This is a genomic window from Mesobacillus sp. LC4 (genome assembly GCF_053543455.1).
On the sequence record NZ_JBGCUB010000005.1, the window covers coordinates 115,344 to 173,014 of the forward strand.

Here is a 57,671-nt window from a genome sequence, read left to right on the forward strand (position 1 = left end):
GTTCCCGCCTTGGCTGTTGAGTGTACTAATCATGGTAAACATCTCAATTGCACTTCTGGTGCTGTTGAACACAATGAATATGACTGAACCGCTTCAGTTTTCTGTTTTCCCTTCACTGCTGTTGTTGTTAACTCTATTCAGACTTGGTCTGAATGTATCGACAACACGTTCCATACTTTCCAAAGGTGAAGCTGGAGGCGTTGTTGAAACCTTCGGTACCTTTGTTGTCGGGGGGAATGTGGTAGTCGGGATGGTCGTGTTCCTAATCTTGATCATCATCCAGTTCGTCGTCATCACGAAAGGGTCCGAGCGTGTATCAGAAGTGGCAGCAAGATTTACCCTTGATGCAATGCCCGGTAAGCAAATGAGTATCGATGCTGATTTGAATGCAGGCATGATATCTGAACAGCAGGCGCGTGAACGACGTGAAAAAGTAAGTCGTGAGGCTGATTTTTATGGTGCAATGGACGGTGCGAGTAAATTCGTAAAAGGAGATGCGATTGCCGGCATCATCATCGTCCTGATCAACTTGATCTTTGGAATTGTCATTGGCATGACACAGCAAGGTCTCGGGATTGCGGATGCAGCGCAAAAATATTCCCTTCTGACAGTTGGCGATGGGATTGTCAGCCAAATACCGGCTCTCTTGATCTCAACGGCAACGGGTATTGTCGTTACTCGAGCTGCGTCTGACGGGAATCTGGGAATTGACATTACCTCACAGTTACTGGCTTATCCTAAAATGCTGTATGTAGGAGCAGCTACGATATTCCTGCTAGGGTTGTTTACGCCAATACACGATTTGTTGACGATTCCAATCGCTGCGCTGATGGCATTTGGCGGTTACTCCTTCTCCCGTGTTCGTGAGCCTGATACGCAGCAGCTGCAAGAAATGGAAGAAGACATTCAGATGGACGAAATGAAGAGTCCTGAAAGTGTTGTCAATTTATTGAATGTTGATCCAATCGAGTTTGAATTTGGATATGGTCTGATACCACTTGCAGATGCTAACCAGGGCGGAGACCTTCTCGACAGGATCGTCATGATCAGAAGGCAGCTGGCCATTGAATTGGGACTGGTCATTCCGGTAGTCAGGATCCGGGACAATATCCAGCTCCAGCCGAATGAATACAGACTGAAAATCAAAGGGAATGAAATGGCCAGAGGAGAATTGCTTCTCGATCATTATCTGGCGATGAGTCCTGGGATTGACGATGATTCCATCGAAGGAATCGATACAATCGAACCAAGTTTCGGTTTGCCAGCTAAGTGGATTACAGAAGAAATGAAGGAACAAGCAGAAATCTTTGGCTATACGGTTGTCGATCCGCCTTCTGTTGTCTCGACCCATATCACGGAAGTCATTAAGGCTAATGCACATGAGCTTCTGGGCAGACAGGAAACGAAACAGCTGATCGATCACCTTCGTGAAAGCTATCCGATCCTTGTTGAGGAAGCAACTCCAAATCCTTTATCAGTAGGTGAAATCCAAAAAGTCCTCGGCAAGCTGCTTAGGGAAAATGTATCCATCAGGAATCTGCCGATTATTTTTGAAACACTTGCTGATTATGGCAAAGTGACAACAGATACTGATATCCTTGCTGAATACGTTCGTCAGGCACTTGCAAGGCAAATCACTAACCAGTATTCGCGAAATGGAGAAAGCCTGAAGGTGATTACATTATCAGGAAGAGTGGAAAAGGTGATTGCGGAAGGTGTTCAGCAAACAGAGCACGGCAACTACTTATCTCTTGATCCAGCAGTTTCTCAAGGAATTCTGGAATCGGTGGCAAGCCAGGTAGAGCAATTGAGCATTATGGAACAAACACCGATGATTCTCTGCTCACCTGCGGTCAGGATGTATGTGCGTCAGTTGACAGAAAGGTATTTCGCGCAAATCCCTGTATTGTCGTATAACGAGCTTGAAGCAAATGTTGAAGTCCAAAGTGTCGGGGTGGTGAATGTAGAATGAAAGTGAAAAAGTATACAGCTTCATCCATGCCTGAAGCTATGAAACTCGTCAGGGGTGAGCTGGGAAGTGATGCAGTGATCCTTAATTCCCGTGTCGTCCAAACAGGAGGATTCATGGGCTTTTTTAAGAAGAATAGCATTGAGGTTATTGCTGCCATTGACCCAGACAACGACATAAGTGCAAAGCCAGCTCCAATGGACTCACTACCCAAATTCTCTCGCCCTGCGACAATGGGAAATGGCCCCAAGAAAGATCCACCAGCTTTGCAGATGAAACCAATAGGAGAAACACCGCAAAAAGCTGATAAGGACCTTATGAAAGAGATTTCTCAGTTGAAGGAATTGCTAAAGGGGTCAGGGAAGATCGAAGGTGTCACTCTGCCGGGACCGGTCAGCATGAAGATCCAACACCTGAGGGACCAAGAAATTGATCAGGAAATCATTGGCGAATTGACTGCAGTCTTGCTTGAAAAATGGTATATCGGTGGTGCTGCTGCAAATGGTGATGAAATCAATGAATGGAGTGCAGCAAGTATTGAACAAAGGCTCTCACCTCTAAATTTCGGAGGAGTTTCCTTTAAGAAGAAGTTTGTCAATGTGATTGGCCCTACTGGAGTGGGGAAAACGACAACACTTGCGAAGATTGCTGCTGATTGTGTATTGAAGCATCAAAAGAAAGTTGCTTTTATTACAACAGACACATATCGAATCGCTGCGATCGAGCAGTTGAAAACATATGCGAAAATTCTCGATGTCCCAATAGAGGTTTGCTACAACATGGATGATTTCAAGATGGCAACAGATAAATTCTCAGACTATGATCTTGTTTTTATCGATACAGCCGGACGAAATTTCAGAAACCAAAAGTATGTTAACGATTTAAAGGATGTCATCGACTTCGGAAAGGATATGGAAACTTATCTGGTCCTGGCTTTGACAGCAAAACAAAAAGATATGGAAGAAATCAGGAAGCAGTTCTCCTTGATTCATATTGATAAATTCATTTTTACAAAACTGGATGAAACTTCGGTAAATGGAGCAATGCTCAATATGGCGATAAAATTCTCTACTGGAATTGCCTATTTGACCAATGGACAAGATGTCCCGGATGACTTGATCGAAGCGAATCCAAAGATGGTGGCAAATACAATTCTTGGAGTCAGCACCTATGAATGACCAGGCAGAAAAATTAAGAAACCGACTTAAAACGAACACTCCGGCTAAGGAAGCGAAAACTCTTGCAGTGGTAAGCGGGAAAGGCGGCGTAGGGAAATCGAATTTTTCACTTAATTTTTCGATTTCCCTGGCAAAAAAAGGGTATAAGGTTTTGCTGTTTGATCTTGACATCGGTATGGGAAATATCGAAATTTTGATGGGGAAAAGTTCATCACTCTCCATTGCCGATTTTCTATCAGGGAGATCATCAATGGAGGAGGTTATTTTCCAAGGGCCATACGGTGTCGAGTATATCTCTGGCGGAACAGGTTTAAGCCAGTTAGTCAGGATGGACCGTTCCAGCGTCGAGTACTTCACCTCTAGCTTAAGTGAGGTCCTAAGAAAATATGATTATCTCATTTTTGATATGGGGGCCGGTTTGAACGAGGAAACTTTATCCATCCTCCTGTCTGTGAATGAGATATTCGTCATCACAACGACAGAGCCAACCTCCTTGATGGATGCATATGCGACTATGAAATACATCCACCTTTCAGATTCAGAATTGCCTTTCTATTTGGTCGTCAACAGGGCTGGTTCTGTAAAGGAAGGCAATGAAACAATGGCAAGGCTGGATGATGTTCTAGGGAAATTTTTAGGAAGGACACCGATTAAGCTTGGAATGCTGCCTGATGATAAATCGGTCCAGGAAGCAGTCAAACGCCAGATTCCTTTTACAATGTTCAACGAACGGTCACAAGCTTCTAAAGGAATGGCGGCGATTATTGAAAAATATATCAATAAAGCGAGCTACAATGCCGAAAAGAGAGATAACAGAAGTTTTACAACAAGATTGAAGCAATTCCTTTTCGAAAGGTAGTGGTCGAGTGGCAAAAATAAGAGTTCTCATCGTAGATGATTCAGCTTTCATGCGGAAGCTGATCAACGACTTTCTATCAGAACACCAGGAGATTGAGGTAATTGGTACGGCCCGTAATGGTGAGGATGCCATTAAAAAATGGCGGGAATTACGACCCGATGTCTTAACACTTGATGTCGAAATGCCGAAACTAAATGGCCTGGAAGTATTGAAACAGATCATGAAGGAGCAACCTATTCCGGTTGTCATGCTTTCCAGCACCACGAAAGAAGGTGCGGACACGACGTTGCAGGCGATTCAAGCGGGTGCTGTAGATTTTGTGGCAAAGCCATCAGGATCGATTTCTATTGATTTACATAAAGTCAAATCTGAGTTAATCCAAAAAGTGTTATCGGCAAGCAAAGCTAATTTAACCAAAATGAAGGTCCTGGAAGATTCAATAACGGCTAACAAGAAATCGAACATTGGCACAGGTATGAAGCTGCAGCCAGCAGATCACGTAACGACAAGGGGATTGACACAATCTAAAAAGGTTGTCTGCATCGGAACTTCTACTGGGGGTCCGAGAGCGTTGCAGCAAGTGATAACTTCATTGCCAAAAGGCTTGGATGTACCAGTGCTTATCGTTCAGCATATGCCGCCCGGTTTTACCAAGTCGCTTGCCGACCGACTGGACTCCTTAAGTGAGATCAGAGTCAAAGAAGCGGAAGATGGCGAGTTGCTGCAAAAAGGGACTGCATACATAGCACCAGGTGGCTTTCACTTGATGGTCAAGAGCTTGGGATCATCCCTGGCAATTTCGCTTAGCCAATCACCGCCTCGTAGTGGACATCGTCCATCTGTGGATGTAATGTTCGAATCGATCAGCGCCATTAAGAACTACACTAAAATTGCTGTCATCATGACCGGAATGGGAACAGATGGTTCTAAGGGACTGGTTGAAATGAAAAAAAATGGCATAGTTAAAGCAATTGCTGAATCACAGGATACGTCAATTGTTTTCGGGATGCCAAAAGCAGCAATAGCAACAAACATGGTTGATGAAGTAGTGAATGTAGAAAACATCGCGCAAACAATCATGAATTATATATGAGGCCGGAGGTACTGTGCACATGGAATTGAATCAATATCTTGAAGTCTTTATTGAAGAAAGTAAAGAACATTTACAGGCCTGTAATGAACAATTGTTGGAATTAGAGAAGAATCCACAGGATTTATCGATCATTAATGAAATTTTCAGGTCAGCTCATACTCTTAAAGGGATGTCAGCGACCATGGGTTATGAAGATTTAGCAAGCCTTACTCATCAGATGGAAAATGTACTGGATGCCATTCGGAATAACAGATTAACGACAACTCCTGAAACGATTGATGTGATTTTCATGGCGGTTGACCATCTCGAGGATATGGTTCAGTCGATAGCGGCTGGAGGGGATGGCAAAAAAGACGTAACGGAAACGGTTGAAAAGTTAAAACTCATTGAAAAGGGAGAACTTCTGTCAGGTTCCGCTACTAAAGAGGTTGCAGCTTCAGCCGTATTAGAAGCTGATCAGGAATCCCGCTATGATGAATTTGAACTGACTGTTTTAAAGCAGTCCAAAGAGCAGGGATTTGGTGTATATGAGATCGAAATCGCTTTGCGAGAAGATTGCTTACTGAAAGCAGCCCGAGTCTATATGGTTTTTGAGGTGTTGGAAAAGATAGGTGAAGTAATCAAAGCAAACCCATCAGTCGAGCAGCTGGAAGAAGAACAATTTGACCAGGAATTTTCAATCACGATTGTCTCAAAAGAGAATCCAGAGGATATTAAAGCAAAAATCATGAAGGTTTCTGAAGTAGTTAAAACCGACATCAAGTCATTAGCTTTTGATGAAGAGAACAATGAATCGAATGATGAAGTTTTTTCTAAGTCAAACGCATCTGCCCCTGAGGTAGTGGGTTCATCTGCTATGGAAAAAACTCAATCAATTGAATCTGAAGTGGCGCCGGTTCCTGAGAAAAAAGGCAGTGCCAAACAGCAAAACAATAGCAGCAAAACGATAAGGGTAAATATTGAACGGCTTGATATCCTTATGAATTTATTTGAAGAGCTTGTCATAGACCGAGGCAGACTGGAACAAATCTCGAAAGACCTTGATAATGGTGAGCTTACTGAAACGGTCGAAAGAATGTCGAGGATATCTGGTGACTTGCAAAATATTATTCTGAATATGAGGATGGTCCAGGTAGAAACCGTATTCAATCGCTTCCCGAGAATGATTCGTCAGTTGGCAAGAGACTTAAACAAGAAGATCAACCTCGAAATCGTTGGAGCGGAAACAGAATTGGACCGTACGGTCATCGATGAAATCGGCGACCCGCTTGTGCACTTATTAAGGAATTCAGTTGACCATGGGATTGAATCACCTGAAGAGCGGAAGGCAAAAGGTAAAAACGAAGAAGGTACTGTTGTGCTGCGTGCCTTCCACAGTGGCAATCATGTATTCATTGAAATCGAAGATGATGGTGCTGGGATCAGCAGGGATAAGGTATTGAAGAAGGCCATAAGCAAGGGCATCATTACTGAACAATCTGCTGCAGGATTCACTGATAAACAGGCATATGAATTAATCCTTTCCTCAGGCTTCTCAACCGCGGAGAAGATATCTGATATCTCCGGCAGGGGAGTAGGTTTGGACGTTGTAAAAAATACAATCGAGTCATTGGGAGGCTCTATATCGATTGATTCAAAGGAAAATGAGGGAACCATTTTCTCTATCCAGCTGCCGCTGACATTATCAATCATTTCGGTCATGTTGGTCGAAATCCAGAAAGAGAAATTCGCCATTCCTTTGTCCTCCATCATTGAGACAGCGATAATCAAAGACTCTGATATCATGAATGCGCATAATCAAAAGGTAATTGATTTTAGAGGCAAGGTCGTACCACTACTGTTCTTAAAGGATATCTTTGAAGTACCATCAGAACCAGCTGAGGACCAATTCCACTCTGTCATTATCGTTCGAAAAGGAGACAAAATGGCTGGCTTGGTTGTAGACTCTTTCATCGGACAGCAAGAGGTAGTCCTTAAATCATTAGGGAATTATTTAACAAATGTATTCGCAATCTCGGGAGCTACAATTCTCGGAGATGGACAGGTAGCATTGATTGTCGATTGCAATGCCTTAATTAAATAGATTCCTGCTTAAACGAATGACGATGATATTTTAGGAGTGATAAATATGGCTGAAAACGTGGTTTCAGACTTAAAAGTAATCGTGTTCCAGTTGAATGATAAAGAGTACGGTGTTCCTGTAAGCCAAGTTAAATCTATTGAAAAAATCATGCATATCACAAGGGTGCCTCATACGAATCCTTTTGTAAAAGGTGTCATGAACCTTCGGGGAGTAGTGACTCCCCTGTTGGACTTACGTGTCCGATTCGGCATGGAAGAGCAAGCATACAACGAAGGGACTCGCGTCATTATCGTTTCAATAGATGATAAAGAAGTAGGCTTGATCGTAGATGGAGCAAATGATGTCATAGATATTCCAACAAGCAAAATTGAACCTCCGCCTGAGGTCGTTGGCTTGGCAGCAGAAGGGTTCATTGACGGAGTGGCCAACCTGGATAAGAGGTTATTAATATTAATTGATTTAAACAAAATCCTTGAGTCCGATGAAGCAGTAGCTTTGTAGTTGAAGGGAATAAGACTATGAATTTTTTAAAAAGTATTTCGGAGATACATCTTGATATTCTAAAAGAAGTAGGGAATATTGGCGCCGGCCATGCTGCAACAGCATTATCAACCCTACTGAATACAAAGATCGATATGAAAGTGCCCAGAGTCAGGGTCGTATCGTTTGATGAAGTGATGGAACTGGCCGGCGGTGCCGATAATGTGGTAGCCAGCGTATTTCTTCGAATTGAGGGAGATGCTCCCGGCAGCATGTTTTTTATCCTGCCGCTGCCACAGGCGGAGAAATACATCGGCCAGTTAATAAAAAAACAATCATTTTCGTTTTCAGAAGAACAGGAAAATGAGCTGGCATTATCTGCTCTCCAAGAACTAGGGAATATATTATCAGGATCATATTTATCATCCCTTTCTGATTTCACACAGCTGAGCCTGTATCCATCCGTACCTGCGTTAAGTATTGATATGGTAGGTGCAGTCATCAGTTTTGGGCTATTGGAATTGTCTCAGGTAAGCGACTATGCAATCGTAATCGATACGGCTCTGGATGAAGAAGATGCTCAAATGCCTGACAGTGTGAATGGACACTTCTTCCTTCTCCCAGATCCGGAGTCATTCCATATTATTTTTTCTGCACTAGGAGTAAAGGTGGATGCATAAAACAGCAGAAATCATCAAAGTTGGAATTGCTGATATGAATATTGTTAAAGTTCCAGATCTCATTCGAACCACTGGCCTTGGCTCCTGTGTTGGTGTGGTATTGTATGATCAGGCAAGAGAAATCGCTGGCATGGCGCATATCATGCTCCCTGATTCGGCTTTATCACGAACAGAACCGCTGAACAAAGCAAAATTTGCCAATACAGCCATTAAGGAGCTTTTAGACGCTTTGATAAGAGCAGGTGCAAGGCCAATGGGAATAAAGGCAAAGCTCGCTGGCGGTGCTCAAATGTTCCAGTTTTCCGGAAGCAGTGACATGATGAGAATTGGACCTAGGAATGTAGAGGCAGTTTTACAGGAATTAAGCCTGCTAAAGGTACCCGTCATTTCGTCTGATGTTGGAGGTAATAGCGGAAGGACAATCGAGTTCGACCCAAAAACCGGTTTGATGCAAATCAGGACAGTTAATAAAGGGAATAGTGAAATATAATTCATGATGTATGTAGCTTCTAAGAATAATGCGTGATGCGCGTGAGGAGGATGACAATGGTGCGAGGATCCACATCGGAAGAACAGGTAACATGGGATAAATGGGTACAGTTCCGTGATCCGGATGCAGGTAATTTACTGATAAAAAAATATATGCCACTTGTTTCCTACCATGTGCAAAGAATCTCAGTGAGTCTTCCGAAAAGTGTGTCTAGAGATGATTTAAGAAGTCTTGGCATGATTGGTTTATACGATGCTCTGGAAAAATTCGATCCAAACAGGGATTTGAAATTTGATACATATTCCTCTTTCCGGATTCGCGGAGCAATATTGGACGGACTAAGGAAGGAAGACTGGCTGCCAAGAAGTACAAGAGAAAAAGCAAAGAAGATTGATGCAGCAATCGAGAGACTAGAGCAGCGATTTATGCGCAATGCGACCATCGAAGAAATTGCCAGTGAATTGAATATGGATGAAACCGAAATCTACACAACAATAAATGAGCATTTCTTTGCGAATGTATTATCCATAGATGAACATCCAGTTGAAAATGATGATCGTGATAATCAGTCATTCGTGATCAAGGATGAAAAAGCTGAAATTCCTGAAGATAAACTTTTAAAGTCAGAAATGCTGGAAGAGGTTGCTGAAAAAGTCTCAAAGTTGAATGAGAAAGAGCAACTAGTATTGAGTTTGTTTTATAAAGAAGAATTGACTCTGACTGAGATTGGACAAGTCATGAATCTATCAACCTCAAGAATTTCGCAGATTCATTCAAAAGCGATCTTTAAATTGAGAAAATGGCTAGAGACAGCCTAACAGAAGGCAGGAGAACGACTTGGCGATGGAGTATAAAGTGAAGTTATCCCATGACAGGCTTACTGCAGATTTATTTCTGGATATCACGAATAAAGAGTTAGCTTTTTCTCTCGACGAATTATTTTCTATTCTAAAAGCAGAAAAAATTGTGTTTGGTGTTAAAACAGATGTTTTAGCGCAAATCTCTGAGAATCCATTTTCTTTTGAGTATCCAGTCACCATTGCTGTAGGGCAGCCTAAAATGGATGGTGCTGATGCATTTCTGCGTAACGAACTCCACCATAGCAGTCCTCACAACCATAAAGTCTTTAACTTTCGTTCTGTCCTGCAAATACCCTCAGTGAGAAAAGGACAGTTGTTGGCATCCGTTGTCCCGCCTACAAACGGAGCCCACGGGACAGATGTCACCGGAAGGATCATACCGGCAAAGCCAGGCCGTCCCCTCAGGGTAAAGCCGGGCAAAAATGTCCTATTTGAATCCGGGAAGTTCTTTGCCGCATGCGATGGACAGGTCAGCATCACAGCAAGTGCAATCTCGGTCAATCCAGTATTTGAGGTCAAAGGGGATCTGGATTTAAGGACTGGCAATATTGATTTTGTCGGGAATATCACCATCAAAGGGAATGTGCCAAGCGGATATGAGCTGAAAGCTGGCGGAGATATCATAGTCGATGGTCTCGTTGAAGCGGCCAATCTCCAAGCAGAAGGCAATATCATTATTAAAGGTGGAGTGGCCGGGGCAATGAAGGGGAAGGTTACTGCGGGGGGCAGTGTACTGTCGAACTATCTCAACCAGGCTAATGTAAAAGCAGCTCAGGATATTATTGTGAAGTCATCGATATTGCATAGTAAATTAACAGCATCTGGGAATGTAGATTGCCGTACAGGCACGATCATTGGGGGAGTCATCTCTTCTGGGCGCAATATCTTCGTCAAGGAATTAGGCAATGAGCTTTTTACTAAAACAGAATTAGCCGTTGGCTGGGATCCTTTGCTTGAAAAAGCGGAAATTGAAACAATCCAATCCATCGATACAGCAAAAGATAATATTAGAAAACTCACTGAAATTGAAGTGAAGCTGGCCGAGATTGGCAGCCGGGCTGGAGGTCTTACGACTGAACAGCAGCAAATGATTTCAAAACAGCGAAATACAAGACGGAATGTTGAAACTGGCTTATCAGAATTGCTAGCAGAATTGGAGTTTCTGCAACATGAGAAGCAGGACAGATTATACTCTTCCTTATTTGTCTTTGATAGAGTGTTCCCAAATACAAAGGTATTTTTCGGGAAGTATGCGTTCCTGACAAACCAGCTCTATAAAAATGTTGGTTTCTATCTGGAAAATAGCGAGATTTCGATACAACCGATTGTTGAAAAAGAAATCCACTAGTTAGGGAGTGACATGATGAGCCTCAAAGCAATCGAAATGCAGATTGCGCTTCCGAGGACACATGATGCCGGCAAGATTCAAGAACAACTTCAACAGCGGGGACAGCATCTTCAAGAGCATGCGGCACAAAGTGTGACAAAGGAAGATGATTTAAAGCGCAAGACCGTGATTAAAAATAAACAAAAGCAGGAAGCCCGCCTGAATCAGGAGGGCAGTTCATCAGGTAAGCAGCAGCAAAATGGCCGGCGAGATCCAAAAGACAAGAGTGATCAACCCGATCAGCCCCACCACCCTTATAAAGGGAAGGTGATTGATTATAGCGGATAGAGGGATGTTATGACCACTTTTCTACTACTTTTAAGCCTCATATTAAACGGTGCAGCAATCTTCGCAATCATCCTATTATATTTACGGCAGAATCGACTTGCAGAAGCTGAAAAAAAGCAGGACAAAATCATCAAGGAAATTGAAGAGATCTTTTCAGCTTACCTTTTTGAATTAAAAGAAGAAAATGATAAGTTTATACAATTGATGGCCACAACTAATATGGAGGAACAAACTTCAAAAAAAGTGGCCAGTTCCATTGACGGTTCGGAAAAAAAAGCCTCGACTGCTGAAACAGCAGAGAAAAACACGGAATCAGTTGCGCATGAAGACAATAAGAAAATAGAACAGCGACTTGGCAAAGGAGTTTCGTACCATGCTGCCAGGAAGGCATATCAGCAAAATAGGGAACATACCACCTCTGTACCTGATACTGGTGTCGAGTTGGCCGAAGAGGATTCACAGGAGAATAAAGAAGAAGTTGGACATTCAAGTCTGATTGATCAGGTTCTCTATATGAAGAATCAAGGAATGACGATAGAAGAAATTGCTAGGAAATTAGATAAAGGGAAAACAGAGATAGAACTTTTACTTAAATTTCGGCAAAATATGCAAGAATAACTTGAATGTCAGTTTTATTTATGCTATATTATCTCATGGTGTTAATACACACGTTCATTGATTTGGCCAGATGGTGCTGCACAGGCAGTTCCTGGCTGAAGATGAGATGGACGGAGGAAATCAAAACCATTAGGAGGAAACACAATGTCAGTAATTTCTATGAAGCAACTGCTTGAAGCTGGTGTACACTTCGGTCACCAGACTCGCCGTTGGAACCCTAAGATGAAGAAGTACATCTTCACTGAGCGTAACGGCATCTACATCATCGACCTTCAAAAGACTGTTAAGAAGGTTGAAGAAGCGTACAACTATGTGAAGGAACTAGCTGGTAACGGCGGTACTGTTCTTTTCGTAGGTACTAAGAAACAAGCTCAAGATTCTGTTAAAGAAGAAGCAGCTCGTTCTGGTATGTACTATGTGAACCAACGCTGGTTGGGTGGTACTTTAACAAACTTCGAAACAATCCAAAAACGTATCTCACGTCTTAAGAACATCGAAAGAATGTCTGAAGATGGAACTTTTGAAGTGCTTCCTAAGAAAGAAGTAGTTCAATTGAAGAAAGAGCAAGAGCGTTTAGAAAAGTTCTTAGGCGGAATCAAGGACATGAAGGGCCTTCCAGATGCTCTATTCATCATTGACCCACGCAAAGAGCGCATCGCTGTTGCTGAAGCACGCAAATTGAACATTCCTATCGTAGGAATTGTTGATACGAACTGTGATCCAGACGAAATCGACGTAGTAATCCCTGCGAACGATGACGCTATCCGCGCTGTTAAGTTGCTGACTTCTAAAATGGCTGATGCTATTATCGAAGCTAAGCAAGGCGAAGAAACTACAGAAGCTGTAGAAGCTTAATTTAAAATAAGGTGATATAGGGAAGCACCCTTTATCACCTTTTTTTAAGACTAATATTCCATATAAAGCCTCAGGTTGGGTTTATATTGGCGAAATCAAGTTAAAATAAAGTATAGTTACATATAACCGAGATTTTAGGAGGAATTTCATTATGGCAATTACTGCACAAATGGTTAAAGAATTGCGCGAAAAAACTGGCGCAGGTATGATGGATTGCAAAAAGGCACTTCAGGAAACAAATGGTGACATGGAGCAAGCAATCGATTTCCTTCGTGAAAAAGGAATCGCTAAAGCAGCGAAAAAAGCTGACCGTATTGCTGCAGAAGGTACAACTTACATCCTTACAGAAGGAAATGAAGCTGTAATCCTTGAAGTGAACTCTGAAACGGACTTCGTAGCAAAGAACGAAGGTTTCCAGGTTCTTGTTAAGGAAATCGCTGAGCACCTTCTTAAGAACAAGCCAGCATCTGTTGAAGAAGCTAACGCTCAAACAATGGAAAATGGCGAAACTGTTGAAACTCGCATCAACAATGCAATCGCAAAAATCGGTGAGAAGCTTTCCCTTCGCCGCTTTGAAGTTAAAACTAAAACTGACAGCGATGCATTCGGTGCTTACCTTCACATGGGCGGCCGCATTGGCGTTCTTACTGTTCTTGAAGGAACTACAGACGAAGCAGCTGCTAAAGACGTTTCCATGCACATCGCTGCGTTGAACCCTAAATATGTTTCTCGTGACGAAGTATCTCAAGAAGAAGTTGAGCATGAGCGTGAAATCCTTACACAGCAAGCCCTTAACGAAGGAAAGCCTGAAAATATCGTTGCGAAAATGGTTGAAGGCCGCCTAAGCAAGTATTTCGAAGATGTTTGTGTACTTGACCAGGCATTCGTTAAGAATCCTGACCAGAAGGTACGCCAGTTTGTGGAATCAAAAGGCGGAACACTTCGCGAGTTCACTCGTTACGAAGTAGGCGAAGGCATCGAAAAGCGTGAAGATAACTTTGCTGAAGAAGTAATGAACCAAGTAAACAAGAAATAATTTTTACTAGCCTATGTAATTGCAGGGAACACTCCAGTGTTCCCTGTTTTTGGACATAGCTTTAAGTAGGCTATACTGTCAGCATTTGAAGCTGGAGTAAGCCTGAAATTACATATGGAGGTACCCTATGACGAGCCCTAAATACAAAAGAGTTGTTTTAAAGTTAAGTGGAGAAGCATTAGCCGGAGAACAAGGATTTGGCATCAATCCGTCGGTAATCAAAAATGTTGCAGACCAGGTGAAGGAGATTGCTGAACTGGATGTTGAAGTTGCTGTTGTAGTAGGCGGAGGAAACATCTGGAGAGGCAAAATCGGTGAGGAAATGGGAATGGACAGAGCGACGGCAGACTATATGGGCATGCTCGCTACCGTCATGAATTCACTGTCACTGCAGGATAGCCTTGAGCAGGCGGGAATCGAGACAAGGGTTCAAACTTCCATCGAAATGCGTCAGGTAGCAGAGCCATACATAAGAAGAAGGGCAATCAGGCACCTGGAGAAAAAGCGCGTAGTCATTTTTGCAGCTGGAACAGGAAATCCGTACTTCTCAACGGACACTACTGCTGCCTTGCGCGCTGCTGAGATCGAAGCAGATGTGATCCTTATGGCCAAGAATAACGTTGATGGCGTGTACTCAGCCGATCCGCGAGTTGACAAGAACGCAACTAAATATGAAGAACTTTCATACCTGGACGTGCTCAAGGAAGGTCTCGCTGTCATGGATTCAACAGCTTCATCCTTGTGTATGGACAATGATATCCCGTTGATTGTATTCTCAATCATGGAAAAAGGTAATATTAAAAGAGCCGTTATGGGCGAAACAATCGGAACAACAGTGAGGGGGAAAAACTAATGCCAAAACAAGCCATTGCTAACGCTAAAGAAAGAATGTCAAAAGCGATTCAAGCTTACACTCGTGAACTTGCGAGCATCCGTGCAGGGAGGGCTAGCGCATCTCTATTAGACAGAATCCAGGTCGACTATTATGGAGCGCCAACTCCTGTCAATCAACTTGCTGGTATCTCAGTTCCTGAAGCTCGTCTTTTGGTCATCCAGCCGTACGATAAATCAATCCTCGGTGAAATCGAAAAAGCAATCCTGAAGTCGGATCTTGGACTGAATCCTGCAAATGATGGATCAATCATCAGAATCGCTATTCCACAGCTGACTGAGGAGCGACGCAAGGAACTTGCAAAGCAGGTTAAGAAGGAAGCGGAAGAAGCAAAAATCGCTATCCGCAATATCCGCCGCGATGGAAACGAAGATCTGAAGAAGCTTGAAAAGAACGGGGAAATCACAGAAGATGACCTACGTGGATATTCAGATGATATTCAAAAGCTAACCGATGATCATATCGCTAAAATCGATCAAATTACAAAAGACAAAGAAAAAGAAATTATGGAAGTCTAATCACTGCTTTTGCCGCAACATCGAAAACCCTCTGTTTTCCAGGGGGTTTTTTCTCTATACATATACTGGTGAAGTAAAAGAATTAAAACAATAAGTTTACGAAAACACCATGAATGATAGAATATAATAATATTGGCTGGATTATTCTGTTTTTCATCACAACCACATATTCTGTATATAAGGCTCTTTTCGTTCAGGGGCAAGCTGGAATTATAGAATATTCATGTGAGACCATCCGTTTATAGAGATATCTTTTTTCTTTTTTGGTATGATAGTGGCATATGGAATTGAAAGAGAGAAGAAAAGGATTACTCTATCGCTTTTAATGAGCAGTCCAGCTTCAGCGCCAAACCAATCCCTGGTTACAGCCAGTCGGGGTGAATGACTCATTGGAGCTAAAGATAATCTTTTGGGGGAGCTGTCACAATGTTAAATAAAATGAATCCGTGGAAGAAGGATCAAAATCCTGCCAGTTTCCGAGATCGCGTACTTCAAATTAAAGATCACGAAGTTCCTTCTCATGTTGCCATTATTATGGATGGTAACGGACGCTGGGCTAAAAAGCGTGCTTTGCCCCGGGTTGCTGGCCATCATGAAGGCATGAAGGTTGTCCGAAAGATAACCAAGCTAGCTAATGAGCTTGGTGTCGAAACGCTAACTGTTTATGCTTTTTCTACCGAAAACTGGAAAAGGCCAAAAATGGAAGTCGATTTCTTAATGAAGCTGCCTGAAGAATTCCTTGGCACCTTCCTTCCTGAATTAATTGAAGAAAATGTCCGTGTCGAAATGATAGGATATATGGATATGCTTCCGGAGCATACCAAAAGGGCTGTCGGGAAAGCAATGGAAGACACGAAGGAAAATACGGGTCTTGTATTGAACTTTGCCCTTAACTATGGAAGCCGCGCAGAAATCATTGATGGTGTCAAAAGGGTCATGGATGATGTGAAAAATGGTAAGATGTCTGAAAGCGAGTTAACGGAAGAAGTCTTTTCATCCTACTTGATGACAAAAGATTTGAATGACCCCGACTTGTTGATCCGGACTAGTGGAGAAATCCGCTTAAGCAATTTTATGCTTTGGCAGCTTGCATACACGGAGTTCTGGTTTACTGACGTATTATGGCCAGACTTTAATGAAGAACATTTTGTCGAAGCAATTGAAGCATTCCAGGGCCGGCAGCGGCGTTTTGGAGGAGTATAAAAAAGGTGTGAATAATTAGATGAAGCAAAGAATCATTACAGCAGTCATAGCAGCAGCTGTTTTTCTTCCAATCGTTATTTTCGGAGGTTTCCCATTTATTGCAATGGTGTATCTGATCGCTTCCGTAGCATTATATGAAGCATTGAAAATGAAGCATATAAAGCTTTTTTCCGTTCCGGGAATTCTTTCATTGTTGCTATTATGGATTTTCCTTATTCCTGAACAATACAGCAATCTTCTAAATGGGATAAATTATACAAAACTAGAGCTTTTCTTCCTTGGAGTGCTTTTATTTTTGACGTATACTGTCATAACAAAAAATCGCTTCACTTTTGAAGATGTTGGCTTTTCAATTCTGTCAACACTGTATGTTGGACTCGGTTTTTATTTCTTCATTGAAACAAGAGAAGAAAGTCTGATCTATGTGTTTTACTCACTATTCATTATATGGGCAACCGATTCGGGAGCCTATTTTATCGGGCGGGCAATTGGCAAACATAAGCTTTGGCCTGAAATCAGCCCTAATAAGACAACTGAAGGTTTCTTTGGCGGTGTAGTCTCTGCACTCGTCGTTGCTGCCCTGTTCAGCGTGTTTGGAGAAATGAAGACACCGACAGTCATCCTGCTGGTAGCGACAGCATTTTTATCCGTGTTCGGCCAAATTGGTGATCTTGTTGAGTCTGCATTGAAGCGACATTACAATGTGAAGGACTCAGGCAATATTCTGCCAGGCCACGGAGGCATGCTTGATCGCTTTGACAGCTTGCTGTTTGTCTGGCCGTTAATCCACCTGTTCCATTTGTTATAATGTCTTGTTTTCACTGTGAACAAAGACAATAACCATTGAATTTCGATCATACCGGGTGCACCGTTTCCCGTTGGAGATATTAGGAGTGAAATTTGTGAAAAGAATCAGCTTGTTGGGAGCAACAGGGTCGATTGGGATCCAAACGCTCGATGTAATAAGGGAGCATCCTGAAGAGTTCATGCTTGTATCGATGTCTTCTGGCAGGAACATGGAACTTACCAGGAAAATCATATCCGAATTCTTGCCAGAACTTGTTTCAGTTCAAGAGAAAGAAGATGCTGATCGGTTAAAGTCAGAATTTCCACAGATGAAGATTGTATATGGACATGAAGGCCTTGAAGAAACAGCCGTTTTTCATAAGGCGGATATTCTTGTTAATGCAGTATTAGGAAGTGTTGGTTTACGGCCAACACTGGAGGCGATCAAATCAGGCAAAACGATTGCGATTGCAAATAAAGAAACGCTTGTAACCGCTGGTCATATCGTTATGGCAGAGGCAAAACGCCATAATGTGTCCATCCTCCCAGTTGACAGCGAGCATTCCGCGATTTTTCAGGCTTTGCAAGGGGAGAAGGAAAAAAATATTGAAAGATTGATTCTTACGGCATCAGGCGGAAGCTTCAGAGATCGGAAGAGAGAAGAGTTGCAAGGCGTGACGAAAGCAGATGCATTGAACCATCCAAACTGGTCGATGGGAGCAAAAATCACGATTGATTCCGCTACGATGATGAATAAAGGTCTGGAAGTCATTGAAGCTCATTGGCTATTCTCACTTCCATATGATGATATATCAGTCCTCCTCCATCGAGAAAGCATCATTCATTCGATGGTCGAATTCCATGACACAAGTATTATGGCTCAGCTAGGAACTCCAGATATGAAGGTGCCCATTCAATATGCCCTTACATATCCAGACAGGCTTCCGTTAGTGTCAGGGAAAAGATTGAACCTGGCAGAAATAGGCCAGCTCCACTTTTCGGAAATGAACTTTGACCGTTTCCGTTGCCTGAAATTTGCATATGATGCTGGCCGGGCGGGCGGCACAATGCCTGCGGTCATGAATGCCGCTAATGAAGCAGCAGTCGCTGCCTTTTTGGACGACAGAATCACTTTCCTCCAAATTGAAGACTTGATCGAGAAAGCGATGGAAAACCATAACATCATAGAAGGACCCGACCTTGAAACGATTCAAGAGGTTGACAAAGAGACAAGAAGGTATGTAAAGTCACTACTATAATTTAAGTCTCGATAGTGGATTCTTATCCTATTAAAAGGTGGTTAGAAAATTTGAATACAGTTATTGCCTTTATCGTCATTTTTGGCGCCCTTGTGTTTTTCCATGAACTTGGGCACTTGATTTTCGCCAAACGTGCAGGAATCCTCTGCCGTGAATTTGCAATTGGGTTTGGTCCAAAGGTCTTTTCATTTAAGAAAAATGAAACGACTTATACCATCCGCCTCCTGCCTATCGGAGGGTTTGTCAGAATGGCTGGCGAAGATCCGGAAATGATTGAGATCAAGCCAGGGCATAGAGTAGGGATGCTTTTTAATAACAGTGAAGAAGTTGAAAAAATCATTCTGAATAATAAGGAAAAGTATCCAGACGCGAGAGTTATCGAAGTGGAAAAAGCCGATATCGAACGCGAGCTCTATCTTAAAGGATATGAAGAAGGGGAAGATGATAGCCAGTTGACATCTTTTCCAATCAGTAAAACAGCGGTTCTTGTGGAGAATGGAGTGGAAACACAAATTGCTCCATTTGACAGGCAGTTCGGTTCAAAATCACTTGGACAGAGAACGATGGCTATCTTTGCCGGTCCGATGATGAACTTTATCCTTGCAATGGTTATTTTCATCATCCTAGCCATTTTTCAGGGAATCCCGTCTAACGAACCAATCCTAGGAAAGCTGACTCCGGATGGAAGTGCTCTCAAGGCGGGTCTGCAAGAGGGTGACGTCATTAACAGTATTGAAGGATCAGAGGTTTCAAGCTGGCAGGATGTGGTTGAAATTATCCGCAAGAATCCTGGGAATGAACTTGATTTCTCGATCGTCCGTGAAGGGCAGAATATCGAGTTGCCTGTTACACCTGCAGTACAGGATGTTGAAGGCGAAAAAATTGGATTGATCGGCGTCTACAGTCCGGTAGAAAAGTCGCCGTTGAAATCAATATCCTATGGTGTGAAGGAAACGTACTTCTGGACAAAAGAAATTTTCAGCATGCTAGGAAAATTACTGACCGGCCAATTCTCGATCGATGCTTTGTCGGGACCTGTGGGAATTTATGTCTCAACTGATACGGTCGCTAAATCCGGCATTTTCTATCTAATGAAATGGGCGGCCATCCTGAGTATCAACCTTGGAATCATGAACCTGCTGCCATTCCCGGCACTGGATGGCGGCAGGCTGACCTTCTTTGCAGTGGAAGCGCTGAGAGGCAAGCCAATCGATAAGCAAAAAGAAGGCATGGTCCACTTCATCGGCTTTGCACTGTTAATGCTGCTGATGCTGGTGGTTACGTGGAATGATATTCAAAGATTCTTCCTGTAACATATAGCTTCCTGCCCGGGCATGACCGGGCAGGAAAATTTTTAAAAACATGAACTTATCCTAATGAGGTGTTAATCAATGAAGCAAAGTATGTCGCTTATTCCTACTTTAAGAGAAGTACCATCAGATGCAGAAGTCAAAAGCCATCAGCTTTTGCTCAGGGCTGGATTCATCCGCCAAAACGCGAGCGGTGTTTATACATACATGCCTTTAGGGCGCAAGGTCCTGCAAAAAGTAGAAGCCATCATCAGAGAAGAAATGAATAACGCAGGTGCAGCTGAGCTATTCATGCCGGCGTTGCAGCAAGCGGAACTATGGCAGGAATCTGGCCGCTGGTATTCCTATGGACCGGAACTTATGAGGCTTAAAGACAGACATGATCGTGATTTTGCGCTTGGTGCGACTCATGAAGAGGTGATCACAAGCCTCGTGCGAGACGAAGTAAAATCTTATAAGCGTCTTCCGCTGACTCTTTATCAAATCCAGACTAAATTCCGTGACGAAAAACGTCCAAGATTCGGTCTTCTTCGCGGCCGTGAATTCATCATGAAGGATGCCTATTCCTTCCACGCAACTCAAGAGAGCCTTGATGAGGTTTACGAGCGTATTTTCCAGGCATATTCCAATGTCTTTAAGCGTTGTGGCTTGAACTTCCGTGCAGTTATTGCTGATTCAGGAGCAATGGGAGGAAAGGATACTCATGAATTCATGGTCCTTTCTGATATCGGAGAAGATACAATCGCCTATTCTGATACATCTGAATATGCAGCGAATATCGAAATGGCACCAGTAACGGCTATTTATGAGAAAAGCAGTGAACCTGCAAAGGAACTTGAAAAAGTACAGACAGAAAACAAAAAAACAATCGATGAAGTATCTTCCTTCCTAAATGTTGAAGCAAAAGATTGCATCAAATCTCTTCTTTTCAAAGTAGATGATCGCTATGTTCTTGTTTTAGTCCGTGGTGACCATGATGTGAATGACATCAAATTAAAAAATTATTATGAGGCTTCTGTAGTAGAGCTTGCTGATACTGCGACAACAAAAGAGGTTCTTGGCTGCTCAGTGGGCTCCTTGGGACCGGTCGGAGTCGACGGTGTCGAGGTAATCGCTGACAATGCCGTACAGGCGGTTGTAAATGGTGTCTGCGGAGCAAATGAAGAAGATTATCATTATAAAAATGTTAATCCTGAACGTGATTTCAAGGTTGCAGCCTTTACCGACCTGCGCTTCATCAAAGAGGGAGACCCTTCACCAGATGGACAGGGAACAATTGTTTTCGCGAAAGGGATTGAAGTCGGGCATGTATTTAAGCTTGGCACAAGATACAGTGAAGCTATGAATGCTGAAATCCTTGACGAGAATGGAAGAACAAAGCCAATGATCATGGGTTGCTACGGAATTGGTGTTTCCCGTACAATGGCTGCAGTCGCAGAACAATTCAATGATGAAAACGGCCTCGTATGGCCAACCAATATCTCACCGTTTCATGTTCATCTTATTGCAGTGAACATGAAGGACAGCGCCCAGGCAGAATTAGCACAAGAGCTATATTCAAGTCTGCAGGCCGCAGGAATGGAAGTGCTGCTTGATGATCGCCAGGAAAGACCTGGAGTGAAATTCGCTGATTCAGACTTGATTGGATTACCTGTAAGGGTTACAGTCGGTAAGAAAGCTGGCGAAGGAATCGTCGAAGTGAAAATCCGTAAAAATGGCGAAATGCAGGAAGTGCAAAAAGAAGACCTGGCAGGAGTCTTGAAAAATATATTGCAACTATAATCAGATGGCGGATCCCTTTTGTAGGGTCCGCTTTTTTTATTTTTTGCCCGCGGATATGTGTTTTAATATTCAGCTGTACTTTAAGAGAATAATGCAGATATTTAAGAAAATCAGAGATTGTTTGAGAAATTGTCAACCATGTTTAAGAGAATAATTTTTCCGGTTTGTGTATTTGCCCTTTATCAAGTGGTGTAGGTATTATCCTACTGAACCTGGTTTCGATAGAAGGTCAAGCATACTAAGTTTAGAAGCCCTGTTGATTGGAGTGGAAGGCGCGTAGACTCCTGCGGGATCAGCTGGACAGGTGAGACCCCGCAGACGCCAACGGCGGCGAGGAGGCTCACCGCCAGCCCCGCGGAAAGCGAAGCGCCTGGAGCGGAAATCAACAGCCCCATTCCACCTCAACAAAGTGAAAAAATAATTTGTCTTCATTCTTACCATTCAAGATTAATAGGCTGGAATGTATTGATTAATCGAAATGGTAATATCAAACACAGGTAACGATACAAGCAATTTATGTTATAATAACCTTTGCTATTAAACATGATTACATCCAACTAGTGTTGTTTTTTAAACGGGCATATTCGCCTGATAGATAGAATTTAAGCTTTTCAGATGGGAGAGAAATAACCATGGGTGATCTTTCTTCAGGGAAAAAAGAAAGGTTTCAGCTCCTGCTGCAGCAGCTGCAGCTAACAGAAGATGCAATTGTCACTCATTTTCAAAACGCTGAAATTGATAGGGTAGTGATTGAGAAACAAGCAAGGAAATGGCATTTCTTTTTCCAGTTTGAAAAAATCATTCCTTGTCAGCTGTATAACACATTCATTGGCAAGCTGGAACAGACTTTCTCGCATATTGCGAAAATATCATACTCGGTAAGAGTGCTTGAACAGGCAATCAGTGACAAGGAAATCCTTGATTACTGGAAGTCGTGCATTAAAGAAATAGACGGCATTGCCCCTCCGTTGTTAAAACTCCTGAATGAACAAGTTCCCCAAGTCCAGGGAACAAAACTCATTTTAACAGCTAGAAATGAAACTGAAGTACTTGCTCTTAAGCGTAAGTACGGCAGCATTATTGCTGAGATTTATCAGAGTTTCGGTTTTCCTTTACTGACGATTGATGCGGTCGTAAGTGAAGAAAGTTCTTCTGACGAATATGAGAAATTCATGAAGGCGAAAGAGAAGGAAGACCAGGAGCGCGGTCTGATGGCGATGATTGAGATGCAGAAGAAGGAAGCAGAACAAGCCAAGGGAGATGGAGTGCCGCAGGATGGCCCTGTTAATATCGGGCTAACAATTAAGGATGATGCTGACTTCCGCAAGCTTGAAGACATCGTTGATGAAGAGCGCCGTGTAGCAGTCGAGGGCTTTGTATTCTTTGCCGAAACGAAAGAGCTTCGCAGCGGCAGGACGCTTTTGACCTTCAAGATTACGGACTATACAAGCTCCATCATGGTAAAAATGTTCTCTCGTGATAAAGAAGACGCGGCTATTTACCAGCGTATTACAAAAGGGATGTGGCTAAAGGTAAGAGGAAGTATTCAGAATGACACCTTTGTCCGCGACCTTGTCATGATCGGTAATGACGTGAATGAAATCAAACCTAAAGGAAGAATTGATTCTGCGCCAGAAGGCGAAAAAAGAGTCGAGCTTCACCTTCATACACCAATGAGCCAGATGGACGCGGTATCATCTGTCAGCGCACTCGTTGGCCAGGCTGCAAAGTGGGGCCACAAAGCTGTGGCAATTACAGACCATGCAGTTGTGCAATCCTATCCTGAAGCATTTGGGGCAGGAAAGAAAAATGATATCAAGATCCTTTACGGTGTGGAAATTAACCTTGTTGATGACGGGGTACCGATTGCTTACAATGACGCGCACCGAGTTCTTGCAGACGACACATATGTCGTATTCGACGTCGAAACAACAGGATTGTCTGCAGTATACGATACAATCATTGAATTGGCGGCTGTCAAAATCCGCGACGGTGAAATCATCGACCGGTTCGAGTCATTCGCTAATCCGCATCACCGCTTGTCGGCAACGACCATCAACCTTACCGGTATTACCGATGATATGGTCCGAAATGCACCGGAAGTAAGTGAAGTACTGCAAAAGTTCCATGAATGGACAGGTGACAGTGTCCTGGTTGCCCATAACGCTTCATTCGATATGGGCTTCCTGAACGTCGGCTATAAAAAGATCGGAATAGGTAAATCGCCAAATCCGGTAATCGATACCTTGGAGCTTGGCCGCTTTCTGTATCCTGACATGAAAAACCATAGGTTGAATACCTTGGCGAAGAAATTCGATATTGAGTTGACTCAGCATCACCGCGCAATCTATGATGCTGAAGCTACCGGCTATTTATTACTGAAAATGCTCAAGGATGCTGCCGAAAAAGGACTGGAATATCACGATCAGCTTAATGACAATATGGGTCAGGGAAAAGCATTCCAGAGAGCGCGCCCATATCATGCTACTTTGCTGGCTAAAAATGAAGCCGGAATGAAAAACATCTTCAAGCTTGTTTCGACTTCCCATATTGATTACTTTTACAGAGTCCCGAGAATTCCACGATCCCTTCTGAACAAGCATCGTGAAGGGATCCTTATTGGTTCTGCATGCGACAAGGGTGAAGTTTTTGAAGGCATGATGCAAAAAGGGCCTGAAGAGGTCGAAGAAGCAGCACAGTTTTATGACTATCTGGAAGTCCATCCGAAAGCTGTTTATGCCCATCTGCTCGAGCTTGAATTAGTGCGCGACCAGAAGGCACTTGAAGATATCATTAACAATATCGTCAAGCTTGGGGAGAAGTTGGACTTGCCAGTTGTGGCGACCGGGAATGTTCATTACTTGAATGAAAATGATAAAATCTATCGAAAAATCCTGATCAATTCCCAGGGTGGAGCTAACCCGCTAAATCGCCATCAGCTTCCTGATGTGCACTTCAGGACAACGAATGAAATGCTGGATGCCTTTAAGTTTTTAGGAGAGGCAAAGGCGAAAGAGATTGTTGTTGAAAATACAAACAAGATCGCTGACATGATCGATGTCATCAAGCCGATCAAAGACGATCTTTACACGCCGAAAATCGAGGGCGCAGATGAAGAAATGCGCAGCATGAGCTATGGAATGGCCCGCAGTATTTACGGGGACGAACTTCCTGAAATCGTTGAGGCCCGTCTAGAAAAAGAATTGAAGAGTATCATTGACAACGGATTTGCCGTTATCTATTTGATTTCTCATAAACTTGTTAAAAAGTCACTGGATGATGGCTATTTGGTAGGTTCACGTGGTTCGGTAGGATCCTCTTTCGTAGCGACGATGACGGAGATCACCGAGGTTAATCCGCTGCCGCCGCATTATGTATGCCCTAAGTGTAAAAAATCAGAGTTTTTCAATGATGGGTCAGTCGGTTCAGGTTTTGACCTTCCCGACAAGGATTGTCCGGATTGCGGAATTAAATATAAAAAAGACGGCCACGACATACCGTTTGAAACCTTCCTTGGTTTCAAAGGGGACAAGGTACCCGATATCGACTTGAACTTCTCGGGTGAATATCAGCCTCGTGCCCATAACTATACGAAAGTATTGTTTGGAGAGGAATATGTTTACCGCGCGGGAACAATCGGTACGGTTGCGGATAAGACAGCCTATGGTTATGTAAAAGGCTATCAAGGTGACAATAACTTGCAGCTTCGCGGTGCCGAAATCGACCGTCTGGCTTCCGGCTGTACCGGCGTAAAACGGACGACTGGCCAGCACCCAGGCGGAATCATCGTTGTTCCGGATTACATGGACATTTTTGATTTTTCTCCAATTCAGTTCCCGGCAGACAGCAGTACGTCCGAATGGAAAACAACTCACTTTGATTTCCATTCGATTCACGATAACTTGTTGAAGCTGGATATTCTCGGGCACGATGACCCGACTGTTATAAGGATGCTTCAGGACTTAAGCGGGATTGACCCTAAGACCATCCCGACTGATGACCCTGAAGTGATGAAGATTTTCAGCGGAACAGAATCGCTCGGAGTGACTGAACAACAAATCATGTCGAAGACGGGATCGTTGGGAATCCCCGAGTTCGGTACGCGCTTTGTTCGTCAGATGCTTGAGGACACAAAGCCGACGACCTTCTCTGAGCTCGTACAGATCTCAGGTCTGTCCCACGGTACGGACGTTTGGCTCGGCAATGCCCAGGAATTGATCCATAATAATATCTGTAACCTCAGCGAAGTAATTGGCTGTCGTGATGATATCATGGTCTACCTGATTTATCAGGGATTAGAGCCGGCATTCGCGTTTAAGATCATGGAATCCGTACGTAAGGGTAAAGGGCTGTCAGATGAAATGGAAGAGGAAATGCGCAAGAATAAAGTGCCAGAATGGTATATCGATTCTTGCAAAAAAATCAAGTACATGTTCCCTAAAGCCCACGCGGCTGCTTATGTGTTGATGGCCGTGAGAATCGCGTATTTCAAAGTGCACCATCCGCTTATGTATTATGCAGCATACTTCACGGTCAGGGCAGATGACTTCGATGTCGATGCAATGGTTCGTGGTTCCGAGAGCATCCGGGCAGTGATTGAAGAAATCAATGCTAAGGGTCTTGAGGCGTCGACAAAAGAGAAAAACTTGATGACCGTTATGGAACTTGCGCTTGAAATGTGTGAGCGAGGATTCGGGTTCGCTAAAGTAGATTTGTACAAATCGAGTGCGTCAGAGTTCATTATCGAAGGCGATAATCTGATCCCGCCATTCAATGCGATCCCTGGACTCGGGACGAACGCGGCGATTAATATCGTCAAAGCACGGGAAGAAGGAGAATTCCTTTCCAAAGAAGATCTTCAGCAGCGAGGCAAAATTTCCAAGACGATTCTGGAATACCTTGACAATCATGGCTGCCTGGAGGGCATGCCGGATCAGAACCAGTTGTCATTATTCTAATGGGGTTTGTGAATAAACTACTGGTTAGGCACGCCATAACTGCCGTTTGTTTGCAATAAATATCTGGTTATGTTATATTTTTATTGGAAATACTAAGGATATCTCTGGCAGATGAGAGTGGGGCAACCCGCTCTTTCTTGTTTGTTAGGCACTTTTACGGGGATAAAAACCAAATAGTGATTAAGTAATGAGGTTGTGTCAAAGGAGGGATTTTATGAGCAAGATTACCGAAGTTGTGGAAGAGCTAGTAACTCCCATCTTAAATGAAAACGAACTAGAATTGGTAGACATCGAATATGTCAAAGAAGGAAAGAACTGGTTCCTGCGCGTATACATTGATAAGGACAGCGGAATTGATATCGAAGAATGCGGCATCGTCAGTGAGCGCCTTAGCGAAAAGCTCGATGCCATTGACCCAATCCCGCATAACTACTTTTTGGAAGTCTCCTCACCAGGTGCAGAACGCCCGCTGAAAAAGGAGAAGGATTATCAGAAAGCAATCGGCAAGAATGTCTTCATCAAAACCTATGAACCAATTGATGGGGAAAAGGCTTTCGAAGGAACCTTGACCGAATTCAACGGCGAAACCGTCACTGTTGAAATGAAAATCAAAACTCGCAAGAAGACAGTTGTCATCCCATTTGATAAGGTTGCCAGCGCGAGGCTTGCAGTTACTTTTTCATAATCTGTCCAGAAAATATCTGCAGTTAAATAATTTAAGGATCAATTCGAACCTTTCGTTTTCAAGCAAAAGTTCTATAGGCTAAAACGTATGCATCCCTCACAGGAAGACGAAAACGTTTCAGGTGTGAACTGGCGGGCAAAGGGCAGAGTTTCGAAAAGAGCCTTACAAAGTAGGGTAGTAAAAAAGGGGGATTTAAATCTCATGAGCAGCGAATTGTTGGATGCTCTTACGATTCTTGAAAAAGAAAAAGGAATTTCCAGGGACATCTTGATTGATGCTATCGAAGCAGCGTTAATTTCTGCCTATCGCCGTAACTTTAACCAGGCACAAAACGTACGAATCGATTTGAATTTAGGAAATGGTTCAATGCGTGTTTTTGCAAGGAAGGAAGTTGTTGACGAAGTATTCGATCCGCGTCTGGAAATCTCATTAGAAGATGCACAAAAGATCAATCCGAACTACGTGGTTGAAGATGTCGTTGAACTTGAAGTAACTCCTAAAGATTTCGGAAGGATTGCCGCCCAGACTGCCAAGCAGGTAGTGACTCAGCGTGTCCGCGAAGCAGAAAGAGGAATCATCTATTCTGAGTTCATCGATCGTGAAGAAGATATCATGACAGGTATCGTTCAGCGCCAGGATCCTAAGTTCATTTATGTAAGCCTGGGTAAAATTGAGGCGATCCTGCCAGCAAATGAACAGATGCCGAACGAGCACTACAAGCCTCACGACCGCATCAAAGTATTCATCACCAAGGTTGAAAAAACCACTAAAGGTCCACAAATCTTCGTTTCCAGAACCCATCCGGGACTGTTAAAGAGACTATTTGAGATTGAAGTTCCTGAAATCTATGATGGAACTGTTGAAATTAAATCAGTTGCGCGTGAAGCAGGAGACCGTTCGAAGATTTCTGTTCACTCAGACAATCCGGAAGTAGATCCGGTTGGTTCATGTGTCGGCCCACGTGGAACTCGTGTCCAGGCTGTCGTCAATGAGCTCAAGGGTGAAAAAATCGATATCGTGAAATGGTCTGAAGACCCAGTCGTATTTGTTGCCAATGCATTAAGCCCATCAAAGGTATTGGATGTCATTGTCAACGAAGAAGAAAAGGCGACTACCGTTGTTGTTCCCGATTATCAGCTGTCGCTTGCAATCGGTAAGCGCGGACAAAATGCTCGTCTTGCTGCAAAGCTGACTGGCTGGAAGATTGACATCAAAGCAGAGACTGAGGCTAGGGAGTCCGGGATTTATCCTCGTGACAATGAGCCGCTGTTGACTGCAGATGACGAATTTGAAGATGAAGACATCGATTAATGTGAGGTGAATGATCGTGAACAGCCGTAAAAAGGTTCCTATGCGAAAATGTGTCGCAACCGGTGAAATGAGACCGAAAAAAGAACTAGTTCGCATCGTTCGCTCAAAGGAAGGGGAAGTCTCCATCGACCTGACAGGCAAGAAATCAGGGAGAGGCGCTTATCTTTCTAAAGATAAAGAAGCAGTGCAATTAGCAAAGAAACGCAATATATTGTCCAAACAGCTTGAAACACAAGTGGACGATGCACTATACGATGAGCTGAATGATCTCATCGAAAAGGAGAGCAGACTATCCTGATGAACTCAAATCAATGGATGTCATTGCTTGGCTTAGCCAATCGAGCACGGAAAATCATCTCAGGGGAAGAGCTTTCCGTCAAAGAAATCAGAAGCGGGAAGGCGAAACTCATTTTGCTTTCTGCGGATGCATCCGCAAATACTACAAAGAAGATTACCGACAAGTGCAAATCCTATAATGTACCTTATAAAGTGGTACCGGACCGGCACCAGCTTGGCCAGGCGATCGGCAAGGAAGCACGTGTTGTAGTAGCCCTGTTGGACGAGGGTTTCGCAAAAAAACTGTTGACGTTGCTCGATTAATTCTAGCGGGGGTGAAGATATGAGTAAAACACGCGTTTATGAATATGCAAAAAAGCATAATTTATCGAGTAAAGACGTGATTATAAAATTAAAAGAAATGAACATTGAGGTTTCTAACCATATGACTGCAATGGAAGATGAAACCGTGAGAAAGCTTGATGCTGTCTACAACAAGAAAGAAGATAAGCCACAGCAGCAAAGCCAGCAAAAGGCTTCACAGGGACAGAAGCAGGCCCAGAACCGCAATCAAGGCCAAAAGCCTAATCAGGGCCAGAATCGCAATCAATCCCAGAACCAAAATCAGCAAAGAAATAACCAGGGACAGCCAAAAGCTCAGCTTAAGACAACAGCCAGTGCCTTTTCAGACGATGAGCGCCGCGCTACAACTCCTGAAAAGGTGAAAAGCTCAGCAGCTGCCAAAAAGCCTGGAAACTCCCAGCCTTTCAATAAAAATAACAACAAGAACAAACAGAACAACAAGAACAGAAACCAGCAAAACCAGAATAAAGGAAGACAGAACCAGCAGCCGGCTCAACAGCAGCCGAAAAAGGTCAAAGAACTTCCTTCAAAAATCACTTTCAGCGAATCTTTGACAGTTGCTGAATTGGCCAAGAAGCTGAACCGTGAGCCATCTGAAATTATCAAAAAGCTCTTCATGCTCGGTGTCATGGCTACCATCAACCAGGACCTGGATAAAGATGCGATCGAATTGATTGCTACTGATTACGGTGTTGAAGTTGAAGAAGAAATCAAGATTGATGCAACTGACCTTGAGGTATACTTCACAGAAGATGATGAAGCTTCATTGGTGGAAAGACCATCTGTTGTTACGATCATGGGGCACGTTGACCATGGTAAAACAACGTTGCTTGATTCGATCCGCAACACGAAAGTCACTGCAGGTGAAGCAGGCGGTATCACTCAGCACATCGGTGCTTACCAAGTTGAAGATAATGGCAAAAAAATCACATTCCTGGATACACCTGGTCACGCTGCTTTCACGACAATGCGAGCTCGTGGTGCAAAGATCACTGATATCACAATCCTTGTAGTAGCTGCTGATGATGGTGTCAAGCCACAGACAGTAGAAGCATTGAACCATGCGAAAGCTGCTGAGGTACCGATCATCGTAGCGGTAAACAAAATGGATAAAGAGTCTGCAAACCCTGATCGAGTCATGCAGGAGTTGACAGAGTATGGACTGGTACCAGAAGCATGGGGGGGCGAAACAATTTTCGTTCCAATCTCCGCGCTTACTGGCGAAGGTATCGACAGCTTGCTTGAAATGATTCTGCTAGTTGGTGAAGTGGAAGAATATAAAGCTAATCCAAACAGAAACGCAATCGGTACTGTTATTGAAGCACAGCTTGATAAAGGCCGAGGATCTGTTGCCACATTGCTTGTACAGAATGGTACATTGAAGATTGGCGACCCAATTGTTGTCGGAAACACATTCGGCCGTGTCCGTGCGATGGTAAATGATTTAGGACGCCGCGTTAAAGAAGCTGGTCCATCAGCGCCAGTTGAAATTACTGGTCTTAACGATGTTCCTCAAGCTGGTGATCGTTTTGTTGTATTTGAAGACGAAAAAACAGCACGCCAAATTGGTGAAGTACGTTCACAAGAAGCATTGCAGGCACAGCGCAGTGAAAAAACGCGCGTCAGTCTCGATACATTGTTTGAACATATGAAACAAGGGGAAATGAAAGACCTAAATCTAATTATTAAAGCCGACGTCCAAGGTTCAGTTGAAGCACTTGCAGCAGCATTGCAGAAACTGGACGTGGAAGGTGTAAATGTAAGGATCATTCACACTGGTGTTGGTGCGATCAATGAGTCTGACATCACACTTGCAGCAGCTTCCAATGGTATCGTCATCGGTTTCAACGTCCGTCCTGATAATAATGCGAAACGCGCTGCAGAGTCAGAAAGCGTCGATATTCGACTGCACCGCATTATCTACAAAGTGATCGAAGAAATCGAATCAGCGATGAAGGGCATGCTTGATCCGGTTTATGCTGAAAAAGTCATCGGCCAGGCTGAAGTCCGCCAGACTTTCAAGGTATCGAAAATCGGAACGATTGCCGGTTCATATGTCACTGACGGTAAAATCACTCGTAACAGCGGTGTACGTTTGATCCGTGACGGAGTCGTCATCTTTGAAGGTGAAGTCGATGCACTGAAACGCTTCAAAGACGATGCGAAGGAAGTATCACAGGGATATGAGTGTGGTATTACCATTAAAAACTTCAATGACCTCAAGGAAGGCGATGTTATTGAAGCATATATCATGGAAGAAGTGGAACGTTAATGGTAGTAGGCTTAGCAGCCTGTGAATGCATCATCTATGATGCTCATTCTCTAAAGGAAAAGAGAGCTGTCCTGCAGCGGATCATCACGAGGCTGAAGCAGAAGTATAATATTTCGGTTTCCGAAGTGGATCATCAAGATGTTTGGCAGCGGACGACAATTGCTGTTGCGGCTGTCTCCGCATCGAAGGTGTCAACAGAAAGAGAACTCCAGAATGCCTTGAAAATGATTGACTCTTTTCCAGAGATCGAACGTACCATCACCGAAATAGAATGGCTTTGATAGAACGAGGTGATTGAAAATGGGTCATAGAGTAAACCGTGTTGGCGAACAAATGAAAAAAGAATTAGGCGATATCATCAGCCGTAAAATCAAGGATCCGCGAGTAGGTTTCGTAACAGTAACAGATGTCCAGGTTACTGGGGACCTGCAACAAGCAAAGGTTTATATCTCTGTTTTAGGCGACGAACAACAGAGGGAAGATACTCTTAAAGGATTAGCTAAGGCCAAAGGCTTCATCAGGACAGAAATTGGCCAAAGAATCCGTCTGAGAAAAACCCCTGAACTGATCTTTGAGTTTGACGAAACGATGGCTTATGGTAATCGTATCAATTCACTGATCCATGAGCTGCACAGGGATGAGCAGCCTGGAGAAGAAGAGCAAGAAAAGGACAATGATTAAGCGGAGTTGACATATTTGTCATCACCATTGATCTTGATATGAAAAATGGATAGACACTTTTGTCTATCCATTTTTTTCGATAAAGCTACCATCAATACATAATGAAAATGAGGGTGAAAGATATGGAAGGGATTCTGCCTCTTTTTAAGCCAGCGGGAATGACTTCGCATGATTGTGTGTTTAAACTCAGGAAACTGTTAAGAACAAAGAAGGTGGGACATACAGGCACCCTTGACCCGGATGTCACCGGGGTACTGCCAATATGTGTAGGCAAGGCGACCAAGGTTGCCGAATACATAACGGATGCTGGAAAAGCGTATGAGGGAGAAGTCACCCTTGGCTTCACGACAACGACAGAAGATGCATCGGGTGAGAAGGTTGAAGAGAAGCCAGTGGACAGGACAATAACAAGGGAAGAAGTTGAACAGGTCCTTCAATCGCTGACAGGTGAAATTGAACAGACTCCTCCAATGTATTCAGCAGTAAAAGTGCGTGGGAAAAAACTATATGAATATGCGAGACAAGGAATCGAGGTAGAGAGACCCACTAGGAAGGTCACTATTTATGGCATCGAGCTTCTTGATAGCAGAGAATCATTTGAAGGCGAACAGGTTAGCTTCAAATTCCGAGTATCATGCAGCAAAGGGACGTATATTCGGACTCTAGCAGTGACGATTGGTGAAAAGCTGGGATATCCAGCGCATATGTCTTCCCTTGTGAGGATACAATCTGCGGACTTAACGATCGAGGATTGCTTTACATTTGAACAGCTAGAGGAGATGGCTGCAGAAGGCAAGCTGGCAGATGCTTTGCATCCATTGGAAGCTGGTATTTCTTATTTGCCGAAACATCGCATTAATGATAAAGTAGCAGAGAAAGTGAAAAATGGGGCACTGCTACAGATCCCAGAGGAATTTGAGGGGGAGAGCGGCCCGATTATCGTAGAAACAGAAGACGGAAAAGCGCTCGCCATTTACAGGGCACATCCAACAAAAATAGGGATGATGAAACCTGATAAAGTGTTGAGAAATGATCAATAAGACAATCGTTTAAAAATTGTGCCAGAGTACAAATAAGCGATGTGAAAAAATAAGTCTTGATTCATAGAGCAGCTGGGTCAGAAAAGGTGAGTAATATCGTGGAAATGATTATGCTAAAACATCCTCATGAACATAATAAAGAAGATTTTCCTCCAATGGCCATGGCACTGGGCTATTTTGACGGGGTCCACTTAGGCCACCAGCAGGTCATCGAAGAAGCAAAAAAAGAGGCTGCGGCCAAAGGGATCAAGAGTGCGGTCATGACATTTGATCCCCATCCTTCAGTAGTTCTTAGCAAGAATATTCAGCATATGCAATATATAACACCATTGGAAGACAAGGCTCGAATTATTGAGGCAATGGGAGTGGACTACTTATTTGTTGTTCATTTCTCAACCGAATTCTCGAGTCTGTTGCCCCAGGAATTTGTCGATCAATATATCATTGGTTTGAATGTTCAGCATGTCGTAGCAGGATTCGACTATTCCTACGGGAAAATGGGGAAAGGGAATATGGAGACAATCCAGTTCCATTCAAGAGGCAAGTTTGATTTTACCGTGGTATCCAAACTTTCCACACAAGAAGAAGAAAAGGTCAGTTCTACTTTGATCCGTTCCTTTTTAAGAGACGGGAAGGTGGATGAGATGCCAGGTTTGTTAGGGAGACTTTATACTACAACGGGAATCATTATAAATGGAGAGCGCCGAGGTCGTACAATTGGTTTTCCGACAGCGAATGTCGGCATCGAGGACCAATATATTCTTCCGCCAACTGGGGTTTATGCTGTAAAAATCAGGGTTGAAGGGGCATGGCATGAAGGTGTCTGCAATGTTGGCTATAAACCAACCTTCCATAAGGAGAAAAAGGACAAACCTTCTGTTGAAGTCCACATCTTTAATTTTAACAAAGAGATTTACGGTGAATCCGCAACGATTGAGTGGCACCTTCGCCTGAGAAGTGAACGGAAATTCGAGGGAATACAGCAGCTTGTTGCCCAAATCGAAAAAGATAAGCAAGAAGCACTCCTATACTTTGAAAAAAACAAGGGTTAGACTTGCTTTTTGTCGTAAAAAGATGTATTCTTATTAACGTATCAAAAAAGAACCTTTGCTTGGCAAGTCGAGTCACCGACGCTTGCTCGGTAACAGGGGATTATTAAATGGAGGTGAATACGGATGGCAATCTCAAAAGTACGTAAAAACGAACTGATCAATGAATTCAAGACTCACGAAAGTGATACTGGATCTCCAGAAGTTCAAATCGCTGTCCTTACTGCAGAAATCAACACTTTGAACGACCACTTGCGCGTTCATAAGAAGGACCACCACTCACGTCGCGGTCTTTTGAAAATGGTAGGTAAGCGTCGTAACCTTTTGACTTACCTTCGTAACAAGGACGTTGCTCGCTACCGCGAGTTAATCAACAAGCTTGGTCTACGTAGATAGTCTGTAAAAGCGGGATTTTTCCCGCTTTTTTATTAGGCAAATTTTTTGTAGCATACATAACGATTGATTGATATGAAGCGCTCCTTTTTGGAGCATAATATAACATAAAAGGCATTTTACATGTAGGCTCCCATTTGCTCTGTTGGACAAGCTTTGTATAGCAGGCATCTTGGGTAGTCCATGGTTTTATCATTCATATTAAAGGTATATTTGTTATATAAGACATGCGTTTGTGCTGTTTTAAATAAATTCCCGGGCAGAGCCAGGGTGTACTTAGTGGTAGAGAGGGGCTAAAAAGCATGGAACAAGAAAAACAGAGTTTTTCCTTCGACTGGGCAGGGCGTAAGCTAACAGTTGAAATTGGACAGCTTGCAAAGCAGGCAAATGGTGCAGTCCTTGTCCGTTACGGTGATACAGCTGTATTAAGTACAGCTACTGCATCAAAAGAACCAAAGAATTTAGATTTCTTCCCTTTGACTGTCAATTATGAAGAAAGACTTTATGCTGTCGGAAAAATTCCAGGCGGATTCATTAAGCGTGAAGGACGCCCAAGTGAAAAGGCAATTCTTGCGAGCCGATTAATTGACCGTCCAATCCGTCCGTTATTCCCTGATGGATTCCGTAACGATGTCCAGGTAATCAGCATCGTCATGAGCGTGGATCAGGACTGTTCATCAGAAATGGCCGCTATGTTTGGATCTTCATTAGCTCTATCTGTTTCAGATATCCCATTTGGAGGACCAATTGCTGGTGTCACAGTGGGAAGGATTGATGGCAAGTTCGTGATCAACCCATCTGTTGAAGAAACAGAAAAGAGTGATATGCATTTAGTTGTAGCAGGTACAATGGATGCAATCAACATGGTTGAAGCCGGTGCGGAAGAGGTGCCTGAAGAAGTCATGCTTGAAGCAATCATGTTCGGACATGACGAAATCAAGCGTCTGATTGCCTTCCAACAGGAAATCGTCGCGCAGGTTGGTAAAGAAAAAAGAGAAATTAAACTTTTTGAATTAGATAAAGATCTTGAAGCTGAAGTTCGCGGAGTTTGTGAGCAAGATATGATTTCTGCTATCCAAGTACAGGAAAAGCATGCTCGCGAAGATGCGATCAAAGAAGTGAAAAATGCTATCGTTGCCCGCTATGAAGAGCAAGAAGCAGATGATGACAAGCTTAAGCAAGTGAAACAAATCCTTGATAAAATCGTCAAAGGTGAAGTCCGCCGCTTGATTACAGAAGAAAAAGTACGTCCAGACGGCCGTGGAGTCGATGAAATCCGACCGCTTTCTTCTGAAGTAGGACTGCTACCTAGAACACATGGTTCTGGATTGTTCACAAGGGGACAAACTCAGGCACTAAGCATCTGTACGCTCGGCGCAATGGGTGATGTTCAAATTCTTGACGGTCTTGGAATCGAAGAAGAAAAGCGATTCATGCACCATTACAATTTCCCGTTATTCTCTGTTGGTGAAACAGGTCCAATCCGTGGCCCAGGACGACGTGAAATCGGACACGGAGCACTTGGTGAAAGAGCTCTTGAGCCTGTAATTCCGAATGAGAAAGATTTCCCATACACTGTTCGTCTTGTATCAGAAGTACTTGAATCAAATGGTTCTACTTCACAGGCGAGTATTTGTGCTAGTACATTAGCGCTTATGGATGCAGGGGTGCCAATCAAAGCACCGGTTGCCGGTATTGCAATGGGTCTAATCAAATCTGGAGAGCATTATTCTATTCTTTCAGATATCCAGGGTATGGAGGACCACCTTGGGGATATGGACTTCAAAGTAGCTGGAACTGCAAAAGGTGTTACAGCCCTGCAGATGGATATCAAGATTGAAGGATTATCCCGTGAGATTCTTGAGGAAGCTTTACAACAGGCGAAAAAAGGCCGTATGCATATTCTTGAGTCCATGCTGGCAACGATCAAAGAACCACGTGAACAGCTTTCTAAATATGCACCAAAAATCATCACTATGTGGATCAAACCTGATAAAATCCGTGACGTCATTGGGCCAAGCGGAAAACAAATCAACAAGATCATTGAAGAAACTGGCGTAAAAATCGATATCGAACAAGATGGTACGGTATTTATTGGTTCAGTAGATGAAGAAATGATCCAAAGAGCGAAGAAGATCATTGAAGACATTGTCCGTGAAGTTGAAGTTGGGGAAATGTACCTTGGAAAGGTTCGCCGCATTGAAAAGTTCGGTGCGTTCGTTGAAATCTTCCCTGGTAAAGATGGCTTGGTCCATATCTCCGAGCTTGCTGAAGAACGAGTTGGCAAAGTCGAAGACGTGCTGAAGCTGGGAGATGAACTCCTCGTTAAGGTCACTGAAATCGACAAACAAGGCAGGGTCAACCTTTCACGTAAGGCAGTCTTGAAAGAACAACGCGAAAAAGCTGAAAAACAATCTTAAGATCGTAAAGGCCGGGGGCAACCCCGGCCTTTTTATATTACCTTTTCATGAACAGTTATCACGCTTGCCGGGCTGTTGTGTGCGAACGTTTTTCTGCTCTCTTACCAGTGTCTTCCGTTCTACCTTGTCCTTCTGCTTCATAAAGTAAAATAAGGCGCTATTCGTTGTCTGCGTTATTTTGAAGTGGCCTTAACAGAAGAGGAGGCATATTAAATGAGAAAGTTTGTATTAATTTCTGTTTTATTGATCACTGGGTGGATCATCGTGAATAATCCATTCTCCCATACATATGTTTCAGGACTTAAAAGCGGGTCAGTTGAAGTGGCAGGGAATAAGAATTCGTTGATGTCAGAAATTGAAATGAAAGCAATAGAATATGAAGTTGAACCATCTGACGCCCGAAAAGATCCAGTCTGGAAGGTAATCCCCGGCTACAATGGGCTAAAAGTAGATATCAAAAAGTCCTATAGCAAAATGGAGAAGGAAGGTAAATTTGATCCCGAAAAGCTAGTCTTCAAGCAAGTCTCCCCTCAAGTCCATCTGGATGATTTGCCGCCAATGGCCATTTATAAAGGACATCCTGAAAAGCCGATGGTAAGCTTCATTATTAATGTTGCATGGGGAAATGAATATCTAACAGGCATGCTGGCGACATTGAAGAAGCATAATGTAACCGCAAGTTTTTTTCTTGAAGGCAGATGGGTAAAGAATAATCCAGGTATGGCGAAGATGATTGCAGATGCAGGCCATGAAATAGGTAATCATTCATTCACACACCCAAACATGAAGCAGCTTTCTGCTCCGAAAATCAATGAAGAAATCCGCAGGACGAATGAAGTTATTGAAGCGGTGACGGGGGTCAAGACTAAGTGGTTTGCTCCTCCGAGCGGATCATACAAGGATGAAGTGGTTGAAATTGCTGCAGCTCATAAATTAGGGACCGTTATGTGGAGCGTAGACACGATTGATTGGCAGAAGCCCACTCCAGATAAACTAATCAACAGGGTGATGGGAAAGGTCCATAATGGCGCAATGATCCTTATGCATCCAACAGAGTCTACGGCTGTCTCTCTCGATCAATTGATCACCCAAATAAAAGCTAAGGAACTTCAAATTGGGACTGTTTCCGATTTATTAAGTGAAAAGCGGATAATAACGCCAAAAAAAATGAAAGAATAGCATTGTATTTGGAAAAAGTAAGTTAAATGGACTATACTAAGTAAATGCAGTAGTTTTAGCAGCTGGTTCCAGAGGAGGAATATAATGATAAAGAAATATACATGCCAAAATGGTGTAAGAATCGTACTAGAACAAATCCCAACTGTCCGTTCAGTCGCTATCGGTGTATGGATCGGAACGGGCTCCCGTAATGAAAATCCAGAGAACAATGGGATTTCCCATTTTCTTGAGCATATGTTCTTCAAAGGCACCAAAACAAGGAGTGCAAGGGAGATTGCAGAATCCTTTGATAGCATTGGCGGCCAGGTGAATGCATTCACTTCCAAGGAGTATACTTGCTATTACGCCAAGGTGTTAGATAATCATGCACCATTTGCGCTAGAAGTTTTAGCGGATATGTTCTTTAATTCTACGTTTGATTCTGAGGAATTGAATAAAGAGAAGAACGTGGTGAATGAAGAAATAAAGATGTATGAAGATACACCTGATGATATCGTCCACGATTTGCTTAGCCAGGCTGTTTACGGCGACCACCCGCTTGGGTATCCAATCCTTGGTACGGAAGAAACGCTCCAAAGTTTCACGGGAGAAAAGCTCGAGCAGTATATGCATGATACGTACAGACCGGAAAATGTGGTCATTTCCATTGCAGGGAATGTGCCCGAATCTTTCATTAAAAATGCTGAAGACTTCTTTGGCTCATATGAAGCGAGCAAGGAAAAGATGGAATATGCAAAACCGGACTTCCATGCGACACATGCTTCCAGGAAAAAAGAAACGGAACAAGCGCACCTGTGCCTTGGTTTCGAAGGCTTACAGATCGGGCACTCTGATGTATATAGCCTCATCGTCTTGAACAATGTACTGGGGGGCAGCATGAGCAGCAGATTGTTCCAGGAAGTAAGGGAACAGCGCGGTCTTGCTTATTCTGTCTTCTCCTATCACTCAGCTTACCGTGATAGCGGAATGGTGACTATTTATGGCGGGACCGGAGCAAATCAACTGAATGTTTTATATGATACAATCCAGGACACACTTGCGAAGCTGCGTGCTGAAGGAATTACCGGAAAAGAACTCAACAATAGCAAAGAGCAGCTTAAAGGCAGCCTGATGTTAAGCCTAGAAAGCACAAACAGCCGCATGAGCAGGAACGGCAAAAATGAACTTCTGCTCGGAAGGCACCGCTCCCTTGATGAAATCGTCGAACAGATCGACCATGTGACGAAGGACAGCGTCGACGGCATGGCCAATAAAATCTTCACAGATAAATATTCTGTGTCATTGATCAGTCCAAATGGCGAACTGCCAAATTTATAAGAGATGATGAAAACAGCAGCTTCCTTGTGAAGCTGCTGTTTTAATTTTAAGGTCATTAAGCCTTACAAGTTGCAGCACACGGAAGGAAGAAAGGCAACGATCAGGAGTCATGACAGGTTTGCCCTCTGCAGTTGAAAAGTTGTCAAGAAAACGAAGGAATCGTGACAGGTTTGCCCTTTGCCGCTGAAAAGCTGTCAAGAAAACGAAGGAATCATGACAGGTTTGGCCTTTGCAGCTGGAAGGCTGTCAAGAAAACGAAGGAATCGTGACAGGTTTGGCCTTTGCAGCTGAAAAGCTGTCAAGAAAACGAGGGAATCATGACAGGTTTGGCATTTGCAGCTGAAAAGCTGTCAATAAAACGAAGGAATCGTGACATGTTTGCCCTTTGCAGCTGAAAAGCTGTCAAGAAAACGAAGGAATCATGACAGGTTTGGCATTTGCAGTTGTAAAGCTGTCAAGAAAACGAAGGAATCATGACAGGTTTGCCCTCTGCAGCTGAACAGCTGTCAAGAAAGCGAAGGAATCATGACAGGTTTGGCCTTTGAAGCTGGAAAGCTGTCAAGAAAAAGAAGGAGTCATGACAGGTTTGCCCTTTGCCGCTGAAAAGCTGTCAAGAAAACGAAGGAATCGTGACAGGTTTGGCATTTGCAGTTGTAAAGCTGTCAAGAAAACGAAGGAATCATGACAGGTTTGGCCTTTGCCGCTGAAAAGCTGTCAAGAAAACGAAAGAATCATGACAGGTTTGCCTCTCACGCCTAAAAAGCTGTCTGAATAACATCGCCACATCTTTACCTCAACAACAATTCCCCTTTTTTTCACGCATATATATTCTAAAAAACCTCTCATATTGATACATATAGAATAAGGACAAAGTGACAGGGAGGGTCATCATGAAATTAAGTGAACTTGGCGGTAAAGAAATCGTTGATGCAAAGAGGGCAGAAAGATTGGGTGTACTGGGACAGACGGATTTGGAAATCAATGAACGTTCAGGTCAAATTGAAGCTTTGATCATCCCATCTTTAAAGTGGTTCGGCCTTCGCAAACAGTCCGGGGAAGTTAGGGTTCCATGGAAGCATATAAAGAAAATAGGTACAGACATGATTATCATCGATATTCCTGATGATGAAGAGTAAAAAAGCGGGCACAATGCCAGCTTTATTTTTTTGCCTGAATTATTTCTGATCTTGATTCAAGGGGATAAAAAACCTTATTTGATAAATGTAGTTTATCGCGCTGGCCAATTGGCTGGCGCTTTTCTTTTATGGAAAACTCACCTATTGCAAGTTAGATACATATGATGTTGAAGTAGTTCAAGTTGGATGAAATTTATATTCCAGGATTAATGGAAAAGAAGGTGATTGTTCTCATGCTGACAGGAATGCAAATCGCAGTTATCGGCGGTGATGCGAGACAGCTGGAGATTATTCGCAAGCTGACAGAGCTTGATGCAAAGCTTTCTTTAATAGGCTTCGAGCAGTTGGACCATGCTTTTACAGGTGCCTCAAAAGAAAAGATAGATGAAGTTGATTTTTCCGTCCAGGACGCATTGATCCTGCCTGTGCCAGGAACAAGTCTGGAGGGTCAGGTCGAAACGATTTTCTCAAATGAAAAAGTAGTTCTTATTAAAGAAATGCTTGAAAAGACCCCAGATCATTGCACAGTTTACTCGGGTATCAGTAATTCGTATTTGACAGGTATCACTAAGCAAGCTAACAGGAAACTTGTACAGCTGTTTGCCCGAGATGATGTAGCTATTTACAACTCAATCCCGACTGTCGAAGGAACGATCATGATGGCGATCCAACATACAGATTTCACCATCCACGGTTCAAAAGTGGCCGTTCTCGGTTTAGGCAGAGTTGGTATGAGTGTAGCCAGGACTTTCCATGCCCTAGGAGCCAAGGTGAAGGTCGGAGCAAGAAAAAGTGAACATATAGCAAGAATTTCGGAAATGGGATTGAAGCCATTCCTGCTATCGGATATAGGAAAAGAAGTTTCAGATATCGATATTTGCATCAATACGGTACCTCATCAAATTGTTACTGCCTCCGTCATTTCGAGGATGCCAGCTCATACCTTAATCATTGACCTTGCATCCAAACCAGGTGGAACGGATTTTCGCTATGCGGAAAAGCGTGGAATCAAAGCTTTGCTTGCACCAGGATTGCCGGGGATCGTCGCCCCGAAAACTGCAGGGCAAATATTGGCGAACGTTCTTTCTCAGCTGCTTATGGAAGACTTTACTGACCGAAAGGAGAAAGAAGTATGAGTTTAAAAGGGAAAAAGATCGGATTCGGATTAACAGGCTCGCATTGTACGTATGATGCTGTATTTCCTGAAATCGAAAAGTTGGTGAATGCAGGAGCTGAAGTTTTACCAGTTGTCACATTCACTGTGAAAAATACAGAAACACGTTTTGGCAAGGGAGAAGATTGGGTACAGCGGATTGAGGAACTCACTGGCAATAAGGTAATAGACTCAATTGTCAAGGCAGAACCTCTTGGCCCAAAAATCCCACTTGACTGTATGGTCATTGCGCCGCTGACGGGTAACTCCATGAGCAAGTTCGCGAATGCAATGACAGATTCACCAGTTCTGATGGCTGCAAAAGCGACATTAAGGAATCAAAATCCGGTGGTCCTGGGAATATCGACGAATGATGCTTTAGGGCTTAATGGTGTCAATCTGATGAGATTAATGGCGACCAAGAATATTTACATGATTCCTTTTGGCCAGGATGATCCTGTCAAAAAGCCAAACTCAATGGTTGCGAGAATGGGGATGCTTTCCGAAACAATCATTGAAGCGATGAATGGAAATCAGCTTCAGCCAGTACTAGTAGAACGTTATAAGGATAATTAATGCTAAATTCCAGGCTCTTTTCGCACGCCTTGTTATTTGCGCAGATATTGCGCAACAGGATAAGGCAACAACGGAAAGAGTCTGGAATCGTATTCAAGCCAGGAACAAGAGGTATTTAAAAAAGCTAGAATCAAAGCAAATCCTGTCCCAAATACAGCCAATTCAATTTGGAAATGCTTTTCTCCGGCAGTGAAGCAAAATGTTTCTTTTCTTAATGATTGATTATGATAAAATATAGGGTAATATACTAGGCGGATAGAACAAGGCGCTTGCACTTTTCTATTAGACCGCCAGTTTACTTATGTTTCAAACAACCCCAGCTAAATGCGGGATATAAAACGATAATGGTAGTGGAAGGGGAAACAGCAATGTCAGAGAGAAAAGGTTACCGTGTAGCAGTAGTCGGAGCAACAGGAGCAGTTGGACAGCAGATGATCCAGACGCTCGAAAGCAGGGATTTTCCTGTATCCGAGCTTTTATTGCTTTCATCATCGAGGTCAGCTGGTACGAAGGTTCAGTATAAAGGAAATGAAATAACAGTACAGGAAGCCAAGCCTGAAAGTTTTGAAGGTGTGGATATTGCCCTTTTCAGCGCAGGAGGTAGTGTTTCAAAAGCTCTGGCACCGGAAGCTGTAAAACTCGGAGCCATTGTTGTTGATAACACAAGTGCATTCCGCATGGATGAGAACACACCGCTTGTCGTGCCTGAAGTCAATGAGGAAGATTTGCATTCGCATAACGGAATCATTGCTAACCCGAACTGCTCTACGATCCAAATGGTTGTTGCACTCGAGCCATTGCGTAAGAAGTTCGGTTTGGAAAAGATCATCGTATCGACATACCAGGCAGTATCGGGGGCAGGAGCAGCGGCTGTCGAGGAATTGGAGGAACAGACTCAGGCAATTTTGAACGGCGAGGAATATGAACCAAAGATTCTTCCGGTGAAGTCAGCGGAAAAGCACTACCAAATTGCATTCAATGCGATACCGCAGATCGATACATTCGTCGATAACGGATTCACGTATGAAGAGATGAAGATGATCAATGAAACGAAGAAAATCATGCACATGCCTGACCTGCAGGTTGCTGCAACATGCGTTAGGCTTCCGGTTGGCACAGGTCATTCCGAGTCTGTTTATATTGAGATTGGCCAGGACGGTGTTTCAGCATCAGATATTAAAGAACTTATGTCTGATGCACCGGGAGTAGTCCTTCAGGATGACCCTGCACAGCAACTCTATCCAATGCCTGCATTCTGTGTTGGTAAAAATGACGTATTTGTCGGCAGAATCAGGAAGGATCTGGACAATGAAAAAGGCTTCCATATGTGGGTCGTTTCTGACAACCTGTTAAAAGGTGCTGCATGGAACTCAGTCCAGATTGCTGAAAGTCTCGTGAAGCTTGGCTTGGTAAAATAATTGATTAATGACAGAATTTCTGAGGTGTTACGATGAAAATAATCGTTCAAAAATTTGGCGGTACATCTGTCCGGGATGAACAAAGCCGCGGCCAGGCGATGAGTCATATAAAAAACGCGATCGCTGATGGATATAAAGCGGTTGTGGTCGTTTCTGCGATGGGGAGGAAAGGGGATCCGTATGCTACAGACACCCTTCTCAGTCTTCTAGGAGGTAGTGACAGCAAAATCAGCAAGCGCGAGCATGATTTGCTGTTATCATGTGGAGAAACGATTTCCAGTGTTGTTTTTACGAATATGCTGCTCGAGAATGGGATCAGTGCGACGGCCCTTACTGGTGCCCAGGCAGGATTCAGGACAAATAGCGAGCATACGAACGCCAGAATTCTTGATATGAAATGCGATCGGTTGTTGAGGGAGCTCGATCAGGTCGACGTGGTCGTCGTGGCTGGATTCCAGGGTGCTGCAAAAAATGGAGACGTGACAACAATCGGCCGGGGCGGCAGTGACACATCAGCTGCAGCACTTGGCGCTGCGTTAAACGCGGAATGGATTGACATCTTTACCGATGTCGAGGGAATCATGACAGCTGATCCGAGGATTGCGGAGAACGCAAGGCCTCTTTCCGTGGTCACATATACTGAGGTTTGCAATATGGCATATCAGGGAGCCAAGGTAATCCATCCTCGTGCTGTGGAGATTGCCATGCAGGCAAAAGTTCCGATCAGAATCAGGTCCACCTATTCCGATGGCCTCGGCACGCTGGTTACGGCCCTTAATCGTGAAAATAAAGGAACTGACATTAAGGAAAGGCCTGTAACGGGAATTGCCCATGTTTCAAATGTCAGCCAGATTAAGGTTTTTGCTAAAAAAGACCAATATAATCTCCAATCAGAAGTTTTCAAGGCAATGGCAAATGAAAACATCAGTGTAGATTTTATCAATATTTCTCCAAACGGAGTGGTCTACACGGTTCTTGATGAAATGACCAACCGAGCGGCAAGGGTGTTGGAAGGCTTGGGGCACACGCCGCAAATTGAGATGCATTGCGCAAAGGTCTCTGTCGTCGGAGCAGGAATGGCAGGAGTACCAGGAGTAACTTCGAAAATTGTAACTGCTTTATCAGAAAAAGGCATTCGCATCCTTCAATCCGCGGACAGCCATACAACCATTTGGGTGTTGGTGAAACAGGAGGATTTAGGAAAGGCAGTAAATGCGTTGCATGATGCCTTCCAGCTCGAGGAAGAAACAGCAGATTTCGAGCGTAAAGACATATAAAAAGATTTTGCTTCCCAGCACTGGCTGTCGGAAGCCTTTCAGAAGAGGAGTGAACAGGAATGGTTCAATTCGGAAGAGTATCCACAGCAATGGTGACCCCGTTTGATCACAAAGGTCACATTGATTTCGCTAAAACGACACAGCTAGTTAACCATTTGATTGATAACGGAACAGATTCACTTGTAGTTGCAGGGACAACTGGTGAATCCCCGACTCTTTCCAAAGAAGAGAAAATCGCATTATTCCAGCATGTCGTGAAGGTAGTAGACAAGAGGGTGCCTGTCATCGCTGGAACAGGCAGCAATAACACATATGCCACCATCGAATTGACAAAAAAGGCAGAAGAAATTGGTGTAGACGCGATCATGATCGTAGCACCATACTACAACAAGCCAAACCAGGAAGGCTTATACCAGCACTTTAAAGCAGCAGCAGAAGCTACAACACTGCCAGTAATGGTTTATAATATTCCAGGAAGATCAGTCGTGAATATCCTGCCCGAAACAGTGATTAAACTGGCTGAAATCCCGAATGTGGTCGCGGTAAAGGAAGCTAGTGGTGACTTGAATGCCATGACTAAAATCATTGCAAATACACCAGACGATTTCCTTTTATACAGTGGAGATGACGGATTGACTCTGCCAGTTCTCGCAATCGGCGGTGCAGGAATTGTCTCTGTAGCTTCACATGTAATTGGAAACGAGATGCAAGCAATGGTCGATGCTTTCTTCAGCGGAAGAAATGCGGACGCTGCAAAAATGCATCAGCGCTTGCTCCCGGTCATGGAAGGACTCTTCGCTGCTCCAAGCCCGGCACCTGTCAAGACGGCATTGCAGCTAAAAGGACTCGATGTCGGTTCCGTTCGTTTGCCAATGGTGCCTTTGACAGAACAAGAAAGATCAGCGGTAGCTAAACTATTTCAATAAATCTTAAGGCCAGCCTCTCGGGTTGGCCTTTTTTATATGGAAGTAAAAGCAAAACCCTTGCATTGCCCGAAAACCAGATGCCGGAGTCCGAACGGTAAAAGCAGAAACCCTGGCTCACAATAAAGTATCTATGCAGGAGGACGAAACAGTAAAGCAGGAATAATTTACAAATGGAGAGAGGGGGAAGTTCATACACGAGAGGCAATTGAATAAAGTTGTAAAGATTTTCTATCATCAAGTATAATGATTTTAACTGATAATGGTTCGGATATTACAACACAGGAGGAGCACGGAATTGATAGCGAAAAACGAGAGTATTAAAATCATTCCACTTGGTGGAGTGGGGGAAATGGGAAAGAATATGTACATCACTGAAGTGGACGGTGATATTTTTGTAGTTGATGTGGGATTGATGTTTCCTGAGGATGAGATGCTCGGCATTGATGTGGTCATACCCGATTTTACATATTTGGTTTCGAATAGTGACAGGGTGAAAGCGATTTTCCTTACACACGGGCATGAAGATCATATTGGTGCTTTATCCTATATTTTACGCAAAATCAATGTACCGGTTTATGGAACAAAGCTAACAATCGCCCTGGCACAGGAGAAAATGATAGAACAGGATTTCACCGGTTCTGCTGACTTTCATGAAATTAATTCAGATACAATAGTGGATTTTGACAAAGTGTCTGTTTCCTTTTTTAAAACCAATCACAGCATCCCTGGTTCAGTCGGCATCAGCATTCATACATCAGAAGGTGCAATTGTACATACAGGGGATTTTAAATTTGACCAGGCAGCAGGAACACTATACAAGCCTGAAGTAGGCAAGATGGCTTCAATAGGTGAAAAAGGTGTGCTCTGTCTGCTTTCCGACAGTACGGAGGCTGAAAGACCCGGGCATACACCTTCAGAATCAACCGTGATCGCTGAACTATCCAACGTTTTTTATAATGCAGAGGGCAGGATCATTGCTGCCTGCTTCGCATCTGACCTTAACAGGATCCAGCACCTCTTTAACAGCGCATATGCAAATGGCCGTAAAGTGGCTGTGGTAGGAAATAGCTTGAAACGTGTATATGATATCGCATTGCAACTAGGCTATTTACAGGTAGAGGAAGACCTGATCATTTCTGTTAATGATCTAAAGGATTACGACAACAGCCAGGTGGTGGTTTTAACCACCGGGAGTCAGGGCGAGCCGATAGAAGCTCTGCAGAAAATGGCTAAACAAGTGCATCCACAGGTGAACATCCAGGCAGGGGACACCGTATTGTTTGCTGCTTCACCTTTGAGGGGAAGTGAAGTTTTTATTTATAAGACGATGGATATGCTTTACCGCGCCGGTGCGAATGTGGTATCCAGCAAAAATAGTGTCCAGGTCTCCAGCCATGGAAGTCAGGAAGAATTGAAATTCATGATCAATCTGATGAATCCTAAATTCTTCATTCCTGTACATGGGGAATACAAAATGCTGAAGGCCCATAAAAGGCTTGCTCAAGCATGCGGTATTCCGGAAGAAAATATCTTCATCCCCGATCGCGGTGACGTAATTGACATTTCAGGCGGGAAATTAAAGTTCACAGAGAAAGTACCGGCCGGGAATACATTGATCGATGGAATTGGTGTTGGAGATGTAGGCAACATTGTTCTCCGAGATCGAAGGCTGCTATCGCAGGACGGTGTTTTACTTGTGGTGGTCACACTGAATAAAACCGACAGGAAGATTATTGCCGGACCGGAAATCATATCGCGCGGCTTCGTCTATGTTCGTGAATCTGAGAAGCTGATGACCGATTCTGCTGCCCTGGTAAGAGAAATCGTCGAGCAAAATGCCAACAAAGGCTCTTTCGATTGGAATAGTTTAAAACAAGACATCCGAGACTCCCTTCACCAATATTTATATGAAAAAACAAAACGCCGCCCAATGATCATGCCGATCATCATGGAGGTTAAATAGTTATTGGAAAAGATACTGGCTTAAACACCAGTATCTTTTTTGTTTCCTGATATTATTCTTCAGTCACCTCTGGGCGCGGAATGAAATTGATGATGATGTTCATACTAAAATTATCATGCCTGAAGGGAGCATAAAAGGATGGATAACGATATGAACAAATTCAGTTCTGAAAACCAGGAGGGCCAGCAGGGGGATAAGGAGAACAAACCATCAGGCCTTCTTGAAAAGATTCAGCAGCTTGGCCAGACAAATGTCCCCCAGCTATCGCAGGATTCGAAGATCCATTGTTTGACAATTGTTGGACAAATTGAGGGGCATATGCAGCTTCCGCCACATAATAAAACGACAAAATATGAACATTTGATTCCGCAGCTTGTTGCAATTGAACAAAACCAGAATATTGAAGGTTTGCTTGTCATTCTTAATACAGTTGGCGGGGATGTGGAAGCAGGGCTGGCAATTTCGGAAATGCTGGCATCACTTTCGAAGCCGACCGTTTCTATCGTACTTGGCGGCGGTCATTCCATCGGAGTGCCTATAGCAGTTTCCTGTGATTATTCGTTCATTGCTGAGACGGCGACAATGACAATTCATCCAGTCAGGCTGACCGGACTTGTCATCGGCGTTCCGCAAACATTTGAATATCTCGATAAAATGCAGGATAGAGTTGTGAATTTTGTTACGAAGCATTCCAATATTACTGAAGAAACATTCAAAGAGTTGATGTTTGCCAAAGGCAACCTGACAAGAGATATCGGTACGAATGTTGTGGGCCATGATGCAGTCGAGACCGGCTTGATCCATGAAGTCGGAGGAATAGGCCAGGCGATGAAAAAGTTAAATGAATTAATTGATATGAATAAACAAGAGTCAGAAGTGATTGTACAATGATCCTCTATACGATGATGCCGCATGAACAGGTATTCCCTCCGAGTGAAGAGGCCATTAACCAAGTCATGATCAGCTATAATGGAATTCCTATCATGGCTGAATATACAGAGAATCATGAGTACCGGGTAGTCAGGGTAATGAGTACCGACCCAAACCATTATATGGAAACATCCTGTTTGCCTGGTTCTACCATTACTCTCTCTTAGGTACTTATTGAATTGACCTTTTACGCATATTGAAAAGCTGAGTAAAAAGAGCATCAGCCCTATCTATTTTAAAAATCGATTGTGCCGTTTCAACTGGCAAATATGATATAATATGGATACACTAAAGCATCAGCAGCCGAATAAGGCTGCTTTTCTTCTTATTAAAGTTTGAAGAATAAGCTAGTTGATTATGCTGATAGTGAAGCTATAAAAGTTCAGGTGATAAAATGGCCAAAAAGAAAAGACGGCAATCGAGAAAGAAGAATACATTGAAAACAACTGTTCAATATGAACTTGCCGGGTTAGCGCTGCTCGCATTAGCTATCATAGCGATGGCGGATTTGGGAGCAGTCGGAGGAGCCGTCGTGATGTTCTTCCGGTTTTTCTTCGGAGAATGGTATATGCTCAGTCTCGTAGGGCTGGTCGTGTTCAGTATTTTCATCATGTGGAAACGAAGCCTGCCTTTTATATTCCACACTAAATTAATTGGTACATATCTGATTGTAAGTGCAATCCTGTTATTAAGCCATGTGACTTTATTCGAACTATTATCCAATGGCGGCAAGTTTGAGGACCCCAGTGTCATTAAAAACACTTTCGAATTATATGTGATGGAGGCAAAAGGAGAGACAAGCACGAATGATCTCGGAGGCGGGATGATCGGGGCTGTGATGTTTGCGCTGTTTTACTTTTTGTTTGATGCAGCAGGATCTCAGCTGATTGCCTTCCTGCTAATCATCATTGGCGCCATTCTTGTCACAGGCAAAACATTCAGTGAAGTTGCCGGGAAAATCCTGACACCAATCGGCAGTTTTATCAGAGAACAATGGTTTTCATTCATCGAAGACCTTAAACAATGGAAAGAAAATCAACAACATAAAAAGACAGAAAGCCAACAGGCAAAACAGGCTAAAAATGAGAGCAGCCAGGCGGTTGTTCAGCAAGCGCCAGCAGAAAAAACGATCGAAATTGCTGATGAGCCAGCCCCTGAGCCTATCATCTCCAGCTTTGCGGAGCGAGCTTACGCCAATCCTGCTGATTCTCAACAACAGCAGCCAGAAAAGAAAGCTAAAGCTGCAAGTGACACTGAAGACGAGGCAGAAGAGTTGCCGCAGAATATTACTTTTACGGAAGTGGAGAATACCTCTTATGAACTTCCGCCAATCGATATATTGAAGCTGCCCAACAAAACGGACCAGAGCGGTGAATATGAAATGATTCACGCGAATGCGGCCAAGCTTGAACGCACATTCCACAGCTTCGGGGTAAAAGCAAGAGTGACCCAGGTTCATCTGGGACCAGCGGTGACGAAGTATGAAGTTCACCCTGATGTCGGTGTCAAGGTAAGCAGAATCGTCAGCCTTAATGATGATTTGGCATTGGCATTGGCAGCAAAGGATATCAGGATTGAAGCTCCGATACCGGGAAAGTCAGCAATTGGTATAGAAGTTCCGAATTCTGAAGTGGCAATGGTTTCTTTGAGGGAAGTAATCGAGTCGAAGCAGCATAACAAACCAGGATCCAAACTCCAAATTGGTTTGGGACGTGATATTACGGGTGAAGCAGTGCTTGCCGAACTGAATAAAATGCCTCACCTTCTTGTTGCCGGTGCTACCGGAAGCGGAAAGAGTGTGTGTATTAACGGTATTATCACCAGCATCTTGATGAAGGCAAAGCCCCATGAAGTCAAATTAATGATGATTGACCCTAAGATGGTTGAGTTGAATGTATATAATGGTGTTCCGCATTTGCTGGCCCCGGTTGTTACCGATGCCAAGAAAGCATCGCAGGCACTCAAAAAAGTGGTCAGTGAGATGGAAAGGCGCTATGAGCTCTTCTCACACACGGGTACAAGGAATATCGAAGGCTACAATGAATATATCAAGAGATATAATAGCGAGGAAGAAGCAAACCAGCCACTGCTTCCATTCATCGTAGTAATTGTCGACGAGCTGGCAGACTTGATGATGGTTGCGTCCTCTGATGTTGAAGATTCTATCACCAGGCTGGCACAGATGGCACGTGCTGCCGGAATCCATTTAATCATAGCTACACAGAGACCATCTGTTGATGTCATTACAGGGGTTATCAAAGCGAATATTCCTTCAAGGATTGCATTTGCTGTTTCCTCGATGACAGACTCAAGGACGATTCTGGATATGGGCGGTGCAGAGAAACTGCTTGGAAGAGGGGACATGCTGTTCCTGCCTGTAGGGGCGTCGAAGCCTGTGAGGGTGCAGGGAGCATTCTTATCGGATGAAGAGGTAGAAGAGGTTGTAAACTACGTCATTGGCCAGCAGAAAGCACAGTATCAAGAAGAAATGATCCCAGAGGATGTTCCAGAGAACACATCAGAGGTAGAGGATGAATTGTACGGAGATGCCGTCGATCTTGTAGTGGAAATGCAAACCGCTTCTGTTTCTATGCTTCAAAGAAGGTTCAGGATTGGATATTCTCGTGCAGCTAGACTGATCGATGAAATGGAGTTGCGTGGTATCGTTGGGCCTTATGAAGGAAGCAAGCCGCGTACCGTCCTAGTGGCTAAGTCCGAAGAGGCATAACATCATACATCTGAAAACGACAAAAGTCGGGTGATCACACCCGACTTTTTCTGTATATGCAGGACAATACTCCTATAGATCAAATAATAGTGTCATACTATTAAAACCGTTTACAAAAACTTATTATAGCAAAAATATAGGTTTATCGTCCCGGAAAAAGTGACAATTTTGGTCAATCTAGCTTTTTTCGACAAATTGTTGAAACACTATTTATTTATCTCGAAAAAAGTGTTATAGTATTTTCGATTAGTAGGAATGCTATACATCAGATGTCTGATGTCTTGAGCAAAGGTTGGAGGAACGCCTCATGTCGATCAAGTCAGATAACCGGCACCTGTATTTACAAGTAATCGATCACCTGAAGCAAGATATTCAAAAAGGTATTTATAAAGAAAGAGAAAAACTACCTTCAGAATTTGATCTTGCCAAACAGCTTGGAGTCAGCAGAGCTACACTAAGAGAAGCATTGCGAATACTTGAAGAAGAAAACGTCATAGTTCGCAGGCATGGTGTAGGGACTTTTGTCAACGCCAAACCGTTGTTTGAGTCAGGTATTGAACAGTTGAACAGCGTGACGGGCATGATTGAGCATGCAGGGATGAAGCCTGGTACAATCTTCTTGAACTCAACGACTACTGGGCCAACCGAAGAAGATATCCGACGTTTTTCATGCTCTCATGATGATGAAATCACACTGGTTGAAAGGGTCAGAACTGCAAACGGGGAACCTGTCGTCTATTGTCTTGACAAGATTCCTTCAAGTATCCTCCCGGAAGATTCTTCATTTGAAGATGAGTCATTGCTTCATCTTCTTGAAGTTAAATCGAACCGGAAGGTAACATACGCAGTAGCTCAAATTGAGCCAATTGGCTATCACGAGAAGATTTCACCCATCCTTGAATGCGAGCCGGAAACAGCATTGCTTGTTTTGAAGCAGATGCATTTCGACGAAAATGATGTTCCGATTCTTTATTCGGTGAATTACTTTAAAGCCGACAAGTTCAGTTTTCATGTCCTTAGGAAAAGAATTTAATTTTTTTAAGGAAATGTAAACGCTAACTGATTGGTTTTTCAGAACATTCCTGCGAAATCACAAACATTCTCTGGGGGGTACAAACCTTGAAAAAGCGTAAATTTGGTTTGGTAATGTCATTGCTTTTAGCAGCAGGTACTATGTTGGCAGGTTGCGGAAGCGACGAAGGCGACAGTTCTAAGGGCAAGGAGTCAGACTTAAGAGTAGGTATGGTCACTGACGCAGGTACGATTGATGACAAGTCATTCAACCAGGGTACTTGGGAAGGAATCCTGAAGGCTGAAGAAGAATTCGGCGTTAAGACAAAGTACCTAAAGCCAGCAGGAACTACTGAAGCAGAATACTTAAAAGAAATTGGTAACTTATACGACGCAGAATATAAGTTCATCGTTACACCGGGCTTTAAATTCGAAACAGCTGTTTTCCAAGCCCAGGATAAATATGAAGATGCTAAATTCGTCATTCTTGATGGAAATCCGCACAGTGGAGATTACAATCCAGTTGTTAAAGATAACACTGTAGCTGTATTCTTTGCAGAGCACGAATCAGGTTTCCTTGCTGGTGTTGCTGCAGCGGTTGAATTGAAAGAAGGCGAAGCTGGATTCATCGGCGGTATGGAAATCCCTGCTGTACAAAAGTTCAACTGGGGCTTCCAACAAGGTCTTAAATATGCAAATGAAAACCTTGATACGAATGTAACAATCAAGGCTGAAAACGTAGTTTACCAGGGTTCATTTGACAACGCTGCTGCTGGCGGTCAAATTGCAGCTCAATTCTATGATCGTGGCGTAGATGTTATCTTCACTGCTGCTGGTGGTGTTGGTGTTGGAGCGATCAACGAAGCGAAGAACCGTGCGAAAGCTGGAGAAAACGTCTGGATCGTTGGTGTTGACGTAGACCAGTATGAAGATGGTAAATACGAAGGAGATAAGTCAGTCATCCTTACTTCTGCAATGAAGAAGCTTGACCAAGTTTCTTACGATATGGTTCAAGCAGAGCTTGACGGCAAATTCCCAGGCGGAGAAACTTTGATTTTCGATGCTAAGAACGATGGAATTGGTCTTCCTGAGAAAAACCCTAACCTAAGCGAAGAAACAACAGGCAAGGTTAAAGAAGTATACGAAAAAGTTAAATCTGAAGAAATCAAAGTCTCTGCTGAGCAGGGAGATTTATTCAAGTAAAAAACTGCAAAAGAGACGGTCTCCCGTCTCTTTTGTCTATCGGACTTGAAAAGGAAAAATTTTGAACTTTTCAGAAGTGAAATTGTACAGCTCCAGAGCCTGGCTTCCAACTAATCGGCCTTCCAAAAGGAAGTGATTGCATCATTTCCCCAGGTGCCGATGAAATGTTAGAGAAGCTGACAAGGGCGCTTACGCTATTCTTAATAGGTATAGAGTCTAATACAAAGGTGAGTGCTACTATGAGTTATGTAGTTGAGATGTTGAATATTCGGAAAGAGTTTCCGGGTATCGTAGCCAACGATAATGTTACCCTTACCCTTAAAAAAGGGGAAATACATGCACTGCTAGGTGAAAACGGTGCGGGCAAGTCAACCTTGATGGGTGTTCTGTTCGGCATGTATCAGCCTGAGCGCGGTGTAGTAAAAGTTAATGGCCAAGAAGTGAAGATTACGAATCCTAATGTCGCTAACCGCTTGGGAATCGGAATGGTGCATCAGCATTTCAAGCTGGTTGAAAACTTCACAGTAACGGAAAACATCATATTGGGCAGTGAGCCGCTTAGAGGCATGGTGCTTGATATTGATAAAGCGGCAAAAAGAATTGAAGAATTATCAAAGCATTACGGTTTGAATGTAGATCCTCATGCGAAAATCGAAGATATTTCAGTAGGTATGCAGCAAAGGGTAGAAATTTTGAAAATGCTTTATCGTGAAGCAGATGTTCTGATTTTGGATGAGCCAACTGCTGTACTTACACCAGCAGAAATTGATGAATTAATGAAAATCATGCGTAATCTTATTAATGAAGGTAAGTCTATTATAATTATCACTCATAAACTAAAAGAAATTAAGGCCGTTGCGGACCGTTGTACAGTCATTCGCCGCGGAAAAGGAATTGGGACTGTCAATGTGGCAGAAACCAGTGAGGCTAGTCTTGCCGAAATGATGGTCGGACGTCATGTCTCTTTCAAAGTGGATAAGAAAGAAAGTACTCCTGGTGAAGTAGTACTTAAAATAGATTCTTTATCAGTAAAAAATAATCGAAAAGTTATGGGATTGAAGGATTTTTCATTGGAAGTCCGTGCTGGGGAAATAGTCGGGATTGCCGGAGTAGAAGGCAATGGACAGACAGAGCTTGTTGAAGCAATCACAGGCTTGAGAAAAGCTGAATCTGGAACGATAGTGGTCGGTGGAGACGAGATCACCAACCTTCCAATCCGCCAAAGGAATGAAAAAGGTATCAGCCATATACCAGAGGACAGACAAAAACGCGGTCTTGTTCTTGATTACTCACTTGTTTCAAACATGGTGCTTCAAATTTACAACAAACAGCCTTTCTCTAAGCGTGGATTATTAAATTTCTCTGCTATGAAAGCGTATGCTCAAAATATCATTACCAACTTCGATGTGCGATCAGGTGAAGGTGCTGCATCGATTGCCAGGACTCTTTCCGGTGGTAACCAGCAAAAAGCAATCATCGGGCGTGAACTTGAACTTGATCCGAAGCTTTTGATTGCTGTTCAGCCGACTCGTGGATTGGATGTTGGTTCCATTGAATACATCCATAAACGGATTATTGAGCATCGCGACAAAGGGAACGCGGTATTACTGATTTCTTTGGAGCTTGATGAAGTTCTTCAGCTTTCAGACCGCATAGCCATCGTCAATAATGGTGAGCTAGTAGGCGAGGTAATCGCGTCGGAAACAAACGAAAATGAAGTTGGTCTTATGATGGCAGGCGTGGCTAAGGAGAGAAGCATATGAGAAATACCATCGTATCTTTAATATCCATTATTCTAGGTCTTGTGGCCGGAGGCATTCTGATGCTTTTCATCGGCAGCAATCCGATTGAAGGTTATTCCTATTTGCTTCAAGGAGCGCTGAAAAATCTAGAGCGTATCGGCAATACTTTGGCAACAGCAACTCCTCTTATATTCACTGGTTTATCTGTGGCTTTTGCTTTCCGTACAGGACTCTTTAACATCGGGGCATCAGGACAGATGCTGGTTGGAGGCCTTGCTGCTTCTGCAGTAGCCCTGACTTTTGATTTTTCCAGGCCAATCCTTTTATTGGTCATGGTCCTTGCAGGACTTGTAGCAGGTGCACTATGGGCATTCATTCCAGGTTTACTGAAGGCAAAGTTCAATGTTCATGAAGTTGTTTCGACAATCATGATGAACTGGATTGCTTACTGGACGATTTACTATGTCGTACCAGGTTATTTCAAGGGAGAATTCCTTGAAACAGAATCAAAAAAACTGGCTGAAACAGATACTTTAAGAACTCCATTTTTAACAGAAATGTTCGATGGGTCTTATATTAACTTAGGCCTTTTCTTTGCAGTCATTGCCGTAATCATTATTGCTTTCATCATCGACAAGACAACGCTTGGTTTCGAATTGAAGGCAGTCGGGTTCAATAGATTTGCTGCAGAATATGCAGGTATGAAAGTAAACCGCAACATCATTCTATCTATGTTGATTTCAGGCGCTCTTGCAGGAGTCGGCGGGGTAGCATTGTATACAGGAAATGCTTCAAGCATTCAAATCGGTATTCTGCCTTCACAAGGTTACGATGGCATCGCGGTTGCTCTTCTAGGTGCAAACCACCCTGTTGGCGTATTCTTCGCAGCAGTGCTGTTCGGGATTCTTTACTCTGGTACTGGATTCATGAATGCTATGACTGAAATTCCACCTGAATTGGCAAATACGATCATCGCGATCATCATTTACTTTGCTGCGACAAGTGTAATGATTGAACGTTTGCTGAACAAGTTCAAGGCAAAAAAATCAAACAAAGATAAAAGTGGTCCTGTAGTCGAGAAGGGAGATTCATAAGATGTGGTCAATAATAGAACAAATTTTTCCTTACGCGATTATCTTTACCATTCCTCTTCTTATTACGGCACTCGGCGGACTTTTTAGTGAAAGAAGCGGTATTGTAAATATTGCCCTCGAGGGATTGATGGTCATTGGTGCTTTCTCTGGCGCACTATCCATCCATTACCTGAGCGGCGTATTGGACAACCACACTTTGGTCCTCTGGCTTGGATTGCTGGCTGCTATAATTGCTGGTATGCTTTTCTCTATCTTGCATGCGTTTGCGAGTATAAATTTGAATGCCAATCAGATTATCAGTGGTACGGCAATCAATCTAATTGCCACTGCACTAACGGTGTTCCTTGCACGTAATATGACTGGAAGTGGAAACATCCGAATCTCAAGCGGTTTCTCACCGTCTAACGTTCCATTCCTTTCGGATATTCCAGTGATTGGAGATTTGTTTTTCACAAAAACATATCCAACAACATGGTTTGTATTAGTCATCCTTTTTGTAAGTTCATTCATCTTATATAAAACGAAGTTTGGTCTTCGTTTACGTTCATGTGGTGAATTCCCTCAGGCTGCTGAAGCAGCAGGGATCAATGTAAGAAGAGTCCGTTACAGCGGCGTTCTAATTTCAGGAGCATTCGCCGGATTGGGCGGCGCCTTAATCATTGTCACACAGTCAGGTGAATTTACAGGAACTGTTGCAGGTCTGGGCTTCCTGGCGTTGGCTTCCTTGATTTTTGGACAATGGAAACCACTAGGCGTGTTGGCAGCTACTTTCTTCTTCGGATTTGCCAGTACGATTGCGAACGTGTCACAAGTAATTCCAGAGTTGGCTGTCATTCCGCCAATCTTATTGAAGATTTTCCCTTATGTAGTGACATTAATTGCGCTCGTAATCTTCTCCAAGTCATCACAAGCACCAAAAGCTGTTGGGGAAACATTCGACAGCG

50 protein-coding genes (2 of these 50 cut by a window edge) are annotated in these 57,671 nt (G+C 43.4%); all 50 read left to right on the forward strand.

Features of this window, described 5'->3' with window-relative positions; all coding sequences use genetic code 11:
* A protein-coding gene (gene flhA, locus AB5I83_RS16095) for a flagellar biosynthesis protein FlhA (protein WP_448976644.1) crosses the window boundary here: on the forward strand, positions 1-1,972 show its 3' portion. 65 nt of this gene lie to the left of the window's left edge; 1,972 of the gene's 2,037 nt are visible here — the last part of the coding sequence; its start codon lies off the left edge, out of view; its stop codon occupies positions 1,970-1,972.
* A complete protein-coding gene (gene flhF, locus AB5I83_RS16100) occupies positions 1,969-3,147 on the forward strand; it encodes a flagellar biosynthesis protein FlhF (protein WP_448976646.1) in 1,179 nt (392 codons plus the stop codon). The genes flhA and flhF overlap by 4 nt, the downstream gene beginning before the upstream one ends.
* A complete protein-coding gene (locus AB5I83_RS16105; protein ID WP_448976648.1) occupies positions 3,140-4,006 on the forward strand; it encodes a MinD/ParA family protein in 867 nt (288 codons plus the stop codon). The genes flhF and AB5I83_RS16105 overlap by 8 nt, the downstream gene beginning before the upstream one ends.
* A 7-nt stretch (positions 4,007-4,013) precedes the next feature.
* On the forward strand, positions 4,014-5,099 hold the full coding sequence (locus tag AB5I83_RS16110) for a protein-glutamate methylesterase/protein-glutamine glutaminase (protein WP_448976650.1): 1,086 nt from the start codon (positions 4,014-4,016) through the stop codon (positions 5,097-5,099).
* Between the two features lie 19 nt (positions 5,100-5,118).
* Positions 5,119-7,182 carry a chemotaxis protein CheW gene (locus AB5I83_RS16115; RefSeq protein ID WP_448976652.1) on the forward strand — a complete coding sequence of 688 codons (2,064 nt, stop codon included), beginning with the start codon at positions 5,119-5,121 and terminating at the stop codon, positions 7,180-7,182.
* Positions 7,183-7,227: 45 nt separating this feature from the next.
* A complete protein-coding gene (locus AB5I83_RS16120; RefSeq protein ID WP_448976654.1) occupies positions 7,228-7,683 on the forward strand; it encodes a chemotaxis protein CheW in 456 nt (151 codons plus the stop codon).
* A 17-nt stretch (positions 7,684-7,700) separates the two neighbouring features.
* The gene (locus AB5I83_RS16125) at positions 7,701-8,342 is read left to right on the forward strand and encodes a chemotaxis protein CheC (RefSeq protein ID WP_448976656.1); all 642 of its coding nucleotides are present in this window, start codon (positions 7,701-7,703) and stop codon (positions 8,340-8,342) included.
* Positions 8,335-8,832 carry a chemotaxis protein CheD gene (locus AB5I83_RS16130; RefSeq protein ID WP_448976658.1) on the forward strand — a complete coding sequence of 166 codons (498 nt, stop codon included), beginning with the start codon at positions 8,335-8,337 and terminating at the stop codon, positions 8,830-8,832. Before AB5I83_RS16125 ends, AB5I83_RS16130 begins: the two co-directional genes overlap by 8 nt.
* A gap of 56 nt (positions 8,833-8,888) precedes the next feature.
* Positions 8,889-9,650 carry a FliA/WhiG family RNA polymerase sigma factor gene (locus tag AB5I83_RS16135; RefSeq protein WP_448976660.1) on the forward strand — a complete coding sequence of 254 codons (762 nt, stop codon included), beginning with the start codon at positions 8,889-8,891 and terminating at the stop codon, positions 9,648-9,650.
* 25 nt (positions 9,651-9,675) lie between these two features.
* The gene (locus tag AB5I83_RS16140) at positions 9,676-11,040 is read left to right on the forward strand and encodes a DUF342 domain-containing protein (RefSeq protein ID WP_448976662.1); all 1,365 of its coding nucleotides are present in this window, start codon (positions 9,676-9,678) and stop codon (positions 11,038-11,040) included.
* A gap of 12 nt (positions 11,041-11,052) precedes the next feature.
* Complete coding sequence (locus tag AB5I83_RS16145) at positions 11,053-11,367, forward strand: hypothetical protein (RefSeq protein WP_448976664.1); 315 nt, start codon at positions 11,053-11,055, stop codon at positions 11,365-11,367.
* A gap of 9 nt (positions 11,368-11,376) precedes the next feature.
* A complete protein-coding gene (locus AB5I83_RS16150; protein ID WP_448976666.1) occupies positions 11,377-11,985 on the forward strand; it encodes a DUF6115 domain-containing protein in 609 nt (202 codons plus the stop codon).
* Positions 11,986-12,129: 144 nt separating this feature from the next.
* Positions 12,130-12,840: a 30S ribosomal protein S2 gene (gene rpsB / locus AB5I83_RS16155; protein WP_041967225.1), complete on the forward strand. Its 711-nt coding sequence runs from the start codon at positions 12,130-12,132 to the stop codon at positions 12,838-12,840.
* Positions 12,841-12,991: 151 nt separating this feature from the next.
* Positions 12,992-13,876, forward strand: a complete 885-nt coding sequence (gene tsf, locus AB5I83_RS16160; protein ID WP_167831723.1) for a translation elongation factor Ts — start codon at positions 12,992-12,994, stop codon at positions 13,874-13,876.
* Between the two features lie 127 nt (positions 13,877-14,003).
* Positions 14,004-14,729, forward strand: coding sequence for a UMP kinase (gene pyrH, locus AB5I83_RS16165; RefSeq protein ID WP_167831722.1), 726 nt, complete (start codon positions 14,004-14,006; stop codon positions 14,727-14,729).
* Positions 14,729-15,286 (forward strand): ribosome recycling factor, encoded by a 558-nt coding sequence (frr, locus tag AB5I83_RS16170; RefSeq protein ID WP_167831721.1) that lies wholly within the window; start codon positions 14,729-14,731, stop codon positions 15,284-15,286. The genes pyrH and frr overlap by 1 nt, the downstream gene beginning before the upstream one ends.
* Positions 15,287-15,712: 426 nt before the next feature.
* Positions 15,713-16,489: an isoprenyl transferase gene (locus AB5I83_RS16175; protein ID WP_448976669.1), complete on the forward strand. Its 777-nt coding sequence runs from the start codon at positions 15,713-15,715 to the stop codon at positions 16,487-16,489.
* 19 nt (positions 16,490-16,508) lie between these two features.
* Entirely contained in the window at positions 16,509-17,297 is a 789-nt protein-coding gene (locus AB5I83_RS16180; RefSeq protein WP_167831719.1) for a phosphatidate cytidylyltransferase, read from the forward strand.
* A gap of 94 nt (positions 17,298-17,391) precedes the next feature.
* The gene (dxr, locus tag AB5I83_RS16185; RefSeq protein ID WP_448976671.1) at positions 17,392-18,534 is read left to right on the forward strand and encodes a 1-deoxy-D-xylulose-5-phosphate reductoisomerase; all 1,143 of its coding nucleotides are present in this window, start codon (positions 17,392-17,394) and stop codon (positions 18,532-18,534) included.
* A 50-nt stretch (positions 18,535-18,584) separates the two neighbouring features.
* Positions 18,585-19,847: an RIP metalloprotease RseP gene (gene rseP, locus AB5I83_RS16190; RefSeq protein ID WP_448976673.1), complete on the forward strand. Its 1,263-nt coding sequence runs from the start codon at positions 18,585-18,587 to the stop codon at positions 19,845-19,847.
* Positions 19,848-19,925: 78 nt separating this feature from the next.
* Positions 19,926-21,626, forward strand: a complete 1,701-nt coding sequence (locus tag AB5I83_RS16195) for a proline--tRNA ligase (RefSeq protein ID WP_448976675.1) — start codon at positions 19,926-19,928, stop codon at positions 21,624-21,626.
* Between the two features lie 632 nt (positions 21,627-22,258).
* Positions 22,259-26,584 (forward strand): PolC-type DNA polymerase III, encoded by a 4,326-nt coding sequence (locus AB5I83_RS16200; RefSeq protein WP_448976677.1) that lies wholly within the window; start codon positions 22,259-22,261, stop codon positions 26,582-26,584.
* Between the two features lie 214 nt (positions 26,585-26,798).
* On the forward strand, positions 26,799-27,269 hold the full coding sequence (rimP, locus tag AB5I83_RS16205) for a ribosome maturation factor RimP (RefSeq protein WP_226643849.1): 471 nt from the start codon (positions 26,799-26,801) through the stop codon (positions 27,267-27,269).
* A 201-nt stretch (positions 27,270-27,470) separates the two neighbouring features.
* Positions 27,471-28,580 carry a transcription termination factor NusA gene (gene nusA, locus AB5I83_RS16210; RefSeq protein ID WP_167831713.1) on the forward strand — a complete coding sequence of 370 codons (1,110 nt, stop codon included), beginning with the start codon at positions 27,471-27,473 and terminating at the stop codon, positions 28,578-28,580.
* Positions 28,581-28,596: 16 nt separating this feature from the next.
* Positions 28,597-28,878 (forward strand): RNase P modulator RnpM, encoded by a 282-nt coding sequence (rnpM, locus tag AB5I83_RS16215; protein ID WP_167831712.1) that lies wholly within the window; start codon positions 28,597-28,599, stop codon positions 28,876-28,878.
* The gene (locus AB5I83_RS16220; protein WP_226643846.1) at positions 28,878-29,180 is read left to right on the forward strand and encodes a YlxQ family RNA-binding protein; all 303 of its coding nucleotides are present in this window, start codon (positions 28,878-28,880) and stop codon (positions 29,178-29,180) included. The genes rnpM and AB5I83_RS16220 overlap by 1 nt, the downstream gene beginning before the upstream one ends.
* 19 nt (positions 29,181-29,199) lie before the next feature.
* Complete coding sequence (infB, locus tag AB5I83_RS16225; RefSeq protein WP_167831711.1) at positions 29,200-31,491, forward strand: translation initiation factor IF-2; 2,292 nt, start codon at positions 29,200-29,202, stop codon at positions 31,489-31,491.
* Positions 31,491-31,772 (forward strand): DUF503 domain-containing protein, encoded by a 282-nt coding sequence (locus tag AB5I83_RS16230; protein ID WP_167831710.1) that lies wholly within the window; start codon positions 31,491-31,493, stop codon positions 31,770-31,772. The genes infB and AB5I83_RS16230 overlap by 1 nt, the downstream gene beginning before the upstream one ends.
* A gap of 19 nt (positions 31,773-31,791) precedes the next feature.
* Complete coding sequence (rbfA, locus tag AB5I83_RS16235; protein ID WP_167831709.1) at positions 31,792-32,172, forward strand: 30S ribosome-binding factor RbfA; 381 nt, start codon at positions 31,792-31,794, stop codon at positions 32,170-32,172.
* A 122-nt stretch (positions 32,173-32,294) separates the two neighbouring features.
* On the forward strand, positions 32,295-33,212 hold the full coding sequence (gene truB / locus AB5I83_RS16240) for a tRNA pseudouridine(55) synthase TruB (RefSeq protein ID WP_448976681.1): 918 nt from the start codon (positions 32,295-32,297) through the stop codon (positions 33,210-33,212).
* Positions 33,213-33,310: 98 nt separating this feature from the next.
* Positions 33,311-34,264: a bifunctional riboflavin kinase/FAD synthetase gene (gene ribF, locus AB5I83_RS16245; protein WP_448976683.1), complete on the forward strand. Its 954-nt coding sequence runs from the start codon at positions 33,311-33,313 to the stop codon at positions 34,262-34,264.
* A 123-nt stretch (positions 34,265-34,387) separates the two neighbouring features.
* The gene (gene rpsO, locus AB5I83_RS16250; RefSeq protein ID WP_167831706.1) at positions 34,388-34,657 is read left to right on the forward strand and encodes a 30S ribosomal protein S15; all 270 of its coding nucleotides are present in this window, start codon (positions 34,388-34,390) and stop codon (positions 34,655-34,657) included.
* A 299-nt stretch (positions 34,658-34,956) separates the two neighbouring features.
* Positions 34,957-37,074: a polyribonucleotide nucleotidyltransferase gene (gene pnp / locus AB5I83_RS16255; protein WP_167831705.1), complete on the forward strand. Its 2,118-nt coding sequence runs from the start codon at positions 34,957-34,959 to the stop codon at positions 37,072-37,074.
* Between the two features lie 213 nt (positions 37,075-37,287).
* Positions 37,288-38,253 (forward strand): polysaccharide deacetylase family protein, encoded by a 966-nt coding sequence (locus AB5I83_RS16260; protein WP_448976685.1) that lies wholly within the window; start codon positions 37,288-37,290, stop codon positions 38,251-38,253.
* 84 nt (positions 38,254-38,337) lie between these two features.
* Positions 38,338-39,570, forward strand: coding sequence for a M16 family metallopeptidase (locus AB5I83_RS16265; protein ID WP_448976687.1), 1,233 nt, complete (start codon positions 38,338-38,340; stop codon positions 39,568-39,570).
* A gap of 890 nt (positions 39,571-40,460) precedes the next feature.
* Positions 40,461-40,706 carry a YlmC/YmxH family sporulation protein gene (locus AB5I83_RS16270; protein WP_167832858.1) on the forward strand — a complete coding sequence of 82 codons (246 nt, stop codon included), beginning with the start codon at positions 40,461-40,463 and terminating at the stop codon, positions 40,704-40,706.
* Between the two features lie 233 nt (positions 40,707-40,939).
* The gene (gene dpaA, locus AB5I83_RS16275; protein WP_448977148.1) at positions 40,940-41,842 is read left to right on the forward strand and encodes a dipicolinic acid synthetase subunit A; all 903 of its coding nucleotides are present in this window, start codon (positions 40,940-40,942) and stop codon (positions 41,840-41,842) included.
* On the forward strand, positions 41,839-42,435 hold the full coding sequence (locus AB5I83_RS16280; protein WP_167832859.1) for a dipicolinate synthase subunit B: 597 nt from the start codon (positions 41,839-41,841) through the stop codon (positions 42,433-42,435). Before dpaA ends, AB5I83_RS16280 begins: the two co-directional genes overlap by 4 nt.
* A 368-nt stretch (positions 42,436-42,803) precedes the next feature.
* A complete protein-coding gene (asd, locus tag AB5I83_RS16285) occupies positions 42,804-43,853 on the forward strand; it encodes an aspartate-semialdehyde dehydrogenase (protein ID WP_448976690.1) in 1,050 nt (349 codons plus the stop codon).
* A 32-nt stretch (positions 43,854-43,885) separates the two neighbouring features.
* Entirely contained in the window at positions 43,886-45,130 is a 1,245-nt protein-coding gene (gene dapG, locus AB5I83_RS16290) for an aspartate kinase (protein ID WP_448976692.1), read from the forward strand.
* Between the two features lie 59 nt (positions 45,131-45,189).
* Positions 45,190-46,056 carry a 4-hydroxy-tetrahydrodipicolinate synthase gene (dapA, locus tag AB5I83_RS16295; protein ID WP_448976694.1) on the forward strand — a complete coding sequence of 289 codons (867 nt, stop codon included), beginning with the start codon at positions 45,190-45,192 and terminating at the stop codon, positions 46,054-46,056.
* Between the two features lie 298 nt (positions 46,057-46,354).
* Positions 46,355-48,019: a ribonuclease J gene (locus AB5I83_RS16300; RefSeq protein WP_448977150.1), complete on the forward strand. Its 1,665-nt coding sequence runs from the start codon at positions 46,355-46,357 to the stop codon at positions 48,017-48,019.
* A gap of 138 nt (positions 48,020-48,157) precedes the next feature.
* Positions 48,158-48,910 carry a ClpP family protease gene (locus AB5I83_RS16305; protein ID WP_448976696.1) on the forward strand — a complete coding sequence of 251 codons (753 nt, stop codon included), beginning with the start codon at positions 48,158-48,160 and terminating at the stop codon, positions 48,908-48,910.
* Complete coding sequence (locus tag AB5I83_RS16310) at positions 48,907-49,116, forward strand: YlzJ-like family protein (RefSeq protein WP_448976698.1); 210 nt, start codon at positions 48,907-48,909, stop codon at positions 49,114-49,116. Before AB5I83_RS16305 ends, AB5I83_RS16310 begins: the two co-directional genes overlap by 4 nt.
* A gap of 227 nt (positions 49,117-49,343) precedes the next feature.
* Positions 49,344-51,677, forward strand: a complete 2,334-nt coding sequence (locus tag AB5I83_RS16315) for a DNA translocase FtsK (protein WP_448976699.1) — start codon at positions 49,344-49,346, stop codon at positions 51,675-51,677.
* Between the two features lie 307 nt (positions 51,678-51,984).
* Positions 51,985-52,710 (forward strand): GntR family transcriptional regulator, encoded by a 726-nt coding sequence (locus AB5I83_RS16320; RefSeq protein ID WP_167832865.1) that lies wholly within the window; start codon positions 51,985-51,987, stop codon positions 52,708-52,710.
* Between the two features lie 86 nt (positions 52,711-52,796).
* A complete protein-coding gene (locus AB5I83_RS16325) occupies positions 52,797-53,891 on the forward strand; it encodes a BMP family lipoprotein (protein ID WP_226643830.1) in 1,095 nt (364 codons plus the stop codon).
* A gap of 239 nt (positions 53,892-54,130) precedes the next feature.
* Positions 54,131-55,654, forward strand: a complete 1,524-nt coding sequence (locus AB5I83_RS16330) for an ABC transporter ATP-binding protein (RefSeq protein WP_448977151.1) — start codon at positions 54,131-54,133, stop codon at positions 55,652-55,654.
* A complete protein-coding gene (locus tag AB5I83_RS16335) occupies positions 55,651-56,727 on the forward strand; it encodes an ABC transporter permease (protein WP_448976702.1) in 1,077 nt (358 codons plus the stop codon). Before AB5I83_RS16330 ends, AB5I83_RS16335 begins: the two co-directional genes overlap by 4 nt.
* Position 56,728: 1 nt before the next feature.
* Positions 56,729-57,671, forward strand: partial view of an ABC transporter permease gene (locus tag AB5I83_RS16340; protein WP_125479057.1) — the 5' portion only. It continues 11 nt past the right edge of the window; the window shows 943 of its 954 coding nt (coding positions 1-943); the start codon lies at positions 56,729-56,731; its stop codon lies off the right edge, out of view.

Bases quoted from the DNA above. Each gene is read 5' to 3' on its own strand.
- flhF (WP_448976646.1), top strand. From the start codon at position 1,969: ATGAAAGTGAAAAAGTATACAGCTTCATCCATGCCTGAAGCTATGAAA.
- AB5I83_RS16105 (WP_448976648.1), top strand. From the start codon at position 3,140: ATGAATGACCAGGCAGAAAAATTAAGAAACCGACTTAAAACGAACACT.
- AB5I83_RS16115 (WP_448976652.1), top strand. From the start codon at position 5,119: ATGGAATTGAATCAATATCTTGAAGTCTTTATTGAAGAAAGTAAAGAA.
- AB5I83_RS16120 (WP_448976654.1), top strand. From the start codon at position 7,228: ATGGCTGAAAACGTGGTTTCAGACTTAAAAGTAATCGTGTTCCAGTTG.
- AB5I83_RS16125 (WP_448976656.1), top strand. From the start codon at position 7,701: ATGAATTTTTTAAAAAGTATTTCGGAGATACATCTTGATATTCTAAAA.
- AB5I83_RS16130 (WP_448976658.1), top strand. From the start codon at position 8,335: ATGCATAAAACAGCAGAAATCATCAAAGTTGGAATTGCTGATATGAAT.
- AB5I83_RS16135 (WP_448976660.1), top strand. From the start codon at position 8,889: ATGGTGCGAGGATCCACATCGGAAGAACAGGTAACATGGGATAAATGG.
- AB5I83_RS16140 (WP_448976662.1), top strand. From the start codon at position 9,676: ATGGAGTATAAAGTGAAGTTATCCCATGACAGGCTTACTGCAGATTTA.
- AB5I83_RS16145 (WP_448976664.1), top strand. From the start codon at position 11,053: ATGATGAGCCTCAAAGCAATCGAAATGCAGATTGCGCTTCCGAGGACA.
- AB5I83_RS16150 (WP_448976666.1), top strand. From the start codon at position 11,377: ATGACCACTTTTCTACTACTTTTAAGCCTCATATTAAACGGTGCAGCA.
- rpsB (WP_041967225.1), top strand. From the start codon at position 12,130: ATGTCAGTAATTTCTATGAAGCAACTGCTTGAAGCTGGTGTACACTTC.
- tsf (WP_167831723.1), top strand. From the start codon at position 12,992: ATGGCAATTACTGCACAAATGGTTAAAGAATTGCGCGAAAAAACTGGC.
- pyrH (WP_167831722.1), top strand. From the start codon at position 14,004: ATGACGAGCCCTAAATACAAAAGAGTTGTTTTAAAGTTAAGTGGAGAA.
- frr (WP_167831721.1), top strand. From the start codon at position 14,729: ATGCCAAAACAAGCCATTGCTAACGCTAAAGAAAGAATGTCAAAAGCG.
- AB5I83_RS16175 (WP_448976669.1), top strand. From the start codon at position 15,713: ATGTTAAATAAAATGAATCCGTGGAAGAAGGATCAAAATCCTGCCAGT.
- AB5I83_RS16180 (WP_167831719.1), top strand. From the start codon at position 16,509: ATGAAGCAAAGAATCATTACAGCAGTCATAGCAGCAGCTGTTTTTCTT.
- AB5I83_RS16195 (WP_448976675.1), top strand. From the start codon at position 19,926: ATGAAGCAAAGTATGTCGCTTATTCCTACTTTAAGAGAAGTACCATCA.
- AB5I83_RS16200 (WP_448976677.1), top strand. From the start codon at position 22,259: ATGGGTGATCTTTCTTCAGGGAAAAAAGAAAGGTTTCAGCTCCTGCTG.
- rimP (WP_226643849.1), top strand. From the start codon at position 26,799: ATGAGCAAGATTACCGAAGTTGTGGAAGAGCTAGTAACTCCCATCTTA.
- nusA (WP_167831713.1), top strand. From the start codon at position 27,471: ATGAGCAGCGAATTGTTGGATGCTCTTACGATTCTTGAAAAAGAAAAA.
- AB5I83_RS16220 (WP_226643846.1), top strand. From the start codon at position 28,878: ATGAACTCAAATCAATGGATGTCATTGCTTGGCTTAGCCAATCGAGCA.
- infB (WP_167831711.1), top strand. From the start codon at position 29,200: ATGAGTAAAACACGCGTTTATGAATATGCAAAAAAGCATAATTTATCG.
- AB5I83_RS16230 (WP_167831710.1), top strand. From the start codon at position 31,491: ATGGTAGTAGGCTTAGCAGCCTGTGAATGCATCATCTATGATGCTCAT.
- rbfA (WP_167831709.1), top strand. From the start codon at position 31,792: ATGGGTCATAGAGTAAACCGTGTTGGCGAACAAATGAAAAAAGAATTA.
- truB (WP_448976681.1), top strand. From the start codon at position 32,295: ATGGAAGGGATTCTGCCTCTTTTTAAGCCAGCGGGAATGACTTCGCAT.
- rpsO (WP_167831706.1), top strand. From the start codon at position 34,388: ATGGCAATCTCAAAAGTACGTAAAAACGAACTGATCAATGAATTCAAG.
- pnp (WP_167831705.1), top strand. From the start codon at position 34,957: ATGGAACAAGAAAAACAGAGTTTTTCCTTCGACTGGGCAGGGCGTAAG.
- AB5I83_RS16260 (WP_448976685.1), top strand. From the start codon at position 37,288: ATGAGAAAGTTTGTATTAATTTCTGTTTTATTGATCACTGGGTGGATC.
- AB5I83_RS16265 (WP_448976687.1), top strand. From the start codon at position 38,338: ATGATAAAGAAATATACATGCCAAAATGGTGTAAGAATCGTACTAGAA.
- AB5I83_RS16270 (WP_167832858.1), top strand. From the start codon at position 40,461: ATGAAATTAAGTGAACTTGGCGGTAAAGAAATCGTTGATGCAAAGAGG.
- dpaA (WP_448977148.1), top strand. From the start codon at position 40,940: ATGCTGACAGGAATGCAAATCGCAGTTATCGGCGGTGATGCGAGACAG.
- AB5I83_RS16280 (WP_167832859.1), top strand. From the start codon at position 41,839: ATGAGTTTAAAAGGGAAAAAGATCGGATTCGGATTAACAGGCTCGCAT.
- asd (WP_448976690.1), top strand. From the start codon at position 42,804: ATGTCAGAGAGAAAAGGTTACCGTGTAGCAGTAGTCGGAGCAACAGGA.
- dapG (WP_448976692.1), top strand. From the start codon at position 43,886: ATGAAAATAATCGTTCAAAAATTTGGCGGTACATCTGTCCGGGATGAA.
- dapA (WP_448976694.1), top strand. From the start codon at position 45,190: ATGGTTCAATTCGGAAGAGTATCCACAGCAATGGTGACCCCGTTTGAT.
- AB5I83_RS16305 (WP_448976696.1), top strand. From the start codon at position 48,158: ATGGATAACGATATGAACAAATTCAGTTCTGAAAACCAGGAGGGCCAG.
- AB5I83_RS16310 (WP_448976698.1), top strand. From the start codon at position 48,907: ATGATCCTCTATACGATGATGCCGCATGAACAGGTATTCCCTCCGAGT.
- AB5I83_RS16315 (WP_448976699.1), top strand. From the start codon at position 49,344: ATGGCCAAAAAGAAAAGACGGCAATCGAGAAAGAAGAATACATTGAAA.
- AB5I83_RS16320 (WP_167832865.1), top strand. From the start codon at position 51,985: ATGTCGATCAAGTCAGATAACCGGCACCTGTATTTACAAGTAATCGAT.
- AB5I83_RS16330 (WP_448977151.1), top strand. From the start codon at position 54,131: ATGAGTTATGTAGTTGAGATGTTGAATATTCGGAAAGAGTTTCCGGGT.
- AB5I83_RS16335 (WP_448976702.1), top strand. From the start codon at position 55,651: ATGAGAAATACCATCGTATCTTTAATATCCATTATTCTAGGTCTTGTG.